Annotated in this window: 51 protein-coding genes and 1 tRNA gene (1 of these 52 cut by a window edge); 26 read left to right on the forward strand and 26 right to left on the reverse strand. The window is 65.0% G+C overall.

Translation table 11 applies throughout. From position 1 onward, the window contains the following. Nucleotides 1-605, reverse strand: a 605-nt coding sequence (locus XH79_RS26970; protein WP_271583558.1) for an Hpt domain-containing protein, incomplete at its 3' end; no start/stop codon positions are given. 196 nt (nucleotides 606-801) lie between these two features. After that, a complete protein-coding gene (chpT, locus tag XH79_RS26975; RefSeq protein WP_271583559.1) occupies nucleotides 802-1,455 on the reverse strand; it encodes a histidine phosphotransferase ChpT in 654 nt (217 codons plus the stop codon). Nucleotides 1,456-1,648: 193 nt separating this feature from the next. Here chpT and XH79_RS26980 point away from each other — a divergent pair, with 193 nt between their 5' ends. Then, the gene (locus tag XH79_RS26980; RefSeq protein WP_442869972.1) at nucleotides 1,649-2,470 is read left to right on the forward strand and encodes a 3'(2'),5'-bisphosphate nucleotidase CysQ family protein; all 822 of its coding nucleotides are present in this window, start codon (nucleotides 1,649-1,651) and stop codon (nucleotides 2,468-2,470) included. Here XH79_RS26980 and XH79_RS26985 read toward each other — a convergent pair. Then, nucleotides 2,464-2,949, reverse strand: coding sequence for a YHS domain-containing (seleno)protein (locus XH79_RS26985; RefSeq protein ID WP_271583560.1), 486 nt, complete (start codon nucleotides 2,947-2,949; stop codon nucleotides 2,464-2,466). The two genes, XH79_RS26980 and XH79_RS26985, sit on opposite strands and share 7 nt — an antisense overlap. Before the next feature lie 139 nt (nucleotides 2,950-3,088). Between XH79_RS26985 and XH79_RS26990 the strand changes: the two genes are divergently transcribed. The 3 genes from XH79_RS26990 to XH79_RS27000 all read left to right on the forward strand — a co-directional run bounded on the left by XH79_RS26990 (nucleotide 3,089) and on the right by XH79_RS27000 (nucleotide 5,342). Further along, nucleotides 3,089-3,694 carry a DUF1134 domain-containing protein gene (locus XH79_RS26990; RefSeq protein ID WP_271583561.1) on the forward strand — a complete coding sequence of 202 codons (606 nt, stop codon included), beginning with the start codon at nucleotides 3,089-3,091 and terminating at the stop codon, nucleotides 3,692-3,694. A gap of 116 nt (nucleotides 3,695-3,810) precedes the next feature. Continuing rightward, nucleotides 3,811-5,109, forward strand: coding sequence for a hypothetical protein (locus XH79_RS26995; protein WP_212348526.1), 1,299 nt, complete (start codon nucleotides 3,811-3,813; stop codon nucleotides 5,107-5,109). A gap of 158 nt (nucleotides 5,110-5,267) precedes the next feature. Next, nucleotides 5,268-5,342: transfer RNA gene (locus tag XH79_RS27000), tRNA-Val, on the forward strand. Between the two features lie 208 nt (nucleotides 5,343-5,550). Here XH79_RS27000 and XH79_RS27005 read toward each other — a convergent pair. From XH79_RS27005 to XH79_RS27040, 7 genes are all read right to left on the reverse strand, one after another. Next, nucleotides 5,551-6,390 (reverse strand): universal stress protein, encoded by an 840-nt coding sequence (locus tag XH79_RS27005; RefSeq protein WP_271583562.1) that lies wholly within the window; start codon nucleotides 6,388-6,390, stop codon nucleotides 5,551-5,553. A 106-nt stretch (nucleotides 6,391-6,496) separates the two neighbouring features. Next, on the reverse strand, nucleotides 6,497-6,886 hold the full coding sequence (locus XH79_RS27010) for a response regulator (protein WP_271583563.1): 390 nt from the start codon (nucleotides 6,884-6,886) through the stop codon (nucleotides 6,497-6,499). Then, a complete protein-coding gene (locus tag XH79_RS27015) occupies nucleotides 6,883-10,458 on the reverse strand; it encodes a GAF domain-containing protein (RefSeq protein WP_433996676.1) in 3,576 nt (1,191 codons plus the stop codon). The genes XH79_RS27010 and XH79_RS27015 overlap by 4 nt, the downstream gene beginning before the upstream one ends. A gap of 154 nt (nucleotides 10,459-10,612) precedes the next feature. After that, the gene (locus XH79_RS27025) at nucleotides 10,613-11,290 is read right to left on the reverse strand and encodes a hypothetical protein (RefSeq protein ID WP_271583564.1); all 678 of its coding nucleotides are present in this window, start codon (nucleotides 11,288-11,290) and stop codon (nucleotides 10,613-10,615) included. A 42-nt stretch (nucleotides 11,291-11,332) separates the two neighbouring features. Further along, nucleotides 11,333-11,815 (reverse strand): transcription elongation factor GreA, encoded by a 483-nt coding sequence (greA, locus tag XH79_RS27030; RefSeq protein WP_271583565.1) that lies wholly within the window; start codon nucleotides 11,813-11,815, stop codon nucleotides 11,333-11,335. A gap of 57 nt (nucleotides 11,816-11,872) precedes the next feature. After that, a complete protein-coding gene (locus tag XH79_RS27035) occupies nucleotides 11,873-12,355 on the reverse strand; it encodes a hypothetical protein (protein ID WP_271583566.1) in 483 nt (160 codons plus the stop codon). A gap of 119 nt (nucleotides 12,356-12,474) precedes the next feature. Further along, on the reverse strand, nucleotides 12,475-12,807 hold the full coding sequence (locus XH79_RS27040; protein ID WP_212348543.1) for a hypothetical protein: 333 nt from the start codon (nucleotides 12,805-12,807) through the stop codon (nucleotides 12,475-12,477). Nucleotides 12,808-13,121: 314 nt separating this feature from the next. Between XH79_RS27040 and XH79_RS27045 the strand changes: the two genes are divergently transcribed. Further along, the gene (locus tag XH79_RS27045) at nucleotides 13,122-13,355 is read left to right on the forward strand and encodes a DUF3551 domain-containing protein (RefSeq protein WP_212348546.1); all 234 of its coding nucleotides are present in this window, start codon (nucleotides 13,122-13,124) and stop codon (nucleotides 13,353-13,355) included. Between the two features lie 341 nt (nucleotides 13,356-13,696). On the opposite strand, the gene XH79_RS27050 is transcribed toward XH79_RS27045, so the two are convergent. The 3 genes from XH79_RS27050 to XH79_RS27060 form a co-directional block, all read right to left on the reverse strand. Beyond that, nucleotides 13,697-13,906, reverse strand: a complete 210-nt coding sequence (locus XH79_RS27050) for a hypothetical protein (RefSeq protein WP_271583567.1) — start codon at nucleotides 13,904-13,906, stop codon at nucleotides 13,697-13,699. A gap of 266 nt (nucleotides 13,907-14,172) precedes the next feature. Further along, nucleotides 14,173-14,691 carry a hypothetical protein gene (locus XH79_RS27055; protein ID WP_271583568.1) on the reverse strand — a complete coding sequence of 173 codons (519 nt, stop codon included), beginning with the start codon at nucleotides 14,689-14,691 and terminating at the stop codon, nucleotides 14,173-14,175. 37 nt (nucleotides 14,692-14,728) lie between these two features. Beyond that, a complete protein-coding gene (locus XH79_RS27060; protein ID WP_271583569.1) occupies nucleotides 14,729-16,276 on the reverse strand; it encodes an acetolactate synthase large subunit in 1,548 nt (515 codons plus the stop codon). Between the two features lie 267 nt (nucleotides 16,277-16,543). Here XH79_RS27060 and XH79_RS27065 point away from each other — a divergent pair, with 267 nt between their 5' ends. Then, nucleotides 16,544-17,122, forward strand: a complete 579-nt coding sequence (locus tag XH79_RS27065) for a L,D-transpeptidase (protein ID WP_271583570.1) — start codon at nucleotides 16,544-16,546, stop codon at nucleotides 17,120-17,122. Between the two features lie 84 nt (nucleotides 17,123-17,206). Beyond that, nucleotides 17,207-18,022, forward strand: a complete 816-nt coding sequence (locus tag XH79_RS27070; RefSeq protein WP_271583571.1) for a DUF2927 domain-containing protein — start codon at nucleotides 17,207-17,209, stop codon at nucleotides 18,020-18,022. Nucleotides 18,023-18,135: 113 nt separating this feature from the next. On the opposite strand, the gene XH79_RS27075 is transcribed toward XH79_RS27070, so the two are convergent. The 4 genes from XH79_RS27075 to XH79_RS27090 all read right to left on the reverse strand — a co-directional run bounded on the left by XH79_RS27075 (nucleotide 18,136) and on the right by XH79_RS27090 (nucleotide 21,989). Further along, nucleotides 18,136-18,942: a class I SAM-dependent methyltransferase gene (locus XH79_RS27075; RefSeq protein ID WP_271583572.1), complete on the reverse strand. Its 807-nt coding sequence runs from the start codon at nucleotides 18,940-18,942 to the stop codon at nucleotides 18,136-18,138. A gap of 121 nt (nucleotides 18,943-19,063) precedes the next feature. Then, entirely contained in the window at nucleotides 19,064-20,215 is a 1,152-nt protein-coding gene (locus XH79_RS27080) for an alanine racemase (RefSeq protein WP_271583925.1), read from the reverse strand. Next, entirely contained in the window at nucleotides 20,199-20,852 is a 654-nt protein-coding gene (locus XH79_RS27085) for a helix-turn-helix transcriptional regulator (RefSeq protein WP_212348566.1), read from the reverse strand. The genes XH79_RS27080 and XH79_RS27085 overlap by 17 nt, the downstream gene beginning before the upstream one ends. Nucleotides 20,853-20,861: 9 nt before the next feature. Continuing rightward, nucleotides 20,862-21,989: a threonine synthase gene (locus XH79_RS27090; RefSeq protein WP_271583573.1), complete on the reverse strand. Its 1,128-nt coding sequence runs from the start codon at nucleotides 21,987-21,989 to the stop codon at nucleotides 20,862-20,864. 376 nt (nucleotides 21,990-22,365) lie between these two features. Between XH79_RS27090 and XH79_RS27095 the strand changes: the two genes are divergently transcribed. After that, complete coding sequence (locus XH79_RS27095; protein ID WP_271583574.1) at nucleotides 22,366-23,622, forward strand: GTP cyclohydrolase II; 1,257 nt, start codon at nucleotides 22,366-22,368, stop codon at nucleotides 23,620-23,622. A gap of 5 nt (nucleotides 23,623-23,627) precedes the next feature. Beyond that, entirely contained in the window at nucleotides 23,628-24,866 is a 1,239-nt protein-coding gene (locus XH79_RS27100) for a URC4/urg3 family protein (protein ID WP_271583575.1), read from the forward strand. 57 nt (nucleotides 24,867-24,923) lie between these two features. Here XH79_RS27100 and XH79_RS27105 read toward each other — a convergent pair whose 3' ends face one another. Further along, the gene (locus tag XH79_RS27105) at nucleotides 24,924-25,487 is read right to left on the reverse strand and encodes a thermonuclease family protein (protein WP_271583576.1); all 564 of its coding nucleotides are present in this window, start codon (nucleotides 25,485-25,487) and stop codon (nucleotides 24,924-24,926) included. Between the two features lie 855 nt (nucleotides 25,488-26,342). Between XH79_RS27105 and upp the strand changes: the two genes are divergently transcribed. After that, on the forward strand, nucleotides 26,343-26,972 hold the full coding sequence (gene upp / locus XH79_RS27110; protein ID WP_271583577.1) for a uracil phosphoribosyltransferase: 630 nt from the start codon (nucleotides 26,343-26,345) through the stop codon (nucleotides 26,970-26,972). On the opposite strand, the gene XH79_RS27115 is transcribed toward upp, so the two are convergent. Together XH79_RS27115 and XH79_RS27120 are read right to left on the reverse strand one after the other, a co-directional pair. Beyond that, nucleotides 26,973-28,085 carry a M48 family metallopeptidase gene (locus XH79_RS27115; protein ID WP_271583578.1) on the reverse strand — a complete coding sequence of 371 codons (1,113 nt, stop codon included), beginning with the start codon at nucleotides 28,083-28,085 and terminating at the stop codon, nucleotides 26,973-26,975. A 3-nt stretch (nucleotides 28,086-28,088) separates the two neighbouring features. Further along, nucleotides 28,089-29,243 carry a YjgN family protein gene (locus XH79_RS27120; RefSeq protein WP_442869973.1) on the reverse strand — a complete coding sequence of 385 codons (1,155 nt, stop codon included), beginning with the start codon at nucleotides 29,241-29,243 and terminating at the stop codon, nucleotides 28,089-28,091. 384 nt (nucleotides 29,244-29,627) lie between these two features. On the opposite strand from XH79_RS27120, the gene XH79_RS27125 reads away from it, so the two are divergent. Continuing rightward, on the forward strand, nucleotides 29,628-30,893 hold the full coding sequence (locus XH79_RS27125) for a cytochrome P450 (protein ID WP_271583579.1): 1,266 nt from the start codon (nucleotides 29,628-29,630) through the stop codon (nucleotides 30,891-30,893). Nucleotides 30,894-30,989: 96 nt separating this feature from the next. Then, nucleotides 30,990-32,264, forward strand: a complete 1,275-nt coding sequence (locus XH79_RS27130; RefSeq protein WP_271583580.1) for a cytochrome P450 — start codon at nucleotides 30,990-30,992, stop codon at nucleotides 32,262-32,264. Between the two features lie 226 nt (nucleotides 32,265-32,490). On the opposite strand, the gene XH79_RS27135 is transcribed toward XH79_RS27130, so the two are convergent. Next, on the reverse strand, nucleotides 32,491-33,411 hold the full coding sequence (locus tag XH79_RS27135; RefSeq protein WP_271583581.1) for a LysR substrate-binding domain-containing protein: 921 nt from the start codon (nucleotides 33,409-33,411) through the stop codon (nucleotides 32,491-32,493). Between the two features lie 125 nt (nucleotides 33,412-33,536). Between XH79_RS27135 and XH79_RS27140 the strand changes: the two genes are divergently transcribed. From XH79_RS27140 to mdlC, 4 genes are all read left to right on the forward strand, one after another. Further along, on the forward strand, nucleotides 33,537-34,706 hold the full coding sequence (locus XH79_RS27140; RefSeq protein WP_212348589.1) for an acyl-CoA dehydrogenase family protein: 1,170 nt from the start codon (nucleotides 33,537-33,539) through the stop codon (nucleotides 34,704-34,706). Between the two features lie 9 nt (nucleotides 34,707-34,715). After that, nucleotides 34,716-35,813, forward strand: a complete 1,098-nt coding sequence (locus XH79_RS27145) for a CaiB/BaiF CoA transferase family protein (RefSeq protein ID WP_271583582.1) — start codon at nucleotides 34,716-34,718, stop codon at nucleotides 35,811-35,813. Between the two features lie 14 nt (nucleotides 35,814-35,827). Continuing rightward, nucleotides 35,828-36,679 carry an FAS1-like dehydratase domain-containing protein gene (locus tag XH79_RS27150; protein WP_271583583.1) on the forward strand — a complete coding sequence of 284 codons (852 nt, stop codon included), beginning with the start codon at nucleotides 35,828-35,830 and terminating at the stop codon, nucleotides 36,677-36,679. A 117-nt stretch (nucleotides 36,680-36,796) separates the two neighbouring features. Next, entirely contained in the window at nucleotides 36,797-38,419 is a 1,623-nt protein-coding gene (gene mdlC / locus XH79_RS27155) for a benzoylformate decarboxylase (protein WP_271583584.1), read from the forward strand. Between the two features lie 166 nt (nucleotides 38,420-38,585). On the opposite strand, the gene XH79_RS27160 is transcribed toward mdlC, so the two are convergent. Beyond that, nucleotides 38,586-39,362: an SDR family NAD(P)-dependent oxidoreductase gene (locus tag XH79_RS27160; RefSeq protein WP_271583585.1), complete on the reverse strand. Its 777-nt coding sequence runs from the start codon at nucleotides 39,360-39,362 to the stop codon at nucleotides 38,586-38,588. Nucleotides 39,363-39,437: 75 nt separating this feature from the next. On the opposite strand from XH79_RS27160, the gene XH79_RS27165 reads away from it, so the two are divergent. Next, the gene (locus tag XH79_RS27165) at nucleotides 39,438-39,893 is read left to right on the forward strand and encodes a MarR family winged helix-turn-helix transcriptional regulator (protein ID WP_271583586.1); all 456 of its coding nucleotides are present in this window, start codon (nucleotides 39,438-39,440) and stop codon (nucleotides 39,891-39,893) included. 89 nt (nucleotides 39,894-39,982) lie between these two features. On the opposite strand, the gene XH79_RS27170 is transcribed toward XH79_RS27165, so the two are convergent. Beyond that, nucleotides 39,983-40,777 carry an SDR family oxidoreductase gene (locus tag XH79_RS27170; RefSeq protein WP_212341578.1) on the reverse strand — a complete coding sequence of 265 codons (795 nt, stop codon included), beginning with the start codon at nucleotides 40,775-40,777 and terminating at the stop codon, nucleotides 39,983-39,985. An 80-nt stretch (nucleotides 40,778-40,857) separates the two neighbouring features. Beyond that, nucleotides 40,858-41,553, reverse strand: coding sequence for a PAQR family membrane homeostasis protein TrhA (trhA, locus tag XH79_RS27175; RefSeq protein ID WP_212341579.1), 696 nt, complete (start codon nucleotides 41,551-41,553; stop codon nucleotides 40,858-40,860). Between the two features lie 185 nt (nucleotides 41,554-41,738). Here trhA and XH79_RS27180 point away from each other — a divergent pair, with 185 nt between their 5' ends. Together XH79_RS27180 and XH79_RS27185 are read left to right on the forward strand one after the other, a co-directional pair. Beyond that, nucleotides 41,739-43,208, forward strand: a complete 1,470-nt coding sequence (locus tag XH79_RS27180; RefSeq protein ID WP_271583587.1) for a YcjX family protein — start codon at nucleotides 41,739-41,741, stop codon at nucleotides 43,206-43,208. Then, complete coding sequence (locus XH79_RS27185) at nucleotides 43,205-44,233, forward strand: YcjF family protein (RefSeq protein ID WP_271583588.1); 1,029 nt, start codon at nucleotides 43,205-43,207, stop codon at nucleotides 44,231-44,233. The genes XH79_RS27180 and XH79_RS27185 overlap by 4 nt, the downstream gene beginning before the upstream one ends. A 186-nt stretch (nucleotides 44,234-44,419) precedes the next feature. On the opposite strand, the gene XH79_RS27190 is transcribed toward XH79_RS27185, so the two are convergent. Continuing rightward, nucleotides 44,420-45,925, reverse strand: coding sequence for a glycosyltransferase family 39 protein (locus tag XH79_RS27190; RefSeq protein WP_271583927.1), 1,506 nt, complete (start codon nucleotides 45,923-45,925; stop codon nucleotides 44,420-44,422). A gap of 430 nt (nucleotides 45,926-46,355) precedes the next feature. On the opposite strand from XH79_RS27190, the gene XH79_RS27195 reads away from it, so the two are divergent. From XH79_RS27195 to XH79_RS27210, 4 genes are all read left to right on the forward strand, one after another. Next, the gene (locus tag XH79_RS27195; RefSeq protein ID WP_271583589.1) at nucleotides 46,356-48,089 is read left to right on the forward strand and encodes an adenylate/guanylate cyclase domain-containing protein; all 1,734 of its coding nucleotides are present in this window, start codon (nucleotides 46,356-46,358) and stop codon (nucleotides 48,087-48,089) included. Nucleotides 48,090-48,309: 220 nt separating this feature from the next. Further along, the gene (gene sorA / locus XH79_RS27200; protein ID WP_271583590.1) at nucleotides 48,310-49,509 is read left to right on the forward strand and encodes a SorA family sulfite dehydrogenase catalytic subunit; all 1,200 of its coding nucleotides are present in this window, start codon (nucleotides 48,310-48,312) and stop codon (nucleotides 49,507-49,509) included. Between the two features lie 14 nt (nucleotides 49,510-49,523). Beyond that, nucleotides 49,524-49,832: a SorB family sulfite dehydrogenase c-type cytochrome subunit gene (sorB, locus tag XH79_RS27205; protein ID WP_271583591.1), complete on the forward strand. Its 309-nt coding sequence runs from the start codon at nucleotides 49,524-49,526 to the stop codon at nucleotides 49,830-49,832. 208 nt (nucleotides 49,833-50,040) lie between these two features. Further along, the gene (locus tag XH79_RS27210; protein WP_008563500.1) at nucleotides 50,041-50,241 is read left to right on the forward strand and encodes a cold-shock protein; all 201 of its coding nucleotides are present in this window, start codon (nucleotides 50,041-50,043) and stop codon (nucleotides 50,239-50,241) included. Between the two features lie 171 nt (nucleotides 50,242-50,412). On the opposite strand, the gene XH79_RS27215 is transcribed toward XH79_RS27210, so the two are convergent. After that, nucleotides 50,413-50,874, reverse strand: coding sequence for an Lrp/AsnC ligand binding domain-containing protein (locus tag XH79_RS27215; RefSeq protein ID WP_018643717.1), 462 nt, complete (start codon nucleotides 50,872-50,874; stop codon nucleotides 50,413-50,415). A 114-nt stretch (nucleotides 50,875-50,988) separates the two neighbouring features. On the opposite strand from XH79_RS27215, the gene putA reads away from it, so the two are divergent. The 3 genes from putA to XH79_RS27230 all read left to right on the forward strand — a co-directional run. Further along, nucleotides 50,989-53,988, forward strand: a complete 3,000-nt coding sequence (gene putA, locus XH79_RS27220; protein ID WP_271583592.1) for a bifunctional proline dehydrogenase/L-glutamate gamma-semialdehyde dehydrogenase PutA — start codon at nucleotides 50,989-50,991, stop codon at nucleotides 53,986-53,988. 306 nt (nucleotides 53,989-54,294) lie between these two features. Continuing rightward, nucleotides 54,295-55,500 carry a CaiB/BaiF CoA transferase family protein gene (locus XH79_RS27225; RefSeq protein ID WP_271583593.1) on the forward strand — a complete coding sequence of 402 codons (1,206 nt, stop codon included), beginning with the start codon at nucleotides 54,295-54,297 and terminating at the stop codon, nucleotides 55,498-55,500. Nucleotides 55,501-55,684: 184 nt separating this feature from the next. Continuing rightward, nucleotides 55,685-56,191 carry the 5' portion of a glutathione S-transferase family protein gene (locus tag XH79_RS27230; RefSeq protein ID WP_271583594.1) on the forward strand. The gene runs 141 nt beyond the window's last position, so the window shows 507 of its 648 coding nt (coding positions 1-507); it begins with the start codon at nucleotides 55,685-55,687; its stop codon lies beyond the right edge, outside the window.

A 56,191-nucleotide genomic window follows, 5' to 3' on the forward strand; every position in this document is an offset into this window, starting at 1 on the left:
GCAACGGGCGCGGGGACCGGCGCTTCGATCGCGGTCTCGCGGAAGGCGCGTTCGAGCTCGTCGAGCGAGACTTCGCCCGGACGTAAGGGGCGCTCCAGGGTCTGGTCGATCAGCGTGCCGGTGGTCATCTCCTTGGCGGGCCCGGCCTTGGTTTCGGCAACAGGCGCTTCCGGCGCCAGCGGCGGGGCTTCGGCGACAGGAGCAGCAGCGCCCGCGGCCATGGCCGCCATGCCCTGCTCGACCATCGCCTCCAGCTTGTCGATGAGATCGCGGTCGTTGCCCTCGGGCTCGGCCTCGGTCGCCTCGAGCCCGGCGAGGATCTCCTTGATGCGGTCGATCGAGGACAGGATCACCGTCACCGCTTCGGCGGTCACCGGCATGCCGTCACGGAATTTGCCCATCAGGGTCTCGCCGGCATGCGCCAGCGCTTCGAGCCGCGGCAGGCCGAGGAAGCCGCACGTACCCTTGATGGTGTGGACCAGGCGGAAGATGTTATCCAGGATCTTGGCGTTGTTCGGCTCCTGCTCGAACTTCACCAGCTGATTGTCGACGGTGTCCAGGCTCTCGCTGGTCTCCGTCAAAAACTCCCGCAACAGATCATCCATGAAAACAGGCCTTCATACAGGAGCGCGCGCACGAGGCGTGATGCGCCATTTCGGAATGAGGCCAGCTTCACCGCAAAGCGTTTAATAATGGTTGAGTATGTGGAAAAGAACGGAACCAACAAAGAGATAAGGCGCTCCGGACAAGCCGAAGCGCCTCGTAAAGATTGGCTTAACCTCTGAGCACGCGATTGCGCGTTTACGAAGCGGTAACGATGATCGCTTCGCCCTCGGGCTTGAGCGTCACGGTGAGCCCGCAGGCCTGCGCGAGCAGCCGCGTATAATAAGGCTGAATCGCGTGCGCATCCGCGGCAGGTCCGCGCTCGCCGCTCAGGAGTTCGGAGATGTTCTGCGGCAGCCGCGCATTGTGCCCGGTCGCGGTGATGCGGAAGCTCATCGTCTCGCCCTCGCCGATCGGATCGACCGTCAGCATGCCGCCGCGCGGGATCGTATGCTGGGAAACGACCAGCATGTTGAGCAGCAGCTTGACGCGATTCTTCGGCAGCAGGAGCCGCGGCAGATTCCACGTGATCGAGCACTTGCCGTCCTCGATGTGGCCGCGTGCCATGGTCTGGGCGTCGCCGAGGTCGATCTGGGCGCCGGAGGAGCCGGCGGCACCGAAGGCGAGACGGCAGAACTGGAGGCGGGCGGAAGCGGTCTTGGCGCTCTTGCGAATCAGGTCGAGCGCGAACTCGCGGTCCTCCGGCTTGGGATCGTCGTCGAGCACTTCGAGCCCGTTGACGATGGCGCCGACGGGGCTGATGAGATCGTGGCAGACCCGCGAGCACAGCAGCGCAGCGAGTTCGAGCATATCGGGAGCGGTAGCGGTCGCGGGCGACGAGGCGTCAGACATATAATGGGGTCCTGGAGGGTTCCTGGAATTGCACGGCGCCGGACGCCGCGAATCACGCATGCTTGACGGATGCTCCGGGTTCTAACATTCGCCAGCCGGTGGCAGCTAGCTTGCGATAGGCTCGAAGCGGCCATAAGAGCTGCGTGCGAATCAACCGAGAGGGGCGAAACTTGCCGATGAATGAGGCATCGAGGTGAGGATCATCGAGGCCGAGGCCGCATCCGGATTGCTGGAGCCGCTCACCGCGCTGGTGGTGAAGGCGGGCGAAGCAATCCTCGGCGTCAACCGCGCGGCGATGCGGGTCGACGGCAAGCAGGACGGCTCGCCGGTGACCGAGGCGGACCTTGCCGCCGACCGTATCATCGCCGATGGCCTGGCCCAGCTTGCGGACGACGTCCCGACGCTGTCGGAAGAGCGGACCCAGCTCGCCGCGCCGCCGTTCCAGGGCAGCTTCTTCCTGATCGATCCGCTCGACGGCACCAAGGAGTTCGTCGCCGGCCGCGACGAGTTCACCGTCAATCTCGCGCTCGTGACCCGGGGCGTTCCCCTGCTCGGCATCGTCAGCGCCCCTGCGCTCGGGCTGCTCTGGCGCGGCATCGTCGCCCGCGGCGCCGAGCGCGTGAGGTTTGACGGCGCGGCCATCGGTACCGCCGAGCCGATCCAGACCCGCAAGCTGCCGGCACCGGGCGAGCCCTGGGTCGCAGCGGTGAGCCGCTCGCATGGCGATCCCAAGAGCGAAGCGTTCATCGACAACAGGCCCAACGCGGTGAGAAAGACCTGCGGCTCGGCCGTGAAATTCGGCCGGATCGCGGAGGGCAGCGCCGACATCTATCCCCGGTTCGGGCCGACCTCGGAATGGGACGTCGGGGCCGGCTGCGCGGTCGTGACCGCCGCCGGCGGCCGGGTGACCGACGGCAAGGGCGGCGAGCTCAGCTTCGGCCAGCGGCGCGACACCGGCTTCATCATCCCGGAATTCATCGCCTGGGGCGACCCGCAGGCGGTAGGTTGCTACTGACTGAGCTGCTCCTGCAGCGCCGGCCAGCGCTTGCCGATTTCATAGAGGAAGCGCTCCGGATCGGCGGCGAAGGCGTCGCGATTGGCTTCCCGGCTGAACAGGTACAGCCGCTGCGCCACGATGGCGAAGAAGCGGGGGTTGCCGGCGACAGTGACGCCGCGGGCGATGTCCGCGGGATCGTAGCCGCCGTACTGCGGGCCATAGACCTCGGGATGGGCCAGGAAGGAGGCCCGGTTGCCCTCGTTCCGGAAGCGCCAGACCGCACCCCAGAGGTTGGCCTCGAACTCGGCCGTGCCCTGCTCGGCGGCGCCGTCGACGAAATAGCCGACGGGGTCGAAACCCTCGATGGCGACGCCCGAGAAGCGGTTGACGACGATCCGCTCGGTGGTGGCGGCCTCGACCGGCAGCTCCAGGCAGCCGAGCCAGACGCCCGCCAGCAGGCAGACGACCCGCCCGATCAAGGCAATTCCGGGGCGCAAAGGGCTATCTTCCTGCCGTTGTGCCGTCATAGTTGCTGCGGATAACATCCGAGTCGAGGGGACATCCGGCGCAACCTAGGGCCGTGCCTGTTGGCGTCAGGTTAAGGAAGCGAACGGATTCGATACCAGGGGTTCTTTTATGACTTTCGCATCACGCCTTGCTGCGTTCGCGCTTGCCGCGATGGTCGGCTGGATCGTGCCGGCCTCGGCCCAGCAGCCGCCGCCGCCCAATCTGCCGCCGCCGCAGCGCACCCCGACGCCCAACACCTATGGGCCGGACGAGCTGGTGACCGCCGGCCACCGCTTCTTCGGCAACGTCTCGCGCGGGCTCGCCTCGATCATCGAGAAGGCGGTCAGCCAATGGGGCCTGCCGAACGGCTACATCCTGGGTGAGGAAGGCTCGGGCGCCTTCGTCGCCGGCCTGCGCTACGGCGAAGGCACGCTCTACACCAAGAACGCCGGCGACTTGCGCGTCTACTGGCAGGGCCCCTCGCTCGGCTTCGACTGGGGCGGCGACGGCGCGCGCACCATGACGCTGGTCTACAACCTGCCCGCCACCAACGCGATCTACCAGCGCTTCGCCGGCCTCGACGGCTCGGCCTATATCATCGGTGGCTTCGGCATGACGGCGCTCACCGCCAACAACATCGTGCTGGTGCCGATCCGCTCCGGACTCGGCCTGCGGCTGGGTGCCAATATCGGCTATCTCAAATACACGCCGCGCGCGACCTGGAACCCGTTCTAGGGCTCCTTCTGATTCTGTGACGGATCAAGGTTAACGACAGGCCGGGGCTGGCTTTTTGCCGGCCCCGCATGCATTGTCGTTGGTAAATTTTTCCTTAGCTCTGGGAGTTCTGGCCCATGGTCGAACCGATCATGTACCTGGCGATCGGTTTCCTGCTGGCGATGCTCTGCGGGCTCGCCATCGTGCCGCTGGTGCATAACCGCGCGGTGCGCCTGACCACGCGCCGGCTCGAGGCCGCCACCCCGCTGTCGATGGCGGAGATCCAGGCCGACAAGGACCAGCTCCGCGCCGAATTCGCCATGTCGGCGCGACGGCTCGAGATGAGCGTCGAGCAGCTCAAGAACAAGACCACGAGCCAGCTCGCCGAGCTCGGCAAGAAGAGCGACGCCATCAACCGCATGAAGATCGAGCTGGGCGAGAAGAACGCCACGATCTTCGCACTCGAGGCGCGCGAGAAGGCGGTGAAGGAGCAGCTCCGCGCCACCGAGGAGGAATTCGCCGCCAAGACGGAAGGCCTGCGCGCCGCCGAGATCGCGCTGGCCGACAAGCAGCACGAGCTCGCCAAGATCAACTCCGAATTGTCCGACCGCTCGATGATGGCGGAGAGCCGCCAGGTCGAGCTGGTCGCGGTGCGCACGCAGATCGAGGAGCTGAAGAACCGCGTCGGCGATGCCGAGAAGGAATTCGCCGCCACCCAGGCCCGTCTCGCGCACGAGCGCACCGAATCCGAGACCGCCTCGCGCGAGCTCGGCGATGCCCGCGGCCGGGTCGAGAATCTGAGCCAGCGCGTCACCGACCTCGATCGCCAGCTGATCGTGCAGGTCAAGGAGGCCGAGATGCTGTCGGGCCGCGTCGCCGACCTCGAGGGCCGCCTTGCGACGCAGGGCAAGCTGCTCGCCGAGCGCGACTACGAGAACAACCAGCTCCGCCAGGCCAATGAGACCTCCGAGCGTACCGTCAAGGAGCTGCGCGTCGAGATCGCCGCGTTGAGCGGCGGCAAGTCGTCGGCCGCGTTCGAATCGCTCCGCGCGGAAAAGACCACGCTGGAGGAGCAGCTCCGCTCCGCACGCGACGAGCGCGCAAAACTCCAGCGCGACATCAACGCGATCCAGCAGCAGGCGGAAAGCTCCTGGGCGACCGAGCGGATGGAGAACGCGCTGCTGCGCGAGCGCATCAACGACATCGCCGCGGAAGTGGCAAAACTCGCGATCCAGCTCGAGGGCCCGAACTCGCCGATCGAGGCGCTGCTGGCGGCTGAGGCCGGCCAGCCGCCGAAGCCGGCGCCCCGCCCCGCCAACGACGCCGCAACCAACGGCGCGGCCGCAGCCACCCTGCCCGAGGGCGGTGGAACGCTGGCCGAGCGCATCCGCGCGCTCCAGGCCCACGCCTCTCGCGCCCGCCAGCAGGGCGCGTAAGCGGCCCGAAAAGGCGGTTTCCTCGGCAAATTGCGTGGTCGAGCAAGGTTTTCCGGACCCAGGGCGCCTGAAAACTTGACACCTTAAGCCCGCACTTCTAAATCGCGGGCTCCAATGCGTCGGCCGGCCGAAAGTCCGGCCGCCTGCATGATGGTCCCGGGCGCATAGCTCAGCGGGAGAGCGTTCCCTTCACACGGGAGAGGTCCAAGGTTCGATCCCTTGTGCGCCCACCATCCATCCTCCTGAACCCCTGCCGGTTGCGGACGATCACCCAGGCCTGACGGCTGTCGGGACCGTCCAAATCAAAAATGTTGAAAACAACCCCATGCACAGTAGCCGACGTCAGTCGGATCAATAGATTGCGCCTTTTCCGAATCGAGCTTTGCTCCGTCGGGCAAAACAGGGGCATGATGGCATGATCGGGAGAGCCTGCTTACGGCTCTAGTGAGCCATCAGGACAGGCAAGTCCGCGTGTTCCATGATGTAGCTGGTCGCCCCACCGAAAATCATTTGCCGCAGCCGCGTGCGGGTGAAAGCGCCCTTGACCAGGAGATCGCTGCCGTCAGCCCTGGCGGCTTCGAGGACCGCCTCGCCGGTGTCGCGATTGCCCAGCTCAACCCTTATCGCCTCGGCCGCAATGTCGTTGTACCGCAGTTGCTGGACAATCCGATCGGCAGATGGTCCTGGTACCTCCTGGCCGCCAATGACGGTGAGAACCGATACCCTTTTCGCCAAGCGAAGCAACGGCATGGCAAATGCGTTTGCCCGCGCTTGCTCGGTACTACCGTTCCAGTGGATCATGATGTTTGTCGCGACGCTTCTCTGTGCAGTCAACGGCGCCAGCAGGACGGGCCTGCCGCTCTCAAACAGCGCGGATTCAATCGCACGATGGTGAGGTCCCGCAGCATCGACATCGGACCGTGCCATCACGACCAGATCGAAAGCGCGCCCATAATTTCCGACAAACTCTTCGCCCTCGGGAGCGTTCTCCAGCCAGCCGAAGCACGGCCGACTCGAAGGTGCAGTGGCCCGAGGAATGTCGTGCTTCAGCATGAATGCTTCGAAGAAGTTACGCATGTTGTTCAATTCGGCCTCGCTCTTCGCCTCATAGGAATCCAGAAGGATGCCGGTGGCCAATTCGGTGGCCACATAGGACGGGATTCCGAACCGAAGTGGAAAGCCTTCGATATAGGCGCCAGTACAACGCGCGAGGCCTGCGACGACGTCGAGCGTGGATGTCATCATCGGAATATTCTGCAGCGGGACCAAGAGCGTCTTCATTTTCAACCTCCCGGCGTTTTCGGTGAACATTGAGGTCAGATGCCCTGCGATAATTTCACCTTGCGAGCCGTTCCGGCTTGTCATCGACCACGAGAATGGCCCACGGTCACGCGGCCTGCTCAAGCCTCGTATCTATCTCCTGGCGCAGCGCCGCGAAGTCGATTGGTTTGGTCATCAGGTCGGTCGCGCCGTTCGCCAGCGCCTTGCGCCTGGTCTCGGCATCGCCATAGGCCGTGATCATGATGACCGGCACATCGGGACGGACCGAGCGCACGATGGGCAGCATCTCCAGCCCGCTCATTCCGGGCATGTTGATGTCGGACAGGATCAGAATCAGGGTGGCATCCTCCATCGCGGCTGCGCGCTCCAAGGCCGCGGGCGCGGACGAGGCGAACTCCATGAGGAAGCGGCCGGCGCGCAAATCGCGCCGAAACTGCTGGCGGAACAGCGCCTCGACGTCCGGCTCGTCGTCGACGACCAAGATGTAGACGCTCAACTTCTGCCTCCGGTCCGCAATGGTGCCGCCAGCGTACGCGGCAGCGTAATGATGAACTCGGTATAATCGCCAGGCTCGGTATCGACCTCGATGCTGCCGCCGTGCTGCTTCACGATGATGTCGTGACAGATCGAAAGACCGAGGCCGGTGCCTTCGCCCGCCGGCTTGGTCGTGAAGAATGGGTTGAATATCTTTTCTCTCACATCGGCCGGGATGCCGGCGCCATTGTCGCGAATCCGGATTTCGACTGCGCCGCCGAGACTTGTGGTTGTCGCGCGCAGTCTTGGCTCGAAGCCGTCGCCGACGGCATCCCTTTGTTTGCTCGCCGCGTAGAATCCATTTGAAATTAGATTGAGGAACACCCGCGTGATCTCCTGCGGATGCACTTCGAGCGCCCCTGCAGACGGATCAAGATTCCTTTCAAGCGTGACATTGAAGCCTGCTTTTTCAGCGCGCGCCCCGTGATAGGCAAGGTTGAGACTTTCCTCGACGATGGCATTGATATCGGCCGAACGGCGCTCGCCCGAACCTTCGCGCGAGTGCAGAAGCATATTCTTGACAATGGAATCGGCGCGCGTTCCGTGCTGCACGATCTTTTCCAGATTTCCTTGCAGCATGTGGATCAGCGCGTCGATGTCCTGCCTTGCCGCCTCGCCGAGCGCAGCCGAGCCCAGCCCGTCGCGAAGCTCGTCGATCAGCTCGGAGGACAGCGCGGCGAAATTATTGACGAAGTTGAGCGGGTTCTTGATTTCATGTGCAATGCCGGCAGTCAGTTGCCCGAGCGAGGCAAGCTTCTCGGTCTGGACCAGACGATCCTGCGCATTTCGAAGCTCCTCGAGCGACTGCGACAATTCCATGGTGCGCTCGCGCAGTTCATTGAGCAGGCGTGCATTCTCGATTGCGATCACGCCCTGGTGCGCGAAATTGGATACGAGTTCGATCTGCTTGTCTGTGAAGGGCTTAACTTCCTGCCGAAAGATCGTGATGGTGCCGATCAGCTCATCGTCCCTGAGCATTGGCACGATGACGAGGCTCCTTGCGCCGGCAAGGTCGGCAAGCGCGCGAACGTTCGGGTTGCCTTCGACGTAGGGCGGCTGAGTCCTGATATCGTCGATATGAACCGTCTGATGAGTTTTCTCGACGGTGCCGAGCCCGCTCGACGGGTGCGGGCGGATTTTCTGCGATAGCCGGGTATCGATATAGGCCTGTGGCGCGTTATGCAGTGCGACCGTGCGGAAACCGCCGTCCTCGTAGAGATTCATGGTGCCGAAGCCGGCACCGCAAATGCGGGTCGCATTCTCAAGCATCTTGTTGAAGACCGGGGTCAAGGCGCCCGATGCGCTGATGATCTCCAGCACCTCCGACGTTGCCGTCTGCCGCTCCAGCGATTCGTTCAGTTGCTCGAACAGACGCACGTTGCCGATGGCGATGACGGCCTGATCTGCAAAGGTCTGAAGCAGGTTGATCTGCTTCTCGCCGAATGGGCGCACCTCCGTACGGCGGAGCACGATCGCACCCATGCTCTCGCCTTCTCGTAAAAGCGGCACGCTCAGAACGGTCCGAACATTGGAGCGAAGCGCATACTCCCGTCCCGTCGGGAATTCCTCCCCTTCGGGCCCGAGCAGGTCGTGCACATGAACTGTGCGACGATCGATAATGGCCCGGCCGGTGGGCGATTCCACACTGACCGATCGTCGGCTCCACACCACGGGGACTTGTCCATGGTGCGCCTGGATGACGAGATCGTCGCCATCTCTCAGGACCACCAGCGCATCGTAGGCCTCGCAAAGTCCGCATGCGCTTTCCACGATGGCCTTGAGCACGGGACCGACCTCGGTCGGCGAGGACGCGATGACGCGCAGGATATCGGCGCTGCCGGTCTGGTACATCAGCGCCTCGGACAGATCTCGCGTCCTGGTCTGCAATTGCTCCAGGAGCCGTACATTCTCGATGGCGATCACGGCCTGGTCGGCAAATGTGGTGACGAGCTCGATCTGCTTTTCCGTGAAGGGCTGCACACGCCTGCGAGCGATCACGATCGCGCCGATCGGCTCGTTCTCGCGCAGGAGCGGAACACCGAGCGCCGTGCGCTGACCGGCCATGGTCGTGGACTCGCGCAGGCCGTATTCGGGATCGGCAGCAACGTCGAGGATCTGCACCGGTCGGCGCTCCTGCACGGCACGGCCGGTGACCGTGCTCCGTCCGGGGGTGATCGGGTGAACCCGCAGAAACTCGATGTATTCCTCGGAAAACCCGACCGCTGCTCCGGCCTGATATTCATCACCCTCGCGGCGCATGATGAACGCCATCTCCGCTTCGCACAGCCGCGCCGCCGAATCGACCAGCGTGTCGAGCACGGTTTGCAGGTCGAAGGTCGAGCGGCTGATCACCTTCAGCACATCGGCCGTCGCTGTTTGCTGCTGAAGCGATTCGGCTAGATCGCGCGTCTTCGCCTGGACCTCATCGAACAGCCGAACATTCTCGATCGCGATCACGGCCTGATCGGCGAAGGTTGAGAGCAGGTCGATCTGCTTGTCCGTGAACGAGTTCACGGTCTTGCGGCCCAGGAACAGCACGCCGATCGTTTCCCCGGACCGAAGCAAGGGCACGCCCAGGAGGGTGCGATAGCCGCCGGCCCTCTGCTGCTCGGGATAGGCGTATTCGGGATCGAGCAGGACATCCTGAATCTGGACGGCCTTGCCGCATAGCAGGACGCGCCCGACGACGCTGCCGCGCCCGGCATTGAGCCGAATGCCCGCCGAGACCTTGGCCCACTCGGGCGAGAAATTGTATCGCGTTGCATGACAATAGGCGCCGTCGGCGTCCTGCCGGACGATGGCCGCCATGTCGGCACCACACAAGCCCGCCGCCGATTCCGTCAGCGTGTCGAGAACCGGTTGCAGATCGAACGCGGAGCGGCTGATGACCTTCAATACATCGGCGGTCGCGGTCTGCTGCTGCAGCGATTCCCGCAAGTCGTCAGTACGCGCCTGCACCTCGTTGAACAGCCGCGTATTCTCAATGGCGATGACGGCCTGGTCGGCGAAGGTCTGCAGAAGTTGCACATGATGCGGAGCGAAGGTACCGGGCTCGGCTCGCGTTACGCTGATCATGCCGATCACCACGCCGCCAGTCGCGAGCGGAACGAACAACATGCTGCGAAAGCCGCGCGCGCGAGCGACAAATTTGATTTCATTCGTCAGCGCTTCCGTGTCGGGAGTCGGTACCACCTTACCCGCCTGCACTTCTGCAAAGCTCTCAAACTGGGCAATCGGCCTTGGAAACATGTTCTTCAAGGTCTCGTCGGCGGCAGAATTCGTCGGCGTGAATGCCGCCAAATGGGCCGTGCCGTCGATGAAACGGAATACTGTCGTCGAAAAGCCGCCGAGCAAGGCATTGGCCTGCCTCGCAATGGCATCGAAGACCGGCGTCACCTCCGATGGCGAACTGGCGATGATCTTGAGAATGTCCGCAGTCGCGCTCTCGCGGTCTTGTGCGGCGCGCAATTCGGCCAGGAGCCGCGCGTTCTCCCGCTGCAAATCCGCCACCACGTCCTGAGGAAGCGCGGCCATCATGAAATATCCGGGTCGCCAGCCGGTTCGGGGCCGACGTCAAAATATGATCAACAATGCGCCTCGAATTATTCCACTCCCGGGTCCGTCCGACCAGACCTATCGTGAGTTGATTTTCCGCCGACTGCGCGTTTCAACGCGGGTCGAGAGCGCCTCAAACCGCCCGCTGCGGCCGCCAGGCCGTGTAGAGACCGACGAGGGTCCCGATGGCGACCAGGGCCGCCGCCAGCAGCACCTGCAATTGCCCGTCATCGGTGGGGCCGACGGACGACACTAACCTGGTCACGATGACGAACAGAATACCCACGGAGGCCGCTGCGCCCACGCACAGATGGGCGAGCTCTCGCGTCAGGTTGCCGCCGAGAAGTCCGAGTGCCGTAAAGTACATCGCGCAAGCGTTGGGGTGAACGAACAACGCAATGCGCGCGTAAGGACCGTAGGTGTCGAGGAGGGACTCGCATCGGCTCAGTGCCGCCTTCGAGGCGACCCGTTGCAGGAGCGGTCTGAAGAAACGAGCCTGTCCGTAACTCAAGACGGCGCCCACGATGATGGCCAGCCACGCCATGATGAAAACGGAGACATCCACGGACTTCGGACTGAGCGCCACCGACATCAGGATGAGGGCGGTTCCGGGAAAATAGCCGAAGTAAGGGAAGATCGACTCCAGCAGCACGCAGACGAACATGAAGACCGGAAACCACGCTGAACCAGTCGCGCTTTGGACGACGGCATTCAAGTCGAAGAGATCAGTCCTGTACAGGACGAGATACATGCACATGGCAAGTCCTGCCAGCGCGTAGAACGGCAACGCTCCCGACAGAAACCGTCTCATCCGACCATCGGGCTTCGTTTCGCGGACACAGCGGGAGCCATCTTACGCAATCGATACAATCTCGATCTCCTGCGCGCCCGAGCCCGCAACGTCCCCCACCGCCTTCCCCATCAGCGACCTCGCCACCGGCGAGACAAAGGAGATCGAGCCGGCCTTCGGATCGGCCTCGTCCTCGCCGACGATGCGGTAGGTCTGCACGCGGCCGTCGGGGCGGCTGAAGGTCACCGTGCTGCCGAAGGCGACGATTTCGGTCGACGTCGGCTCGGGCATCACCTGCGCCGTGCGCAGCCGTTCGGTCAGATAGCGGGTGTCGCGCAAGGGCACGGCCGACTGGCGGCGTTTCTCGTTGACGTCGTCGATGGCTTGCGCGGCCTCATAGGCCTCGCGCGCCTGTTGAAGCTGCGTCTGCAAGGCTTGCAGGCCGGCTTCCGTCACGAGGTTCGGATGGGGCGAGATCGGGCGATCCGGCAACAGCGTCTCCGACGCGGTCTCGGCGCTTTCTTCCTTGGTAAAGGCGACACTCAATTCTGAAGATCCTGTCGAACTGTCTGGTCGCGGCGCCGTGCGCCGCCATTAGCTGGATTATATCTCAAGTGCGACGAAACGACGGAGCTTGAGGACGAGGTCCGGCATGGCCTGGCGGAACCGCGTCGCGTTCTGGAACGAGGTCGAGAACGGCGCAAAGGTGATCATCGCGTTCCAGTGCCGGTAACCATAGACCGTGACGGAAGCGCCGGTCGCGGGGAAATCCTCCATCTTGCGGAGCTCGCCGAGCACGAGATCGGCGATCGTTTCCGCCGGCAGCAATTTCCTGCCGTCCGGCGTCGTGGCGATCTTCACGGGCGGTTCGGCCGGCTTGGCCGCAGCAGGTGCAGCATCGGAAGCGGGATCGGGTTTGGCCGGTGCGGCGTCGGGGACGGCCGCGACCGGCTCGAATCCATGCGTCGGGGCCGTCGGTGGAACCTCGGCGAGCGGCGGCGGAGCAACGATGTCTGCGCGCTTGTTGCCTCCGAGGATGCTGCTGATCATGGCCACGAGGCCAGCATCCTTCACGTCGTCGCTCATTACGTCCCCCGGCAACCGCTTTGGCCTTGCCTTACTTTAGCACCGCTCCGGCAGACCGCCACAATGGATGTATGGCCGGCGTGGGCGGCGCAACGCCTCGTCCCGCCGCCGCGGGCCCGTCACTGCTTCTCGAACGGAATATATTGCTGGTACTGCTTCGGGACGGAGCTGCGGTAGCGTGCGGGCACGGTGCCGCTGTCGATCGAATGATCGATCTCCTGCTGCCGGGTCATCTTCTTCTTCGCCGGCTTCTTCGATGCGCTCTTCTTGGAGTCGGATGGCTGGCTGCTATCGGTCGCGGCGCCCGGCGCCGTCGTCGCAGCCGGCGCAGTGGTTGTCGCCGCGGGCGCCGCGGTCCCGCCGGCGGCCGGTGCGCTCTGCGCCAGAGCGAGCGATGATTGCGCAAGAAGCGCCAGCGCTGCTGTCGCAGCCAGCAAATATGACCTTTGCATCAGAACCTCCAAAAATTGACCTGACCCGAATGAGGAAAAGCGTAGGCTCTCGGGCGTGTCGCGAGCAAGTCGGCCGACGGCAAGTCCGTCAAGGCAAGTTCGTTCATGACACGTCCGCTCACGATAGGTCGGAACCAGGTGGCGAACTGTGGCCGAGATCACATTGCTCGCCGCAGCTTGCCTCATCATAGACGGAATGTTGAACGCGTCGCCCACTGCGGACACCAAGACGAGCACGACAAAGTGTCGGACAAGTCCCGGAACACGCAAGTTGAGCTGGTGTTCCTCATCCCCCGTTCTCGAAGGAGATTGAAATGCGCCGGACCATCCTCACCCTCGCATCGTTCGCAGCGCTGATCGCCGTAGCATCGCCGGCGGCCCAGGCGTATCCTACAGCCGATCGATATTGCCTGCAGGGCCGCATCTGGGGCTATCCCGGCAACTGCCAGTTCGCGACCTATCAGCAGTGCATGGCCTCCGCCTCCGGCACGGCGGCCTATTGCGGCATCAATCCGCGCTACGCATTCTCGCAGCAGCGCTATTACTGACGTGATTGCGGCGTGCGCGCCATTCGCGCGCGCCGCCAAAATTTTTCACGTGAAGACGATCGCCCGCGCCGACGGCCCGGCGGGTCGACGCGGGCAGCCTTTCGGCGAGGCCCACTCGTGCGCCAGCCTCAGCAGGCGTCGGGCTCCGGCGACTTACGTTGAGATAGATCAACGGAGCGCGAGCGCCTTGACCTGTCACGCTTCCATGGACGTAAGCTTAACCGAGAACAGCGACACCGAGGACCAGGAGCGCTGCGATGGCAAGCTTGATCTTCATCTGTGGCTCTTACAGGTCTTTGCCAACCTGGCTTTTGAGGGATGGGCAGTCAGGTGCAATACTCTCAATCACGCATTCGCTCGCGCTGGCGTAGAAAAACAAAGGACATGACGCCGTTCACAACAAGAAGACCGCAGACAACCACGGCGGCATATTCAGCGGGAAGCCCAAGAAACATCATGACGAAGATGAGGGCGATCGCCCATGCAACGTTGATCATGCATCGTTTGAACAGCGCTCCATGGGTTGGGACACCCGCGAACCAGTCGCTCAAGAAATACCACAGACTCATACGGCCTCATTTTGGCGAGCTGCAACGGATGGACCGACTACCGTATCTCGAATGGGGCTAAGCGTGCATTAACCGGCGCGCACAACCCGCCTACTCAGATGTGCCACTTTGTCGCTGGCGGTGCGATGTCCATTCGACTCTGATTTGGCTCTGACCAACGGCTGGTTTGGGTCCATAAGCAGTCGATGCTGCGCAAGCGGGGCGAGTTCCGCTTCGTCCTCGACATCTGGCGTTTATGAGCACCCGCCCTAATGCGCGCCGCCGAGACCGCTCTCCGCGAGCCGCGTCGCGAACCAGCGCGACAACGGGTCGTCGACGACGCCGCTGACATAGACCTCCGACAGCGTCACATGCTGCTTGTCCAGCACCAGCAGCACGCCGATCCAGTAGGGAAACCAGACATGCACGTCGGTGAGCGCCCGCAGCTTGTGCTGGTCGTGCTCCAGCGGCGTGTGATTGCTCGCCTTGCGGATCTCGACCGTGAGCAGGTTGTTCGGAATCTCGCGCTGATGCACGGCGACGTCGGGGTAGATCGACTTGCCCAGATGATCATCCGTCGAGATGATGGTGCCGTGCGGCAGATGCAGCGTGCGCTCGCCGAGCCGGTCATAGTTGCAGTCGACGGCCCAACCTGAAAACTGGCGCTCCAGATAGACGGCGAAGCGGTGGGTCACCGCCCGCTCGCCGATGTCCTTCTCGAACAAAAATCCTTCGTGGGCGTAGAAGTCCCGGAGCGCCGCGATCACCTTGTTCAGCTCGGTCTGCATCGTGCCTCCGGGCCCTCGGCGCTCTGGATGCTTCGCCTTACATCTGGACTTCGATCAGCCGCGGCCCGGGCTCAGCGACGGCTTCGGCCAGCGCCTTGTTGAACTCGTCGGCATTGGTGACGGCGCGGCCCGGCACGCCCATGCCCTTGGCCAGCGCAACGAAATCGAGCGTCGGCCGGTCGAGGCGGAGCATGTCGTTGGCGCGCTGGCCGGGCTCGCCGGCGCCGACATTGTCGAACTCGCCGCGCAGGATCTGGTAGATGCGGTTGGCGAACACGATGGTGACGATGTTGAGGTTTTCGCGCGCCTGGGTCCACAGCGACTGGATGGTGTACATCGCGCTGCCGTCACCGACCATGGTGATGACCTTGCGGTCCGGGCAGGCGATCGCCGCGCCAATCGACAGCGGCGTCGAGAAGCCGATCGAGCCGCCCATGTTCTGCAGCCAGTCGTGCGGAGCCGCCGCCGCGGTCGGCGGGAAGAAGCCGCGGCCGGTGGTCAAGGACTCGTCGACCATGATCGCGTTCTCGGGGATCGCACAGGCAATCGCCTGCGCGATCGAGGCGAAATTCAGCGCGCCGGTCGGCTTGACCAGTTCCTGAAGCGCCTGCGGCTTGACGTCCCTGGCGCTCGCCTTCACGGCACCGGCCAGCGCTTCCAGGGCTGCGACCGAATTCTCGCCCCAGGAGGTCATGCGATGCACCTCGCAGCCCTCGGGCTTGAGCATGCTCGGCTTGTTCGGATAGGCGAAGAACGCCACGGGGTCGTCGGACTCGACCAGCACGATGTGACGGAACTTGGCCAGCATCGGCAGCGCGTTCTCGATGACGTAGTGGATGCGGTCGATCGAGAAGCGGCCGCGGCCGCGCGCCATCTTCGGGCGGAAAGTCGGCCCCATCACGGTGCAGCCGGTCTTGTTGGCGATGCGCTCGGCGAACGCCAGGCCCTGCTCGCTGAGGGCGCTGCCGGTCATCAACAGCAGCGTGCCTTCGCCGTCGCCATGCAGGATCTTGGCGGCCCGCTCGACCGCCTGCGGCGAATAGCTGGCGCGCTGCTGCTCGGCCGGCACCTCGGCAATGCCGTCGGCCTCGTTCCAGGCGGTGTCGGCGGGCAGGATCAGGGTCGCGATCTGCCCCGGCGCGCTCTTGGCGGCGGCAATGGCCGCGGCACCATCGGCGGCGACCGATTTGGAATTCGGCGAGGTGCGGACCCAGGACGACATCGGCCGGGCCAGGCCCTCGATATCGGAGGTCAGCGGCGCGTTGTAGTCGATGTGGTAGACCGCGTGCTGGCCGACGATGTTGACGATGCCGGAATTGGCCTTCTTGGCGTTGTGCAGATTGGCAAGACCGTTGGCGAGGCCGGGACCGAGATGCAGCAGGGTCGAGGCCGGTGTGCCCTTCATGCGGTAATAGCCGTCGGCCGCGCCGGTCACAACGCCTTCGAACAGGCCGAGCACGCAGCGCATGCCGGGAACGCGATCGAGCGCCGCGACAAAATGCATCTCGGAGGTACCGGGGTTGGTGAAGCAGACGTCGACCCCACCCTTGACCATCGTCCGCACCAGGCTTTCCGCACCATTCATTCTTTTTGCTCCCGCAACCGGCGATTTCGAGTGATCCATCGACCAATCATTGTTCGCAGGCCGCGTCAAAGCAATAGCGGCCATTGCGGCCCTGCCCCGCGCGGCGACGCGCCGGCTTGGCTAACGCTTTCCGACGAATTGGTGCAGTTGCCGATTTGGTAACGCCATTCATTAAGCATGGGGTTCCTCACGGGGCCGTGGCTTGCGAAACCCTCGCAAATATGGCCTCTGACGTGTGTTGAATCGATTTTTTTTCCGGGGGAGACAATGATCCGGTTTCTTGCCGCGCCGATTGCCGCCATCGCACTTTTGACCGCCACGGCCGGCGGCGCGCTCGCCGAGGAGTTCGACTCGCGCGACATCATGGGCGGCGGCCCGAATTTCTTCCGCGGCGGCTCCAGCCCGATCCCCCGCACCACCGTCATGTATAACGGCAATTACGCCCCCGGCACGATCGTGGTGAACACGTCCGAGCGGCGGCTCTACCTAGTCCTGCAGAACGGCCAGGCGCTGCGCTACGGTATCGGCGTCGGCCGCGACGGCTTCCGCTGGGGCGGGGTGCACAGGATCACCGCTAAGAAGGAATGGCCGGCCTGGACGCCGCCGTCGCAGATGCTGGCCCGCCGGCCCGACCTGCCGCGCCACATGAAGGGCGGCATCGAGAATCCGCTCGGGGCCCGCGCCATGTATCTGGGATCGACGCTCTACCGTATCCACGGCTCCAACGAGCCGGAGACGATCGGCCAGGCGGTCTCCTCGGGCTGCTTCCGCATGACCAATGACGACGTCACCGACCTCTACAGCCGCGTCTCGGTCGGCACCACCGTGGTGGTGCTGAACAACTGACCGAACAGCCACAGCAGGAACCCGCAGGGCGCGTGAATTTGCGGTCTTGTGCGCGCGGCGCGAATACGGCAGCGTCGCACAACGATGAGCGCATTGGACCTGCCCTCGGCTGCCCTTCGCATCGCCCTGCTGGCGCTCGCAACGCTCACATGCGTGCCTGACACCGCTACCATGGCCGCCGCGGGCGAACTGCCCGCGATCGCCTCGCGCCAGCGCGCCGAGAGGAAGAGCTTTTCCGACGGCGAGATCGTCGAGGGTTTTCTCAAGACCGCGTTCGGCGCCGAATATCACCTCGCCGGCCGTGTCGACCGCATCCGCAAGTTCGACGGGCCGGTGCGCGTGTTCGCCGAGAGCGATCGCGCCGACCGCAAGGCGCAGCTGGCAAAGGTCGTCGCCGACATCGGCAAGCGCGTGCAGCATCTCGACATCGCCATGATCGACAGCAGCGAAGCGGCGAATGTGCGGGTCAAGCTGGTGCGCGACCGCGATCTGTTTCGCACCCTCACCAGCTTCTACGGCGCGGAGAAGGCGCGCGAGATCCGCACCTCGCTCGATCCGCAATGCCTGTCCGGCTTCCGCAAGAACGATAATTTCGAGATCGAGCATTCCGACGTCATCCTCACCGTCGACAATGGCGACTTCACCTTCCTCGACTGCGCCTATGAGGAGCTGCTGCAATCGCTCGGGCCGATCAACGACACCACCAGCGTGCCGTGGACCATGTTCAACGACAACGTCTCGATGGGCTATTTCGACGTCTACGACCAGTACATCCTCAATTTGCTCTACGACCCCCGCATCAAGCCCGGCATGACGGTGCCCGAGGTCAAGGCCGTGCTGCCGCAAGTGCTTGCGGATGTGCGCAGCTGGGTGAGGCGGGTGAATGATCTGAGGGAGTGAGGCGCCACTGACGCGCTCAGGCTGCGCAAAATGCCACATGCGATGACCTTCCCCTGGAGGGGAGGATCAGCAAGGCGCCCTGTCTCGCAGCACATTCGCCTTCGAGCGCGCCCTCACGCCTTCCTTGCTTTCGTCATCAGAAACTGCTGGCGCATCACGTTGTTGCCGGCGTCGAAATACTCCGAGATCAACGCCTCGAACTCGGCACGGAAGCTGCTGAGCTTGTCCGGCTCGTCCTTGTACTGGGCGACGAGCTTGATCAAAGGCCCGATCGTCGCTTCCATGGTGCGGCGGAAATGCTGCGGGCTGAGTGTGGACGGCGTCATCATGTCCATCTCGAACGAGATTTCCTTCGCCTTCCCCGCGAGACGCTCGGCGACGATTTTCGGATCGCCCCATAACGCGGGTGATGCGACGCCCTCGGGCGGCGGCAGATGGCGGCCGACCAGCGCGAACATGCGGCCGACGTAGAGATGCGGCGGCCAGGTGGAGAAGGCGATGGTGCCGCCGGGCTTCAACACGCGCAGCATCTCGCCGATGGCGACGTCCGGACGCGGCGCGAACATGTGGCCGAACTGGCTCAGCACCACGTCGAACTCGCTGTCGCCATAGGGCAGGCTTTCGGCGTCGCCGTCGACGAAGTCGACATCGAGATTCGCCAGCCCTGCGTGCTCGCGGGCGCGCTCGATCAGAACCGGCGAGAGGTCGAGACCCCTGACCTTCGCACCACGGCGCGCGGCGGTGATCGCGACAACGCCGGTGCCGCATCCGACGTCGAGCAGCTTTTGGCCGGCGGCAACGCCGGCAAAACCGACCAGCTTGGCCGCGGTCGGAGTCGTGAAGACCTCCATCGGCGTGAACAGCGACCAGGCTTCCTTCTGGATGGCCTTGAAACCTGCAAACGGGTCCTGAGCGGTCATGGAACTCTCCCTTTGCTCGAGGTCGATCTTCATGAGGCTGGCGAGGAAGGCCCAAGGTTCAACGGCTCACGGGCGGCGGCGAGGACACAATTTCGCAATCTCGCGGCGCGTTTCGGCCTTCCTACCAGCCATTGATCCGGGGCCAGACCGCGCTCACTCGACCTTCCTCGTCCAGCACCTGATAGCGATCATATTGCGCGCCGGTCGCGCAGGCGTGGTTGGTGAGGATGCGGACGCGGGAGCCGATGGGCAGGTTGGGCAGCGGGGCATTGGAGCCTTTGCGCAGGCCGATGATGCCGTGCTCCTGGTTGGCATCGGTCACGATGAGGTCCGGATAGGGCTTTCCAGCGAGATCGCAGACGACGCCATAGCCTTGGTCGAGGGCCTGTTTCGCCGTACTGCGGTCGCGCGACAGTGCCATCCAGCCGGCATCCGTGACGATCCAGCCCCTTGCCTTCTGGTGGCCGATGACGGTGGCAAGCACAGAGAGCGCGAGATCGTCCATCGTCACCGAGCTGACGCCGGCCTGATAGAGGTCACCGAACATGAAGACACCCGCGCGCACTTCGGTGACGCCGGTCAGGTCGCGCACATAGCGCGCGGTCGGTGTCGCGCCGACGCTGACGACGGGACAGGGCAGACCCGCGCGGCGCAACGCGTTCGCCGCAGTCACGGCGGCGATGCGTTCCGCTTCCGCCGCATCCGCGATGGCTGCGGGATCGTTCAGTGCGTAGCTGTCGCCGGCGTGCAGCAGCACGCCACGCAAGGTCGCGCCGCCCGAGACCAGGCACTTGCCGATGGCGACCAGCGCTGCCGCGTCGGTCGGTGCGACGCCGGAACGGTGCCCGTCCGCGTCGACCTCGATCAGCGCGGGGATGGCATCCCCGGTGCGCGCGGCATGCGCGGCGACAGCGCCGGCCTGCTCCAAACTGTCGAGGATCACGGCAAGATCGGCGCCGGTGGCGCGAATGGCGGAGACGCGCGCGAGCTTCGCAGGCGCGATACCGACAGCGTAGATCATATCGCGCACGCCGCCGGCCGCGAAATATTCGGCCTCGCGCAATGTCGAGACCGTGCCCGGCCCGGCTGGCGAGCTCATGGCGATGCGCGCGACGTCGAGCGATTTCGCGGTCTTCAGATGCGGGCGGAAGGCGACGCCGAGAGGCGCGAGATGCGCCTTCATCCGCGCGACATTGGCGCGGAGCCGCTGCTCGTCGAGCAGCAGACAGGGCGTTTCCAGATCCAGCAAACCTGCGTTAACGGGCATCGGCATATACCGTGGCACGCGACACTCCGAGATGAGCCGCGATGATGTCCGAGGAGCGACGTACCTGCATGCAGCCGGCGTCGCGCAATTCGCGCAGCAGCGCGCGGCGGTCCTCGGTGTTGAGCGCGCGGGGCGTGGTGGCGCGGCGTGCGGCGAACTGGTCGATATGGGCGCGGATGGCGTCCGCGCCGACGGGGCTCAGCGACTCACGCGGGCCGTTCTGCGCATCGACGCTGACGAACTGGCCGATGGCGCTCTGCAAGCCCTGGAACAGCGTCAGGTCGACGTTGAGGCAGAGCGCAGCGATGTAGGAACCGTCCGCCCCCTTGATACCGATCGAGGTGCTCTTGGCCTGCCTTCCGTCGGCAAAGCTGTTGGCGTAGTTCGAGATCACCTGCGCATAGTCGGGGTCGGCAATGCGCGCGAGGCCAAGCTCGGTTGCGGGCTGGCCGACCTTGCGGCCTGACAGATTGTTGTGAATGGCGACGATCGCCTGTTTGGGGTCGGTGAGATCGTGCAGCACGACTTCGCAGAACGGCGCGAAGGTCTCTCCCAACCCCTGCGCAATCTGCTGCAACTGATCGAACAGCAGCTTGCGCTCTGCGGCGACCTTGTTCGGGACGGCTGATTTGCTGCGGCTCATCACCTGGCCCTACCGCACGAGATCGGCGACGGTGGTCGCGGCTTTGAGGCCCGTGCCGGTGAGCACCGCAACCGTGGTCTCACCCGCCTTGATCGATCCGGCAGCGGAGAGTTTTTCCAATGCGGCGGCTGCGCTGGCGCTGGTCGGCTCGGCGAACAGGCCCCGCCGCGCCAGACGCCGCAGGGCGGCGACGATCTCATCCTCGGTGAGCGCGACGGTGCCCCCGCCGCTCTCGCGCAACGCAGCGATGATCTCGCGCAGGCGCAGGGGATTCTTGATCGCGGTGCCTTCGGCGATGGTCTTGCTGACCTCGCGCGCGACGGGCGTATCGACGCCGGCCTTGAAGCTCGCATCGATCGGCGAGCAGTTTTGCGGCTGTGCCGCGAACAGACGCGGCAGCTTCGAAATCTGTCCGGCCTTCAGAAGCTCGCGGAAGCCAAAGGCGCAACCAAGAAGACTGCTGCCGGCACCGACGGGGACGATGACGTTGTCGGGCGCGCGAAAGCCGAGGTCTTCCCAGATTTCATAGGCGAGCGATTTGGTGCCTTCCAGAAAGAATGGCTGCCAATTGTGGCTGGCATAGAATGTCTCGCTCGACTGGCGGATGGCCTCCGCTTCCGATTCCTCGCGCGGACCTTCGACCAGCTGCACCGTCGCGCCGTAAGCGCGCACCTGCGCGATCTTGGCCGGTGACGTCGAGGCCGGCGCCAGGATCTTCACGCGCATGCCGCCGGCGGCACCCAGCCCGGCCATCGACGAGCCGCCATTGCCAGAGGAGTCCTCCAGGATCGCGTCGACGCCGATCTGCCGCAGGAAGGACAGCATCACCGCCGAGCCGCGGTCCTTGAAGCTGCCGGTCGGGTTGAACCATTCGAGCTTGAACAACGGGCGCAGCTCGCCCCAGTCCTGCTGGACCAGCGGCGTGCAGCCTTCGCCGAGCGTGATCGGGTTCGCGATCTCGACCGGCAGCGCCGCCCTGTAGCGCCAGAGCGAGCGCGTCCGGCTGTCGATATCCTCGCGCGATATCCCCGCGCCCGGCGTCACCAGTAGCGGCGTGCGCTCGTCCGAGCACCAGCGCGGCTGATCAAGAGAATAGAGCTTTCCGTTGCGGGGATCGATGTAGCTGGCGGCGGGCATGGCGGGCTCCGGGGCAGAGGCGATCTATACGATTTGTCTGATTATATACGTTTTGTCTAGCCTCGGCAACCGACGCGGCAATCCCTTGAAAGGAGAAAAAATAGAACTATTTCAAATTCTTAGACCTGTCCGAAAGTCGAACGGCAGAATTCGGCCGGGGAGCGACGAGGTGGCCTTCGGGCGAGCCGGGCCTGCCCGTCGATGACGAGAATTTGGCCGCGAGCGGCCCTGCCCGCGCAGCACGATTAACTTGTCTGTCGCGACTGACCGCTACAATATGTTGGATTGAGCTTGCGCCGCCGGTGCTCCGCACCCGCAACGCAAGCGAGCCAGGCCCGTCCGAGCGGCGGGCCGTTGGCTTTTTGGGAGCCTGGACATGAGCCGCGCGAACCGTACCGACCACATCCGCCTGACCTCCCATCCGGAGCCGGGCAGGAAGGCCGCCTTTCCGATCCATTGGGGCGCCACTGACGCGCGCACTCGCGGGCCGATCATCGGCACAGTGTCGCGCGCCGGGGATCGCAACGTGATCGGCAGCCATGGCGGCTCCTACGCGATGTACCGGGCGCTCGCCGTGTCCGCCGGCGCGCTCGATCCGATCCGGCGGCCCGACCTCACCAACACATTTCCTGCCGCGACCATCGGCCCGTTCGAGCAGTGGCGCGATCCCGCAAAGATCGTCGCGCTCGATCCCTGGGGGCATCTCGTCGCCGAAAACTTCCGCCAGGAGATCGCCGAAGGCGCCGACATCCGCCCGAGCATCGCGGTGACGCGGGCGCGGCTGGACCTGCCGGAGATCCGCGAGGCGCTGGCGGCAAAACGCCTGCGCGCCGACGGAGAGGTCGTGCACGCCAATGGCAGCGTCTCGGTGGTGAAGATCGCGATCGATCCGGTCTGGTACCTGCCCGGCCTTGCCGAACGTTTCGGCACCGGCGAGACCGAGCTGCGGCGCACGCTGTTCGAGCAGACCGCCGGCATGTTCCCCGAGCTCGTGACCCGGCCTGACATGAAGGTGTTCCTGCCGCCGATCGGCGGCACCACGGTCTATCTGTTCGGCGATGTGACAAAACTGCCGGACCATCGCACAAAAATCACCTGCCGCGTGCACGACGAGTGCAACGGCTCCGACGTGTTCGGCTCCGACATCTGCACCTGCCGGCCGTATCTCATCCACGGCATCGAGGAATCCGCGCGCGGCGCTCAGGAGGGCGGGCTCGGGCTCGTGGTCTACAACCGGAAAGAGGGCCGCGCGCTCGGCGAGGTCACCAAATTCCTGGTCTACAATGCGCGCAAGCGCCAGGAGGACGGCGACGCGGCCGCGGCCTATTTCGAGCGCACGGAATGCGTCGCCGGCGTGCAGGACGCGCGCTTCCAGCAGCTGATGCCCGATACCATCCACTGGCTCGGCTTGAAGCGCATCGACCGATTCCTGTCGATGAGCGACATGAAATACGACGCGCTGACCTCGCAAGGCATCGACATCGTCGAGCGCGTGCCGATCCCGCCGGAGCTGATCCCCGCCGACGCCTATGTCGAGATCGCGGCGAAGAAGGCCGCCGGCTATTACTCGGCCGACATCGCGCCGGAGAAGGACGCCAACGGCGTGGTCGGGCGTTCCCTGGAAAAATACTGATCGCGATGACGGAGAGTTTGGAACTGCAGGCGCGCGCGCTGCTCACCGCAAAAGCGGTGCGGACGCGCGCCGGGCAGATGCTCGAGCTTGGCCTTGCCGGCGGGCTCACCCATTTCACTGTTGATCTCGGCCGTATGGATGGGGTTGCGGATGCCGTTCTCGCGGTCACGCGAAAAGCCTATCCGACGCTGGACGTCCCCTTCCATGCGCGCTGGCGGCACTTTGTGCTCGGCGGCGTCGACCGCTGGGCGCAGCTTGCCGACGCCGCATCATGGCCGGATCGCGCCGCGCGGGCGCGGGCCGAGTTCGACCTCGCGATCGTTTCCGTGCTGCTCGATGCCGGCGCCGGCGCTGCGTGGCGATACCGCGATGCCGTGACGGGCGAAGCCATCGGCCGGTCCGAGGGGCTTGCGATTGCGAGCCTCGACATGTTCGCGAGCGGGCTCTTCTCCGGCGATGCACACGCGCCGTTCAGGGCCGATGCGGACGTGCTGGCAAAGCTGGCCCTCGCCTCTCTCGCCTCCGCCTTTCAGGTCAGCGATGCCAATCCGCTGCTCGGCCTCGAAGGACGCACCGACCTGCTCCGGCGCCTTGGCAAGCAGGTCTCGGAGCGTGCGGACGTGTTCGGCCTGCACGACACGCCGCGGCCGGGCGGGCTGTTCGATCACATCGCGGCGCAAGCCGTCGGCGGTGCCGTCACCGCGCCCGCCATCCTGTCGGCGGTGCTGAACCAGCTCGGGCCGATCTGGCCGTCGCGGCTCGAGCTCGCGGGCGTCCCGCTCGGCGATTGCTGGCGGCATCCGGCGATCAAGGCGGACGACGGCACGGCAGGTCTCGTGCCCTTGCACAAGCTGTCGCAATGGCTGAGCTACTCGCTGATCGAGCCGCTGCAGCGCGCCGGATTTGCCGTCACCGACATCGACGGTCTGACCGGCCTTGCCGAGTACCGCAATGGCGGCCTGTTCGTCGATCACGAGGTGCTGCGCCTGCGCGATGCCGCCGACGCCGATCGCGCGCATGCGGTGGATTCCCTCCTCGTCGTGGAGTGGCGCGCGCTGACGGTGGCGCTGCTGGATCGTCTTGCCGAACGGGTTCGCGCCAAGCTCGGCCGCACGCCCGAGACATTACCGCTCGCCAGCATTCTGGAAGGCGGCACCTGGGCCGCCGGCCGCGCCATTGCGTTTGCGCGCCGTCCCGATGGTTCGCCGCCGCTCAAGGTGATCAGCGACGGCACGGTGTTCTAACCCTCTCCCCATTGTTGGCAAGTAAGGCCGGTGGCAGCGGGTCGGGATTGCTATCGCCTAGCGCTTCACGCAATAGGACGACCGTGTTTGCGCCGCCAACGCGGCCTCCTGCTCGAAAAACACGTAACGGGTGTCGTAGCGCGGACACGCCAGAGCGGCACCTTGGGCGATGATCGCTCGATTGATGTCGGTGCCGTCGGCTGTGGTGCAATAGCCGACCTCGCGGCTATAGGTTTTTTCGCCGGTCAAGCGACAGGTCAGCGTCCCGGTGACGAGCGTGACCATCACCCGCCGGGCGTTCTCGCCGCGCGCTGTCCCCAGCTCGGCAGCATCGACGCCGTTTAGGCGTACCGTCGTGCCCGCGACGACGACGGTGTCACCGTCGATTACGCGGGCGGGGCCGCTGATGGTTGTCATGTGGGATACGGCATTGGCGTTCACCCAATGTCGTCCTGGGACTTCGCTGGCGACGTAAAGCACTACGGCTAAAAGGACTGCGATCACGGAGAGGCGATTGAGGAAGGCGCTGTCTTCATTCTCGGTGCGCTGCCCGAGGACACCGTACAGGCGCAGGCATACAAAGACCGCCAGCGCTGCGAAGATGATAATGGAAGTATCCACGTCGCCTTCCAATGGAGAGAAAAGACAAGGTGGTACTAGATTTGAAGCAGGCGTTCTTGTTTTCCGCCGCCATTTATTTGTTAATCGATGCCACGGCTAGAGGGTACACCCCATCACCGCGATCGTTACGATAAGCAGCACCGTTTGCTCGTCTGTTATCAAGCCACATCGCCCAACGCCTTTGTGTGCGAGCTGGTGCAAAAATTAAACGCGATTCGCGAGTGGCAAATATCCTCACACCGGGCGGTCGCGCGGTCCCCGCGCACGGTCGGTGGGTCGCCATCCTTCGACGGTTCCCCGCCAGCAGCTACGACTAACATCGTCCTTGTTAGACGCAGCGCATCATCGTCGCCGCGCGTCATCGCCAACAAGCGCGAGTGTAGATTGGCGGCATCGCGCCGTCACGTCATCACCATCAAGCGCAGCGTCACGACAGCAGCAACAGGCGCGCGCAGCGTCGCGACGACGGCGGCAGCGGCGCCAAGACGGCGGCCGGCGCGCGCGTCAATGACAAGCGACACGTCGCGCAAGCCGGTTAGGACGGCCGCAGAGAGGCCGGGGCGCGAAGGGCCGCGGGAACACCGGGCAGGGCCGCACCAGCGCACGGGCGAGGCCGTAGGAAGGCCGTAGAGCGCGGCCGGGCGACAGGCTACAAGGGCGCCGGGCGAGGCCGCCAGCGTATCCACAGGAGCCGCCGGGCATTCCAAAAGCGCTTCGGGACACAACGGAAGACAATAAAAACCTAACGACGTCATTCCGTTAGGTTTTTTCTCGCGATCAGGCTCCCGCAATGGGAGAATGGAAGAAGCATCGGCTCGCATAGTTCAACAAAGTGCATTTCGTCAGGAGCATTACATGGAAGGCGTCACGATCGTCGATCATCCGCTGGTGCAGCACAAGCTGACGCTGGTGCGGGACAAATCCATCTCGACCAAGTCGTTTCGCGAGCTGATCAAGGAGATCGGCATGCTGCTGTGCTACGAGGTGACGCGCGACCTGCCGCTCGCGGACACCGTCATCGAGACGCCGCTGGCGACGATGCACTCGGCCAAGATCGCCGGCAAGAAGCTGGTGTTCGTGCCGATGCTGCGCGCCGGCACCACCTTCGTCGACGGCATGATGGACCTGGTGCCGACCGCGCGCGTCGCGCATATCGGCCTCTACCGCGAGCCGGAGAGCTTTGCCGCGGTCGAGTATTTCTTCAAATCGCCGTCAGACCTCCACGAGCGCCTCGCGATCGTGGTGACGCCTGTCGTCGCTACCGCCAACACGGCCGTCGCCGCCATCGACCGGCTGAAGGAGCGCGGCGCCAGGGACATTCGCCTGGCCTGCCTGATCGCAGCGCCTGAGGGCCTCGAGCGGCTGCGCGGGCTGCATCCTGATGTGCCGATCTGGACCGCCGCGGTCGACGAAGGTCTCGACGAGAACGGCTTCATCCTGCCCGGCCTCGGCGACGCCGGCGATCGCGCCTACGGAACGCGATAGTTAGATTTTCCCGCTGCCGCAGATCAGCTTCAGCGCCTGCCATTCCTTGTCGGTCAGCAGCGGCGGGCCGCTGACAGGACGATCTTCCTTCGTCATGCGGGCGAGGCGGTCCTCGGTCAGCGGATGGCTGGCGAGGATATTCGTCAGACCGGAGCCGCCTTCCTTGCCGGTGATGCGGAACATCAGCTCGGCCGCAGGCTTTGGCGAGCGGCCGAGCTTGTGCATGATCTCGATCGCGAACGTATCCGCAGCGGTCTCGGCCTCGCGCGAATAGGAAGCCTCGACCACGCTACGCGAGGCGAAGATCACGGCGGAGGAGCCGGTGACGTCGCCGAACAAGAGGCCGATCAGGAACGACGTGCCGCCGTTGTAGATCAGCCCGCGCATGTTGTCGTAGTGCTTGAGATGGCCAAGCTCATGGGCGAGGATGCCGGCAATCTCGTCGGGGTTCTCCGCCTTGTCGAGCAGGCCCTTCAGCAGGTACACCTTGCCGCCCGGCAGTGCGAAGGCGTTCGGCACCGAGGTCGGCAGCACACCGGCGGTCATGGAATCGTCGTCGAGGCCGGCGGCATCGCGCAGGCGGTTGACGAGTTTTGTGAACGCGGCCTTGCCCGCGGGGTCTTCGCAGACGTTGCGGCCGAAGATGGTTTTCACCTGGACTTCCGACGCATCGCCAATGCGCCGCTCGATCGGTTTCGGCACCAGCGGCGCGAGACGGTCGGCGGCGAGCGGCACGCCGAACAGCACGACGCAGACGATGGAGACGGCAGCCGCCACCGACCAGCCGACGATCTTGGCGATACCGCGGCGCGAGGTCTGGTGCTCGTCGAGACGGGGGCAGCGGGCAATCACATCCGCCGCCAGGGCGGCGTCGCGGATCTCGAGCCGCGCCAATGGCGGCGCGGAGGTCGAGGCGAGACGCAGGACGCCAGCGGGACTGTCGGCGCGGCGGATGTCGGCATAGGCCCAGCGCACCGGCGTTCCGCCCTCCTCGACGATCTCGAGCGCATCGCCGAGCGTCAGGGAGACCTGCCGCCTGCGGCTCGACACGCCGTCGAAGAAGATGGTCGGCTTGGCCGGCTGCGCCGGGGCCTCGGTAGACAACTCACTCACAGCTCAGAATCCCGCGACATCGAGCCCGTCGGCAAAGCCTTCGCCGAGCGCGCTGGCAAGCTCGCCGCTGCCGCGCACGTCCGCAGCGGCCGCGATGTTGTGCACCTCGACGGTCTCCAGCACCTTGGCCCAGAGATCACGCTGAAGATAGACGCGCATCACGATGTTGATGGCAAGGGCGACCGCGAAGTAACCGATGACCATGATCACCAGCATCGGGATGCTCTTGGCGGGATCGCCGGGCCCGAACAGCTGCTCGGCCGAAAGGCCGCTCAGCTGGACGACCAGCGCGGTGGCGCCTCCGAGATAGGCGCCGAAGATCATCGAGAGCAGCACCCACCAGCCGATCACCTTCCAGTACAGGCCGTAGAACGCGTTGTGCGGCAATTCCGAGGACAGGCTGACGCCGCCGATGCGGATGCCGTCGAGCCACCAGCGCCACTCGCGCGCCTTGAACTCGGCATAGAAGAACGGCGCGAGCGGAAAGATGATCAGCGCGATCGGGCTGAGCAACCACAGCCACCAGCCGCGCTTGAAGAAGGTCCAGCCGTTGCCCTCGAAATCGCCGCGCAAATCGCCGTAATGGGTGTGCCGCATCTTGTAACGTTCGAGTGAAGCCTCGCGCCAGGGCAACGCCAGGCCGAGGGTCAGGAACACCAGGAGGCCCCACGCCATGGCGCGGAACGCATAGGCCCAGCCCGAGCCGTCCATCCAGAACCGCACGCCGCGCCAGACCGTGCGCGTCAGGCGATAGCGCCGCGCGCGAAAGATCGCGAACTGGCCGAAGGCGTAGAAGCTGATGAACAGCGGCGTCGAGGCAAACCCCTGCCAGCGCTCGAACTCGATGCCGATGAGGAAGTAGGCCAGATAAATCGGCACCAGGATCGCGAGTGCGAACAGGAAGCCGATCAAGAGCTCCTTGCCCCGGCCGGTATATTCGGCGGCGTCGCCGTCGATCGCGGTATGCGTCCACAGATGACGCCGGATGTCGGTGACCAGCCAGAACCGGTAGAAGCCGAAGGTGACGAGCTCCAGCATGGCACCCTTGGTGACCATTTTGCGGAACTCGGAGCGGTCGCCGCTGAACTCCACGCGCGTCGGCGGCAGCGGCGGCGGGACCGGTTCGGAGCCAATGGGGGCCCATTGCATGTCGTTCACGGCGGCAACCTCGGGGTGCGGACCTGTCGGGATCAAACTTATAGATCAGAGATTGGTCGATCCCCAAGATGGGCGGGTTCGATTTACCCCGATTCCAGGTCGATTTCTTGCATGATTTCATGACGAACGGCGTGCGGCAGGTCACGCCGGCGGATGTCCCGTAGCCCGGATGGAGCGCAAGCGTAATCCGGGTTTCGAGCCACCATTGGCACTGTCCCGGATTTCGCTTCGCTCCATCCGGGCTACGCTCCCGCCCTCTCGCAAGGGTTGGATGTGGCAAAACTCTCCCTTGCTCCGGCGCAGACAACCGGCTGTAATTGCAAATCAAATACCGCAGCGCAGAATTCAAAAAAGACGCGCGGAGGAATGCCAGGGAGAACGGTCATGCATGGGACCATGGAGAGCGCGTCCAAGCTCGACGCACTTCGCGAGCGCGCGTCGACATTGCCGCTGGAGCAGTTCGATCCGGGCGATCCGGAGCTGTTCAGGACCGATACGTTCTGGCCGTATTTCGATCGCCTGCGCCGGGAAGATCCCGTGCACTACTGCAAGGACTCGATGTTCGGGCCGTACTGGTCGGTGACGCGCTACAACGACATCATGGAGATCGAGACCAACCATTCGGTGTTCTCCTCCGCTTCCGCGCTCGGCGGCATCACCATCCGCGACATCGATCCGGATCTGCGCCGCGAGAGTTTCATCTCGATGGATCCGCCGCGCCACGCCGCCCAGCGCAAGACCGTGGCGCCGATGTTCACGCCGACGCATCTGGACAATCTCGCGCTCAACATCCGCAAGCGCTCGGCCGAGTGCCTGGACAATCTTCCCCGCGGCGAGATGTTCGACTGGGTCGACCGCGTCTCGATCGAGCTCACCACGCAGATGCTCGCGGTGCTGTTCGACTTCCCCTGGGAGGACCGCCGCAAGCTGACGCGCTGGTCGGATATCGCCACCACCATTCCCGGTCCCGACGGCCTCGTCGCCACCGAGGACGAGCGGCAGGCCGAGCTGACGGAATGCGCGGGCTATTTTGCCCGCCTCTGGAAGGAGCGCATCGAACAGCCGCCGAAGAGCGACCTCCTGTCGATGATGGCGCATGGCGCCGCGACGCGTGACATGGACGCCAAGAACTTCCTCGGCAATCTCGTCCTCTTGATCGTCGGCGGCAACGACACCACGCGCAACACCATGTCGGGCTCGCTTCTCGCGCTGAGCCAGCATCCGGAGCAGTATCGCAAGCTGCGCGAAAACCCTGCCTTGCTCGACAGCTTCGTCCCCGAAGTGATCCGCTGGCAGACGCCGCTGGCGCATATGCGGCGCACCGCGCTCTCCGACTTCGCGTTCCGCGGCAAGCAGATCAAGAAAGGTGACAAGGTCGTGATGTGGTACGTCTCCGGCAACCGGGACGAAGAGGCGATCGAGAAACCTTACGATTTCATCATCGACCGCGCGCGGCCGCGCACGCATCTCTCCTTCGGCTTCGGCATCCACCGCTGCGTGGGCCTCAGGCTTGCTGAACTCCAGCTCAAGATTATTTGGGAGGAGATCCTCAAGCGTTTCGACCATATTGACGTGGTCGGCGAACCCAAGCGGGTCTATTCGAGTTTCGTGAAGGGGCTTGAGGCGTTGCCGGTGAAGATTGCGGCGTAAACGAAGAACTCCCCCTCTCCCCGCATCCGCCTTCGCTGAAGCTACGGCGTGACAGGGCGGGGAGAGGCGAAGGAAGCACCAACTGGAGCCACGACCATGAACATCCAAGCGCCGGTTAAAGTGGACAGGGCCGAACGCATGCGCAGGGCGCGCGAGGAAGCCTATGCGACGCCGCTGGCGCAATTTCATCCCGGCGCCCCACGGCTGTTCCAGGACGACACGCTGTGGCCGTGGTTCGAGCGGCTGCGCAAGGAAGAGCCGGTACATTACTGCACCAACGCGCCAATCGAGCCGTACTGGTCGGTGGTGAAATACAACGACATCATGCATGTCGACACCAACCACGGCATCTTCTCGTCGGACTCCACACTCGGCGGCATCTCGATCCGCGACGTGCCGGAAGGCTACGACTATCCGAGCTTCATCGCGATGGACCAGCCCCGGCATTCGGCGCAGCGCAAGACGGTGTCGCCGATGTTCACGCCGACACACCTGGACGAGCTGGCAAAGCTGATCCGCCAGCGTTCGCAGACCGTGCTGGACAATCTGCCGCGCAACGAGACCTTCAATTTCGTCGAGCGCGTCTCGATCGAATTGACCACGCAGATGCTGGCGACCCTGTTCGACTTCCCCTGGGAGGAGCGGCGCAAGCTGACGCGCTGGTCCGACGTCTCCACCGCGCTGCCCAAGAGCGGCATCGTCGCCTCGGCCGAGGAGCGCCGCCGCGAGATGGACGAGTGCTACGCCTACATGTCCAGGCTCTGGAACGAGCGCGTCAACTCCGCGCCGCGCAACGACCTCTTGTCGCTGATGGCCCATAACGACGCCACACGGCACATGGACCCCGACAACCTCATGGGCAACATCATCCTGCTCATCGTCGGCGGCAACGACACCACGCGCAACACCATGACCGGCTCGGTGCTGGCGCTGAACGAGAACCCGGAGCAGTACGACAAGCTCCGCGCCAACCCTGAAATGATCGATTCCATGGTGCCCGAGGTGATCCGCTGGCAGACGCCGCTCGCGCATATGCGGCGCACCGCGCTTGCCGATACCGAAATCGGCGGCAAGCACATCAAGAAGGGCGACCGCGTCGTGATGTGGTACGTCTCGGGCAACCGCGACGACGAGATGTTCGAGAACCCCAACGAGTTCATCATCGACCGCCCGCGCCCGCGCACGCACCTTTCGTTCGGCTTCGGCATCCACCGCTGCGTCGGCATGCGGCTTGCGGAGCTGCAGTTGCGGATCGTCTGGGAGGAGATGCTGAAGCGGTTCGACCGCATCGAGGTGGTCGGCGAGCCCAAGCGGATCTATTCGAGCTTTATCAAGGGGTATGAGTCACTGCCGGTGAGGATTCCGGCCTGAGACGAGGACGCGCGGCGCGCCCAACTTTGTCCCCTCACCCTGAGGAGCCTGCGAAGCAGGCGTCTCGAAGGGCGAGGCCACCGGCCGGGCCTTCATCCTGCGAGACGCGCGCAAGAGCGCGCCCCTCAGGATGAGGAACTGGCACCTCCAGCTATAAAATTCCGGCATGACAGATCGCGCCAGATGCGAAGGCAAGATGGCGCGCGACTGTTCTACGACACAGCATCTAATTCAACTTGATGTCCCACACGCCTTCCTTGCGGCAGGCGGCGACTTCCTCGCGCAGAAGCGCGGTGATGGCGAGCGAGGCCGTCGAGGCCGGGCGGTCGATTGGAGAAGCGAAAATGAGCTCGCGCGTCATCGGCTTGGACACGGCGGTGGTTTCCAGCCGCCCCTCCGCGACCTCGCCGTGGACCGACGAGGGCGGCAGCAGCGCGAAACCGAGCCCTTCCTCGACGAGGCTCGTCAGCACGCGGAACGAATCCGCCTCCAGCTGGACGTCGAGCTTGATCTTGCGCTGGGCGGCGGCGTGCTCGATCAGCGCGCGGAGGCCGTGAGAATGACTGGGCAGCACCAGGCGTTGCCGGAGCAGCCAGCCGATGTCGACGTTCTTCTTGCGCGCGAGGCCGCAGCCGCGCGGGCCGACGGCGACGATGTTGTCGCGGCCGAGGCTCTGCACATTGAGGTGCAGATCGGCCGAGCGGCCGTAGAGGATGGCGAGATCCATCTCGCCGCGATGCAGCCATTCGACCAGATGGCCGCTGTAGCTCTCGACAATGCGCAGCGAGATGCCGGGAAACTTTTCGACGCAGCGCCGCGCAAAGCGCGCCGACAGCACGCAGCTCACGGTCGGAACCAGGCCGAGCACGACCTGGCCGGACGGCGGCCCCTTGGCCGACTGGATGTCGTCGCGGATCTGATCGATCTGCCGCACGATGCCGGAAGTGCGCGCGAGCAAAAGACGCCCGGCCTCGGTCAGCACCATGCCGCGGCCGTTGCGGGTGAACAGCTCGGTGCGCAGCTCGTGTTCCAGCAGCTTGATCTGCCTGGACAGCGCCGGCTGCGCCACGCGCAGCGTGTCGGAAGCCTTGGAGAGGCTGCCGAGCTCCGCCACGCAACTGAAGGTCCTGAGCTGCCGGAAATCCATGCTTGCCAATCCTGGAAGGCTACTCCATACGCTATAGCAAATGAGCATAGGGGGCGGGCGTTGTTTTCACAACGCCTGAGGATCGGCCGGCGTTATCTTAACTGCCGCTACATACGGGAAACGCCATGAGTGAAGAACACCACACCGAAGATCACGCCGACATCCGCGAAGCCGTCGCCAAGCTCTGTGCGCAGTTTCCCGGCGAATACTGGCGCAAGCTCGATCGCGAGATGGCCTATCCCAAGGCCTTCGTCGATGCGCTCACCGAGGCCGGCTATCTCTCGGTGCTGATCCCCGAGGAATATGGCGGCGCGGGGCTGAAACTGTCCGCCGCGGCGGCGATCCTGGAAGAGATCCAGCGCGCGGGCTGCAACGGCGGCGGCTGCCACGCCCAGATGTACACGATGGGCACCGTGCTGCGGCACGGCAATGCCGAGCAGAAGGCAAAATACCTGCCGAAGATCGCGAGCGGCGAATTGCGCCTGCAGGCGTTCGGCGTCACCGAGCCGACCAGCGGCACCGATACCTCCTCGCTGAAGACCTTTGCGCGCAAGGAAGGCAACGACAGCTATATCGTCAACGGCCAGAAGATCTGGACCAGCCGCGCCGAGCATTCCGATCTGATGGTGCTGCTGGCGCGCACTACGCCGAAGGAGCAGGCCAAGAAGCGCACGGATGGTCTCTCCGTCTTCATCGTCGACATGCGCGAGGCCAAGAACAATGGCCTGGAGATCCGCCCCATCCGCACCATGATGAACCACGCCACCACCGAAGTGTTCTTCACCGACATGAAGGTGCCGGCGGAGAATCTGATCGGCGAGGAAGGCAAGGGCTTTCGCTACATCCTCTCCGGCATGAATGCCGAGCGTATCCTGATCGCGGCCGAATGCATCGGCGACGCCAAATGGTTCATTGCCAAGGCGACGAACTACGCCAAGGAGCGCAGCGTTTTCGGCCGTCCCATCGGCCAGAACCAGGGCATCCAGTTCCCGATCGCCAAGGCCTATGCCTCGATGCGAGCGGCCGAATTGATGGTGAAGGAGGCCACGCGCAAATACGAGGCCGGGCTCGACTGCGGCGCAGAGGCCAACATGGCCAAGATGCTGGCGGCGGACGCGTCCTGGGAAGCGGCGAATGCCTGCATCCAGACCCATGGCGGCTTTGGCTTTGCCGAGGAATACGACGTCGAGCGCAAATTCCGCGAGACGCGGCTGTACCAGGTGGCGCCGATCTCGACCAACCTCGTGCTGTCCTTCGTCGCCGAGCATGTGCTCGGCATGCCGCGCTCGTACTGAGGTTGCACCATGGGAGCACTTGACGGGATCAGGGTGATTGCGGTCGAGCAGGCGGTGGCGGCGCCGTTCTGCTCCTCGCGCCTTGCGGATGCCGGCGCGGAGGTGATCAAGATCGAGCGGCCCGAAGGCGATTTCGCCCGCGGCTATGACGCGGCAGCCAAGGGCCAGAGCAGCTATTTTGTGTGGCTCAACCGCGGCAAGCAGTCGGCGGTGGTCGATCTCGCGACAAAGGAAGGCTGCGCCGAGCTGGAGAAGCTGATCGCAAGCGCCGACGTGCTGATCCAGAACTTGAAGCCCGGCTCGATGGACAAGCTCGGCTTCTCCCGCGAGCGGCTCTTGAAGGACTATCCGAAGCTGATCTCGTGCACGATCACGGGCTATGGCGACGAAGGCCCTTACGCCCATCGCAAGGCCTATGACTTGCTCATCCAGGCCGAGAGCGGCCTTGCCTCGATCACCGGCAATCCCGACGGCGCCTCGCGCGTCGGCATGTCTATCGTGGATGTTGCGACAGGCGCGACCGCGCACGCGGCAATCCTGGAAGCGCTGATCGGGCGCGGGCGCACCGGCAAAGGCGCCGACATCCGCATCTCCATGTTCGACGTGATGGCGGACTGGTGCACCGTGCCGCTGCTCAATGCAGAGGCCGGCAATCCGCCGAAGCGCATGGGTCTGCGCCATCCCTCGATCGCGCCCTACGGCGTGTTCACCTCGCAGGACGGCAAGGACATATTGATCTCGATCCAGAGCGAGCGGGAGTGGAAGACGCTGTGCGCGAAGGTGCTGGATCAGCCGGACCTCCCCGCCGATCCCCGCGTCGCCAACATGGTCGAGCGCGTACGCAACCGCGACTTCACCGACAAGACGGTCGCCGACATCTTCGGCAGGATGACGCGCGACGAGCTGCTCAAGCGGCTATCCGATGCCGACATCGCCTTTGCCGAGGTCAACACCATGGCCGACCTCACCAGCCATCCGCATCTGCGCCGCATCGAGGTCGACACGCCGAACGGCCGCGTCAGCTATCCCGCGCCGGCGCCGATCATCGTCGGCGAGGCGCGCAGCTATGGCGCCGTGCCCGCGATCGGCGAAAATCCCAAGAAGTAACAGAGCGAGGCGTCATGACCGAGAAGCTCGACATCGATCATTTGCGGCAATGGATCGGCCGCAGCGCGGAGGCCACCGACATCGTCACCGCGCAGCTCGTCATGGGTCTGCGCGCGACGCTGTTCCAGGAGGTCGGCGAGCCCAAGGCGGGCGACGCCGCGCCCTTCACGGTGCACTGGTGTCTGGCACAGCCGGTGTTCCCGATGTCGATGCTGGGACCCGACGGCCACCCGACCCGCGGCGGCTTCCTGCCGCCGGTGCCGCTGCCGCGCCGGATGTGGGCCGGCGGCGAGATCGAGTTCTTGCAACCGCTGCAGGTCGGCGATGAATCGACGCGGACCTCGCGCATTGCCGACGTGCAGGTGAAGACGGGATCGACCGGCACGCTGTGCTTCGTCTCGGTCGAGCACAGCATCTCCAGTCCACGCGGCGTCGCCATCCGCGAGCGGCAGGACATCGTCTATCGCGAGATGACGAGCAGCGCGCCCACTGGCGCCAAGGCGCCGCCTCCACCGCCGAAGGCCCAGCACCGCGAGACCCATGTCTCCGATCCCGTGCTGCTGTTTCGCTATTCCGCGCTGACCTTCAACGGCCACCGCATCCATTACGACCGCGACTACGTGACCAAGGTCGAGGGTTATCCGGGCCTGATCTTCCACGGGCCGTTGCAGGCCGCGCTCATCATCGAGATGGCGGCGAAGCTGCACGGCGGCAAGGCGCCGAAGAAGTTCACCTATCGCGGGCTTCAGCCGCTGTTCGAGGGCACGGAGTTTTCGGTCAACGCCAATGACAGCGGCGAGAGCATGGAGCTGTGGACCGCGAACGCGGAAGGGCAGCCGACGATGAAGGGCACGGCGGTGTGGTGATACATACACCGTCATTCCGGGACGGTCCGTAGGACCGGACCCGGAATCTCGAGATTCCGGGTTCGCTTCGCGCCCCGGAATGACGAACCAAGCAATAAGCACACGGGGACGGAAACCATGGCCAAGAACGGCAAGACCGGCAGCAAGTCCGTCACCGTGAAGCAGGCAACGCTCGACCTGCTGCGTTCCTTCGGCATCGACAGGGTGTTCGGCAACCCCGGCTCGACCGAGTTGCCGTTCCTGAGCGACTGGCCCGACGACATCGACTATGTGCTGGCGCTGCAGGAAGCCTCCGCCGTCGGCATGGCCGACGGCTACGCGCAGGCGACGCGCAATGCCGGGTTCGTCAATTTGCATTCGGCGGCCGGCGTCGGCAACGCGCTCGGCAACATCTACACCGCACACCGCAACCAGACGCCGCTGGTGATCACCGCCGGCCAGCAGGCGCGCTCGATCCTGCCCTTGCAGGCGTTCCTCTATGCCGAGCGTGCGTCGGAATTCCCCCGGCCTTATGTGAAGTACAGCGTCGAGCCGGCGCGGCCCGAGGACGTGCCGGCCGCGATCGCGCGGGCCTATTACACCGCGATGCAGCCGCCGTGCGGGCCGACCTTCGTGTCGATCCCGATCGACGACTGGGCGCATGCAACCGTGCCGGTCGAGGCCCGCAAGGTCAGCCGCGAGATCGGACCTGAGCTTGACCCGATGAAGGCGCTGGTTGCCGCGCTCGGTTCCGCCAAGCACCCTGCCCTCGTCGTCGGCCCCGGCGTCGACCGCGCCGGCGCGGTCGACCTGATGGTGCGCGTGGCCGAGAAGGCCAAGGCCAGCATCTGGGTCAGCCCGTTCTCGGCGCGCTGCTCGTTCCCCGAGCGGCATCCGCAATTCGCGGGCTTTTTGCATGCCTCGCCCGCGCAGCTGTCCGACGCACTGCGCGAGCATGACCTCGTCGTCGTCATCGGCGCGCCGGTGTTCACCTTCCACGTCGAGGGCCATGCCGCGATCTTTGACGGCGGCGCGACGATCTTCCAGATCACCGACGATCCCGACGCTGCCGCCGTGACGCCCGTCGGCACCAGCATCATCGCGACGATGAAGCCGGCACTGAGCCTGCTGCTTGACCTCCTCCCTGAGAGCAAACGCGCCACGCCCAAAGGTCGCATGCTGCCGCCGGCGCCGCAGGCCGCCGATCCGCTGCCGGTCGAATTCCTGCTGCATTCGCTGTCGCAGTCGATGCCTGACGGCGCATCGCTGGTCGAGGAAGTGCCCTCGCATCGACCGGCGATGCAGAAATTCCTGCCCATGCGCGGCCAGGACAGCTTCTACACCATGGCGAGCGGCGGCCTCGGCTACTCCCTGCCCGCCGCCGTCGGCATGGCGCTGGGCAAGCCAAAGAGCCGCACGGTCTGCCTGATCGGCGACGGCTCGGCGATGTATTCGATCCAGGCGCTATGGACGGCGGCGCAGCGCAAGCTGCCGCTGACCGTGGTCGTCATCAACAATTCCGGCTACGGCGCCATGCGCTCGTTCAGCCGGGTGATGCAGGTGCGGAACGTGCCGGGGCTGGAGCTGCCGGGGATTGACTTCGTGCGGCTTGCCGAAGGCATGGGATGCGATGCGGTGCGCGTGACGAAGGCCGCGGAGCTCGGCGAAGCGCTCAAGCGCGGGATGGCGTTCGAGGGCACGAGCCTGGTGGAGGTCGTCGTGGATTCCGCGGTGCCGGTGCTGTACGGACAGAAGCATTGAGGTGTCGTCCCGGCGAAGGCCGGGACCCATACCGCGTGATCTATCGGTCCTAGCGCAGGTGCTAGTACCGATAGGTCAATAGCGACCGGTCTTCGCCAAACTTCTCCCTGGGGTTATGGGTCCCGGCCTTCGCCGGGACCACACTGAATTTGTGGCACCCCCGAAACTACGACGCCAAAAATCCCCCGTCCGCCGCCAGCACGTGGCCGACGACATACGACGACGCATCCGACGACAGCCACACCACGGCCTCCGCCACCTCCTCCGGGCTCCCCATCCGCCGCAGCGGCAGGCCTGCACTGACAGTTGCGACATCGCCGACGCCGGCGCGCAGCATCATGTCGGTGACGACGCGGCCGGGCGCGACGGCGTTGATGCGGATGCCGCGCGGGGCGTTCTCCATCGCCGCCGAGCGTGTCAGCGAGATCGCGGCGGCCTTCGAGGCCGAATAGAGCGAGAAGCCGGGATTGGGATTGCGCATGCCGCTGACGGAGGCATTGACGACGATGCTGCCGCGGCCCTGTGCCAACATCGCCGGCAATTGATGCCGCAGGCACAGGAACAGCGCACGGACATTGGTGTCGAACACGCTGTCGTAGATGTCGGTGCCCTGCTCTTCCAGAGGCGCGCGGCGCTCCTGGAAGCCGGCATTGTTGAAGGCGACGTCGAGACGGCCGCAACGTTCAATGGCGGTGCGCACCAGCCGTTCGACCTCGTCCTCGCGCGTGATGTCGGTCTTGAGCGCGATCGCCTCCGTGCCGAGCTCGCGGCACGCCGCGGCGGTTGCCTCGATCTCGGCTTCGCGCCGGCCGGCAATGATGACCGCTTCCGCCCCTTCGGACGCCATCCGCAACGCCGTAGCGCGGCCGATGCCGCTGCCACCGCCCGTGACCAGGCAGACCTTGCCGCTCATCCGCATCCCGGTTGGCAGAGTTCCGCTCATGGTCGACTCCAAAACGCTTGCATGCGCCGCTTTGCGCATATAGTTGTATGATACAACTATATGCGGAGAGTCAAGATGGCCGAGCTTTCGCTGATCGACGACATCCGCGCCGCCTCGCGGCTGATGGTGCGCGAGCTCGGCTTCATGGACGCGACGGTGGCGGCCTCGGACTATCCGCCTTCGGCCGTGCACACGATCCTGGAGATCGGCATCCGCGGTCCCATGACGTCGGGCGAGCTCGGCGATTTCCTGCGGCTGGAGAAATCCAGCGTCAGCCGCCTGGTGCGCAAGCTGATCGATTGCGGCGAGCTGCGTGAAACGCCGGACGCGCTTGATGCACGCAGCAAGCTGTTGTCGCTGACGGCGAAGGGACGGCGCACGCTGGAGGGCCTGCATGCGTTCGGCCGTCAGCAGGTGCGTGGCGCGCTGGCGGCATTGACGGCGGCGGAGCAGCGCACGGTGCGCGAGGGGATGATGCTTTATGCGCGGGCTCTGAGAGAGAGCCGGGTGGAGGAAGTGGTGGTGGCGTAAGTCTCATCGTCGTCCCGGCCTAGTGCGCAATTGCGCACTAGGCCGGGACGACCGCGGAATGTTTGGCGCAAGCGTGCGTGACCTAACGGTCACTTCCCGAACTCTTCCCGCATCTTCGCCTGGATCTTGGCCATGCCGCCGATCCAGCGGTCGTAGTTCTCGGTCTTCTTGCGCATATAACCGAGCACCTGCGGGTGCGGCAGGATCAGGAAGGTCTCCTGCTCGAGGCCGGCAAGCACGTCCTTTGCGACCTGCTCGGGCGTCAGGTCGCCGTCGCCGGATTGCGGGCCCTTGGGGATCGAGCGGAGCATGTTGGTGTCGACGCCCTGCGGGCAGAGGATCGAGACCTTGATGTTGTGGGCCTTGTGCGAGATCGCGAGGTTCTCGGCAAAACCCACCGCGGCGTGCTTCGTCGTCGAATAAGCGGGGCTGCCGACCTGCGACAACAGGCCCGCGGCCGAGATCGTGTTGAGGAAATAGCCGCCGCCACGCGCCTTCATGCGGGGGATGAGATGCCGCGCCGCATAGACATGCGCCATGACGTGGATCGCCCAGCTGCGCTGCCAGGGCTCGTCGGAGGCGCCGCCGGCATTGACCGACATCGGATCGAAGCCGCCGCCGATGCCGGCATTGGAACAGAACAATTCGATCGGACCGAACTGCCGCTCGGTTTCCTCGATGACGTGGGCGATATCCTTTTCCTGCGCGACATCGCATTTGAATGCCGCGCCATCGACCATGGCAGCGACCGCCCGCGCATTGGCGGCATCCATGTCCGCAACGACGACCTTGGCGGCGCCCGCTTTGTGAAAGGCCTCGCATAGCGCCCTTCCGATGCCGTTGGCGCCGCCCGTGACGACCACGACCTTGCCGGTCACCTGCATGCGACGTCTCCCCTTGTCTTGTATTGTATTGTCTTGTACCGCTTTATACCGCGCCGCTTATTCCGCGTCGCGGGTTCTGCTCAGCTCAACACGAGATCGAGCACCGCGGTATAATGGCATGCCGCGCCGGCCAAGACAAAGCCGTGCCAGATCGCATTCTGGAAGCGCAGCCGCCGCCAGGCGTGGAAGATCACGCCAAAGCTGTAGAGCAGGCCGCCCGCAAGGATGAAACCGAGCACCAGCGCAGGCAGCGCCTCGACCACGGGGCCATAGAGCATCACCCCGCTCCACCCCATCGCCAGATAGATGCCGACCGAGACGCGGTCGAACCGGCCGGGATAAAAAAGCTTCAGCACGATGCCGAGGAAGGCGACGCACCAGACGCCCGCGAGCAGCACCAGCGCGAACACGCTGTTCTTCAGCTCCAGGATGAACGGCGTATAGGTCGCCGCGATCAGGAGATAGATGGCCGAATGGTCGAAGCGCCGCAGCAGCCATTTCGCCGGCGACACCGGCCAGAGATTATAGGTCGCCGACAGCACCAGCATCGAGAGCAGGCCGGCGACATAGATCGAGACGCCGACGATGTCGGTCGCCGTCGCATAGACCGCCGTCAACACCACCAGCACCGTCGCGGCGATGAGGCCGGCGAGGACGCCGATCGCGTGGATGACACCGTCGGCGATCAGCTCGGCGCGATCGTAATCCCAGCCGATCACGTCGGCGGCGGCGTGGACGGAGGAGGATGCGAACTGTTTCAACTGGAAGACGGTCATGGCAATCCGACAAAGCTTGAGGCAATGCCTTCTTCTATGGGTCTTTCGGGACCGGCGCGTCGTTCAAACGGCTGATTTGCCGACAAAGGCGGTGGAAGTATGAAAGCTTGATTTTCTTCAGGCAGTTGCCACCTTTGTGATTAATCCGTTTTGCGTATCCCTCGCCCGAGCCCCCTCACGTTCATATGGCATTCAGTTTCCAGGATATGGTCGAGGAGGCGCGGCTGTCAGCCCGGGCGCTGATCGACTATGGCGAGCATTTCTTCAATCCGACCGTGCGGCTTGGTGTCACCGGTCTGTCGCGCGCCGGTAAGACCGTATTCATCACCGCGCTGATCCATGGGCTGACACGCGGCGGTCGTTTCCCGGTGTTCGAGGCCTATGCCTCGGGCCGGATCGCGCGAGCGCATCTGGCGCCGCAGCCTGATGATGCCGTGCCACGCTTTGCCTATGAGAACCATCTGCGCGCGCTGGTCGAGGAACGGCGCTGGCCGAACTCCACCGTCGACATCAGCGAGCTCAGGCTCGTCATCGACTACCAGCGCCCGAACGGCGCCGACCGCACATTGACGCTCGACATCGTCGACTATCCCGGCGAATGGCTGCTCGACCTGCCGCTGCTGCAGAAGAGCTACGAGCAATGGTCCGCGGAAAGCCTGGCGCTGTCGCGCGAGGCGCCGCGTGCGCATCTTGCCAGCGAATGGCACGCCCATCTCGCAACACTCAAGCCCGAGGCACGCGAGGACGAGCAGGCGACGCTCACGGCCGCAAAGCTCTTCACCAACTATTTGCGCGCCTGCCGCGACGAGCGTTTTGCCATGAGCCTGCTGCCGCCCGGCCGCTTCCTGATGCCGGGCAGTCTCGCGGACACGCCGGCACTGACCTTTGCGCCGCTCGACGTGCCCGCGGGCGGACAGGCGCCCGAGAGATCGCTGTGGGCAATGATGGTGCGCCGCTTCGAGGCCTACAAGGACGTCGTAGTGCGGCCGTTCTTCCGCGATCATTTTGCGCGGCTCGATCGCCAGATCGTGCTCGCCGATGCGCTCGCCGCATTCAACTCAGGCCCTGAGGCGCTGCACGATCTCGAAGCCGCACTCGCCGGCATTCTCGATTGCTTCAACATCGGCCGCAGCACGATTCTCTCCAGCCTGTTCCGGCCGCGCATCGACCGCATCCTGTTCGCGGCAACCAAAGCGGATCACCTGCATCATTCCAGCCACGACCGGCTCGAGGCCGTGCTGCGCCGCGCGGTCTCGCGTGCTGTCGCGCGTGCCGAAGATACCGGCGCGGCGATCGACGTCGTCGCGCTCGCTGCGGTGCGCGCCACGCGCGAGGCTCAGGTGGCGCATGGCCGCGACAAATTGCCGTCGATCCTGGGAACACCGGCCGCGGGCGAGAGCGCCAACGGCGAGCTCTTCGACGGCAACACGGAGGTTGCGACCTTTCCGGGCGATTTGCCGCTGGATCCCGAGCCGCTGTTCAACGGCGGGGACGCCTTTCGTGGCCTCTCCACAGAGGCAGCGGAGAAGAGCGATTTCCGCTTCCTGCGCTTCCGCCCGCCCAAGCTCGAACGCGAGGGAACGGACGAGCCCGCGCTGCCACATATCCGCCTCGACCGTGCCTTGCAGTTCCTGATCGGAGACAAGCTCGCATGAACGACCGATCGAAGCCACGGCGGCCGGCCACGTTCCGGCTCGACGATCCCGGCGTCGTCGTCACCGAAACCGACGAGACCAGCCGCCTCGCCCGCGCCACCATCCAGATCACGCCGGAGCACGATCCTCAGGCGCTGCCGGTGCCGGTTCAAGCCGCGCTGCCGGCGCGGCGCGGCTTTCCCTGGGGCACGGTGTTCTGGTCGGGGCTTGCGGGATTGACGCTGCTCGGCACCGGGCTCGGTGTCGTGCATCTGATCGAGGACCTGTTTGCGCGCAGCGAAACGCTCGGCTTCGTCGGGCTCGGGTTGGCGCTCGTCACCGCGCTTGCGCTGGCGGTGGTGATCGGGCGCGAGGCGTTTGGCCTCGCACGCCTCGCGACGATCGAGAAGCTGCATGCGCGCGCAGCCGCGGTGCTGGCCAACGACGACCGCAAGGAAAGCCGCGTCATCGTTCAGGACCTCCTGAAGATCGCACACCAGAATCCGCAGCTTGCGCGCGCACGCGCCACGCTCGAGAGCCACACCGGTGAGATCATCGACGGCGCGGACATGATCCGCCTCGCCGAGCGCGAGTTGATGTCCCCGCTGGATGTCGAGGCGCGGCGGCTGGTGTCGTCAGCGGCGCAAAAGGTCTCGATCGTCACCGCGGTCTCACCACGCGCCGCGATCGACGTGCTGTTCGTGTTCGTCGCCGCGCTGCGCCTGATCCGCCAGCTCGCTTTTCTCTATGGCGGCCGGCCCGGCGCGCTCGGCATGATCCGCCTGCTCCGCCACGTCATAGCCCATCTCGCCATCACCGGCGGCATGGCCGCGAGCGACAGCCTGGTGCAGCAGATGCTCGGCCACGGCATCGCGGCAAAACTGTCGCAGCGGCTGGGTGAAGGCGTGCTGAACGGGCTGCTGACGGCGCGGCTGGGATTGGCCGCGATCGACGTGACGAGGCCGCTGCCGTTCGCCGCGCTGCCGCCGCCGAAACTGTCGGACTTGGCGACGGATCTTTTGCGGAAGAAGGAGGACGAGGAGTAGCGCGCCGCTCTTCCTTACCCTCCCCTGGTGGGGGGGGCGGCTCATATTGAGCGTAGCGAAATATGAGACGGGGTGGGGTGACAGTCTCTCCGCCCCGTACACTGCCCGCGTGGAGAGATCACCCCACCCCGCTCGCGCTGCGCGCGATCGACCCTCCCCCTCCAGGGGAGGGTAAGAGAGGGCGCTCTATCCAAGCGAAACTTTTTCGAATTCCCCCGCCAGCACCCTCCACCAAAACAGCGGCGAGTCCTTTGGCGGTGACAGCTCCGGGGTCCAGCCGGTGAGCTTTTCGATCACATAGGTATCCGTCAGAACGCCGCGCCAGCGGCGTTCGACTTCGCCGAGCTGCTCGCGTTTCGCGGGGATATTCTCCCACAGCGATGCGCGGTTGTCCGGCTCGCGCCCGACATAGATCCCCGCATGCCCCCTGATCTTGTCGATGCCGGGATCGCGGAAATCCTGGAAGCGGCCGCGCTCGTTGATCTCGATGACGGGCACGCGGCCCCGGAACAGCCAGCGCATCATGGCGTAGGTGCGGTAGTCCGTGGTCGCGATCCAGGTCGCGCCGGTTTCATCGAGGGCAGCCTGCGCGCGCGCCGCGACCTGCTCGTAGCCGGCTTCGGCGCCGATCGGATCGATCTTGCCGAGCAGATTCCAGGGCGCAGCGACGTAATAGAGGAACACGATGACGACGAAGGCGATGCCCGAGACGATCGCCGTCTTCACCCAGAACAGGCTCGACCGGATCATCCGCGCCGACCATTTTTCACGCGACAGCATGACGAGGTTCACGGCCGCAGCCGCAAAGCCCACTGGCCACATGAACATCGGCCAGGTGTCGCCGACCCGCAGCGTCAGCGATTTCACCAGGAAATAGACAAACGGCACCAGCACCGCGGTCGACAGCAGGATCGCGACCGGCTCGCGCGTGCGATAGCCGCGCCACGCGGTTATCACGAGGCCCGTCAGCACCACCGGCAGCATGACGAAGCCGACGAGGCCGAATTGCAGGCCGATGTAGTCACCGACCGTGCGCAGCGAGATGCCGTAATTGGTGGTGGCGCGCACGCCCTGGAAGCGGATCGAGGCCCAGTCGTGCTGAACGTTCCAGATCAGCACCGGCGAGAACACCGCGAGCGCGACCAGCACTGCGAGATAGGGATAAGGGCTGCGCAACCAGCGCCAGCGCCAGTCCGGCACCAGCAGAAAGGCGGCAATCGCCGGCGCGAACATGATCACGGTGAATTTCGACAGCATCGCGAGCCCGGCGAACAGGCCGGCCGCGAGCCACCAGCGGCCGTCGCCGCTTTGCGCCAGCCGCACCAGGGACCACACCATCGCCACGGCGAACGGGATCATGGCGACGTCGGGCGCGACCTTGGCCATCAGGAGGCCATAGTAGAGCGCGGCTTCCATCATGAGCACGACGACCACCATCGCACGTGCGTCACGCGTGAGGCGGCGGACGATGTCGGCGAGCAGCAGCTGCGTCACCAGCATCGCGACGATACCGCCGAAGCGCACCCCGAGCGGAGTGTCGCCGAAGATCGCGGTTCCGAAGCGGATCAGCCAGGCGATGCCGGGGGGATGATCGAGGAAGCTGAGCGCCGCCTCCTTCGACCAGGTCCAGTAATAGGCCTCATCCGTGCGCAGCTCGATCGCGGAGGCATAGACGATGCGAAGCACGGTCATTACCGCGATGATCAGCGCGGCAACAAGGATGAGCCGACGTTCGGCGCCGTCTGGCTTCTTGGAGATGTCGGGAGCGATCGTCACGGCCGCGCTTTTCCCCGACTTGGGAGGGGGAGTCAATGTAGGGCCCCGTCGTCCCGGGCAAGCGAAGCGCGACCCGGGACCCATAACCACAGGGAGGAGTTTGGCGAGAACTCGGAGTTGCCAGCCCGTCGCACAACCGCTGCCTGTGTTATGGGTCCCGAATCGGCGCGCGCCTGAGGGCGCGCTTGTACGGAACGACAACGGAGGTGGTGGGCAGCGCAAGTGCGCGCCTTTGCCCACCCTACGGTTCTGTCACCTTGCCGCGCATGTGATCGGGCCAGCTGTCCGCGGGCGGAATTAAACGCTAGGCTGGCTGTTCTCCTCCATGAACTGATAGAACCGAATCATGGCCACCGCTCCCGTCCACATGCCCGAACTCGTCCGCGCCACCAGCGTGCGGCAGGTGCGGCTCGTCTGCGGAATCATCCTGTTCTCTTATGTGGTCAGCCATTTCCTCAACCATGCGCTCGGCAACATCTCGGTCGACGCCATGGAGACCGGGGTCCACTACCACATGCTGTTCTGGCAGTTCCTGCCTGTCGCGATCGTGTTCTACACGGCGGCGCTGACCCATATGGGGCTCGGCGTCTACGCGCTGTACCAGCGTCGGCAGTTCCGCTGGAAGACGATCGAGCCGCTGCAGCTCGTGCTGGGGCTGAGCATCCCCGCCCTCGTCATGGCGCATGTGATCGGCGTGCGGCTGGGCCAGACGCTGTACGGACACCAGAAGCTCTACCCGCAAGAGCTCTATCTGTTCTTCATCGGCTCGCCCGGCCGGCTCTGGCAGATGACGATCCTGCTCCTGATCGCCTGGGTGCACGGCTGTATCGGCATCCATTTCTGGCTTCGGCTGAAGCCGTTCTTCACGCGCGCGGCGCCCTATCTGCTCGCGGCCGCCGTGCTGATCCCGACCCTGTCGCTGCTCGGAATCTACCAGGGCGGCCGCAGCGTCGAGATCGACGCCGACGACGGGGAATGGCGTGCGCACAATCTCACGCGCCGCCAGCTCGGCTCGGTCGCCGAAGCCAATACGCTCGACCGCATCACCGGCGGCCTCACCGCCGGATATTTCGGTCTGCTGGGGCTGGCGCTGGCGGCGCGCGGCGTACGGGCCTGGCGCGAGCGGCGCGGCGGCATGATTGCGCTGTCCTACGGCAACGGCAAGACCGTGCGCGTGCCAAAGGGCCTCTCCGTGCTGGAGGCGAGCCTGCGCCACAACGTGCCGCATGCCAGCGTCTGCGGCGGCCGCGCACGCTGCTCGACCTGCCGCATCCGCATCATCGGCGACCATGGCGCCCTGCCCCAGCCGTCGCAGCGCGAGGCCTTCGTGCTGGCCCGCGTCGGCACCGCCGATCCGTCGATCCGGCTTGCGTGCCAGTTGCGTCCGGACTCCGATCTCTCCTTCTTCCAGCTCTTCACACCCCACACGCATGCGGCGGACGGGCACGCCTCGACGCCGGCCAGGATCGGCCAGGAGCGCTATCTCGTCAGCCTGTTCGTGGACATGCGCGGCTCGACGCAGCTTGCCGAGAAGCGGCTGCCGTTCGACACCGTCTTCATCGTCAACCGCTTCCTCGGCGCGGTCTCGCAGGCCGTGATCGCGAACGGCGGCCAGCCCAACCAGTTCGTCGGCGACGGCATGCTGGCGCTGTTCGGGCTCACAGCCGATCCGCAAGAGGCCTGTCGGCAGGCCCTGAAGGCAGCCGCCAGCCTCGCTGCGAACATCGACGAGTTGAACCAGCTCCTCAGCCACGATCTGCGCCAGCCGATCCGCTTCGGCATCGGCATTCACGGCGGCGAGGTCATCATCGGCGACATCGGCTATCGCGATCACATCGTGTTCACGGCCCTCGGCGACGCCGTGAATGTCGCCGCCCGCCTCCAGGACATGACCAAGACGCTCGCCTGCGAGGCGATCGTCTCCGAGGAAGTGCGCCGCACCGCCGGCCTTGCCGACGATGCCCTGCCGCAGCAGGAGGTCGCGATCCGAGGCCGCGACGAGCCGATGGCGGTGCGCGTGGTCGCAGATGCGAGGGAGCTGGCGGGGCTTGTCGCCAGCGGCGATCGGGTCGCGGCATGATGCTCACCTCTCCCCGTAATGACGGGGCGAGGGAGCACAGCTTCGCTACGGCCGCAGCTCGCCCAATCTCATTACAAGCGTAACACCGGCTTGCTGCAACGCAGCGGCATGGGCTTGCTGCGAAAGCACGAATTGACTTCGTCTCGATCGTTGCGACAGATGAGCGCACGATCGCGGTGATGACCGCTGATCCAACGAAAAAGCTCCGGGAGGAGACCAGATGTTCGATCGACGCGACCTGCTCAGAGGAGCCGGGCTTGCCGCGATTGCGGCCACACTGAATTCCACCAAAGCGCTGGCCCTCGACACCGTCACCCTGCCCTTCGCCAATGGCGAACGGCCGCTGGTGAAATATCCGCAGAAGCGGCCGATGATCGGCCTCACCAGCCGACCGCCGCAACTCGAGACGCCGTTCGCGGTGTTCAATGACGGCCCGCTCACGCCGAACAACGCGTTCTTCGTGCGCTATCACCTCTCCGACCTGCCCTACAATCTCGACCCCGACAAGTTCACGCTGGAGGTCAAGGGCAAGGTCGACAAGCCGCTGAAACTGTCGCTGAAGGACATCAAGAAGATGAAGGCGACGGAGATCGTCGCCGTCAACCAGTGCTCCGGCAACAGCCGCGGCTTCTTCGAGCCGCGTGTCGCCGGCGGCCAGCTCGCCAACGGCGCGATGGGCTGCGCTCGCTGGCGCGGCGTACCGCTGAAGACCGTACTGGAGATGGCGGGCGTGCAGAGCGGCGCCAAGCAGGTCACCTTCAATGGCATGGATGGCCCAGTCAGCGACAAGACGCCCGATTTCATCAAGGCGCTCGATCTCGATCACGCCACCGATGGCGAGGTGATGCTGGCCTATGGCATGAACGGCGAGGACCTGCCGTTCCTCAACGGCTTTCCGCTGCGCCTAGTCGTGCCCGGTTATTACGGCACCTACTGGGTGAAGCACCTCAACGAGATCACCGTCATCGACGGCGTCTATGACGGCTTCTGGATGAAGTCGGCCTATCGCATTCCCGATACGCCGAACAATGCGGTCGAGCCGGGCACCGCGCCGAAGGCGACGATCCCGATCAACCGCTTCACCATCCGCTCCTTCATCACCAGCGTGCCTGATGGTGCGAAGCTGAAGGCGGGAGCGGTGACCCTGCGCGGCATCGCCTTCGACGGCGGCAAGGGCATCAAGAACGTCGAGGTCTCCACCGACGGCGGCAAGACCTGGGCGAGCGCGAAGCTCGGCAAGGATCTCGGCAAATACGCGTTCCGCGAATGGAAGCTGCCGGTGAAGCTCGCGGCCGGCACCGTTGAGCTCAAGGTCCGCGCCACCGGCAATGGCGGCGAGACCCAGCCGGACACGCCGCGCTGGAACCCGGCGGGCTATTTACGCAACGTCGTCGAAACCGTCCGCGTCAGCGTGGCCTGAGGGGGAGAATGATCATGCAGCGCACCGTTCTCCTTACCGTCTCGCTGGCCCTCGCCGCCGCGATGGGCTCGGCGCTCGCAGCGCCGGTCAACTACAAGACCCCCGACGAGGTCGCCGCCTTCAAGCCCGGCCCCAATCTCGAGGTGGTGCAGGGCAATTGCACCGCCTGCCACTCGTCCGACTACATCAACACCCAGCCACCGATGAAGGACAAGAAGGCCTTCTGGCAGGCCGAGGTGACCAAGATGATCAAGGTCTACGGCGCCCCGATCGACGACGCCGACGTCGGCAAGATCGTCGACTATCTAGCCGCGACTTACTGACGGAGGACTCGCGGCGTGCGGGCCATTTGACCGCGAAACGGGCAAAACCGGCAAAAACGCCGCGAAGTTGAGCGGAATTCGGCAAAAGGCTGATGTGGTTTGAGCTACCAAGCCTGCCACATTCCGCGTATCCTGTTAGGACCGAACCGGCCGGTTGGCGGGGACTGGCGGTTCGAGATCTCGGAGGAAGACCCGCGGAGAAGTCGTGATGGCTAAAGGTACGGTCAAGTGGTTCAACCCGACGAAGGGTTATGGATTTATCCAGCCTGCGTCGGGGGGCAAGGATGTGTTCGTGCATATCTCGGCAGTCCAGAAAGCCGGTCTGTCCACCCTCAACGAGGGACAGACGGTGGAATACGAAGAGATCGCAAACCGGGGCAAGACCTCCGCAGAAAACCTCAAAGTATAAGCCCGCCAGCGTTTGCTGCCTCCCGGATCAATCCGGGAGCCGGGCCAAAAAAATTTTAGAAGACGGCCAGTGCATTCGACGACAGGCGTTGCGATTGCACACGGAGAGCTATTTTTCCTTGGCAGACCGCTTGTTCAACGCCACAGCAATGACAATCGCGACGGCACTTCGCTAACCCACCGGCAACGGTGCGTCGCGCTTGATCTCCTCCATCACCGCATAGGTCCGCGTCTCGCGCACGCCCGGCATCGACAGCAGGGTCTCGCCGAGGAAGCGTCGATACGCCGTCATGTCCGCTAGCCGCGCCTTCACAAGGTAGTCGAAGCCGCCGGCAACCATGTGACACTCCAGCACTTCAGGCGCGAGCTTCACCGCGCGCGCAAAGCGCTCGAAATTGTCCGGCGTGGTCTTGTCGAGCAGCACCTCGACGAACACGAGCAAACCGAGGCCGAGCCGGTGCGGATTGAGCCTGGCGCCATAGCCTTCGACAAAGCCTTCGCGCTGCAGCCGCTTCAGGCGCTCGCCGATCGAGGTCGGCGACAGGCCGATGCGCTCGGCGAGCTCGACATTGGCGATTCGTCCGTCTTCCTGCAAAATCGAGAGGATTTTCCGGTCGATTCGATCGAGTTCCATATTTTATCTGGCCTATCAGTCATATGACTTCATTTTCTAAGGCAAACTTGCTAATTTGTCTATCGAACTACGGTCATGCGGGCTTTATCCTGAATTTCAGCCACAGGACACGCCATGCCGAACATTCCGCCGCCCTTCGCCGCCCCCTATGCCCCTGACGATGCCGAGATTGCCGCGCGCCTCCTGCCGGCCTCGCATCTCGGTCCGCTGCAGGAGGCGCGGATCGACCGCACCGCGACGCGGCTGATCGAGGCGATCCGCAAGCGCGACGACCGCCTCGGCGGCGTCGAGGACATGCTGCGGGAGTTCGCGCTCTCGACCAAGGAGGGGCTCGCGCTGATGGTGCTGGCGGAGGCGCTGCTGCGCGTGCCGGACGCGCGTACCGCCGACCAGTTCATCGAGGACAAGCTCGGCGAGGGCGACTTCATCCACCACGAGACCAAGTCGACCGCATTCCTGGTCAACGCGTCGGCCTGGGCGCTCGGCCTGTCGGCGCGGGTGATCCAGCCCGGCGAGACGCCCGACGGCACCATCGGCCGTCTGGTGAAGCGGCTCGGCGCGCCGGCGGTGCGCACCGCGACGCGCCAGGCGATGCGGCTGATGGGCAATCATTTCGTGCTGGGCGAGACCATCGAGCAGGCGCTGGAGCGGGGCAAGCCGCGCTCGGGTCAGAAGCCGCGCTATTCCTTCGACATGCTCGGCGAAGGCGCGCGCACAGCGGCCGACGCCAGGCGCTATTTCGACGCCTATGCCAGCGCGATCGAGACGATCGGCAAGGCGGCCGGCGAGCGGCCCCTGCCCGACCGACCCGGCATCTCCGTCAAACTCTCGGCGCTGCATCCGCGCTTCGAGGCGATCAGCCGCGACCGCGTGATGCGCGAATTGGTGCCGCAATTGCTGGACCTCGCGCAGCGCGCCAAGGCCCACGACCTCAACTTCACCGTCGATGCCGAAGAGGCCGACCGGCTGGAGCTGTCGCTCGACGTGATCGCGGCGACGCTCGCCGATCCCTCGCTGGCCGGCTGGGACGGTTTCGGCCTCGCGATCCAGGCCTATCAGAAGCGCGCAAGCGCTGTGATCGACTATGTCGATGCGCTGGCCCGCGCGCATGACCGCAAGCTGATGGTGCGGCTGGTCAAGGGCGCCTATTGGGACACCGAGATCAAGCGCGCGCAGGAGCGCGGGCTCGACGGCTATCCCGTGTTCACCCGCAAGGCGATGACGGATCTGAACTACGTCGCCTGCGCGACGAAGCTTTTGGCCTTGCGTCCGCGCATCTTCCCGCAGTTCGCCACCCACAACGCGCTGACGGTCGCAACGGTGCTGGAGCTCGCCGCTGATAGTGGCGGCTTCGAATTCCAGCGCCTGCACGGCATGGGCGAAGCACTCTACGAGCAGCTCGCCAAGGACCACCCCGATATCGCCTACCGCACCTATGCACCGGTCGGCAGCCATCGCGATTTGCTCGCCTATCTGGTGCGGCGGCTTTTGGAGAACGGCGCGAACTCGTCCTTCGTGGCGCAGGCCGCCGATTACCGCGTGCCGGTGCCGGCGCTGTTGCAGCGGCCGGCGGATGCCATCGTCCGGCCGCAAGCGGCCGCGCATCCCAGGATTCCGTTGCCGGGTGATCTGTTCGCGCCCGAGCGGCGCAATTCGCGCGGCGTCGAGTTCGGCGCGCGTGCCGCGCTCGATCAGTTGCTGACGAGCGTCAAGGCCGAGGCGGCCGATTTCAAGCCGATCGCTGACGCCACGCCGGAGCAAGCCAATGCGGCGGTCGCCGCCGCACGCGCCGGCTTTGTCGCGTGGAGCCGGACGCCGGCGGGCGTGCGCGCGGCGTCGCTGGAGCAGGCCGCGCATCTGCTCGAGGGCCGCAGCGCGCATTTCATCGCACTGCTGCAAGCCGAAGGTGGCAAGACGCTCGACGACGCGCTGTCCGAGCTGCGCGAGGCCGCCGACTTCTGCCGCTATTATGCCGCGCAGGGCCGAAGGCAGTTCGGCGTCGAGGCCGCCATGCCGGGCCCGACCGGCGAGAGCAACGCGCTTGGCCTGCGCGGCCGCGGCGTCTTCGTCGCGATCTCGCCCTGGAATTTTCCGCTCGCGATTTTCCTGGGACAGGTCTCGGCCGCGCTGATGGCCGGCAACAGCGTCGTGGCAAAGCCCGCCGAGCAGACGCCGCGCATCGCGCGCGAGGCGGTCGCCCTGCTGCACGAAGCCGGCATCCCCAGGAGCGCTCTGCATCTCGTCACCGGCGACGGCCGCATCGGCGCCGCGCTGACCGCACACCAGGACATCGCCGGTGTCGTCTTCACCGGCTCGACCGAGGTCGCCCGCAGCATCAACCGGACGCTCGCGGGCAAGGACGGGCCGATCGTGCCGCTGATCGCGGAGACCGGCGGCATCAATGCCATGATCGCGGATGCGACCGCCCTGCCCGAGCAGGTCGCCGACGATGTCGTGACCTCCGCGTTCCGCTCCGCCGGCCAGCGCTGCTCGGCGCTACGGCTCCTGTTCGTGCAGGAGGACGTTGCCGACCGCATGATCGAGATGATCGCGGGCGCGGCGCGCGAATTGAAGATCGGCGATCCCGCGGATGTCGCAACCCATGTCGGGCCGGTGATCGACGGCGAGGCCAAGCAGCGGCTCGATGCGCATATCGCGCGGATGAAGCGAGAGGCGCGACTGCACTTTGCAGGCCCCGCGCCCGATGGCTGCTTCGTCGCTCCGCACATCTTCGAGCTCAGCGATGCCGGCCAGCTCACCGAGGAGGTGTTTGGTCCGATCCTGCATGTCGTGCGCTATCGTGCCGAGAACCTCGAACGCGTGCTGCAGGCAATCGAGCGCACCGGCTACGGCCTCACGCTCGGCGTCCATTCCCGCATCGACGACACCATCGAAGCCATCATCGAGCGCGTCCGGGTCGGCAACATCTATGTCAACCGCAACATGATCGGCGCCGTGGTCGGCGTACAGCCGTTCGGCGGCAACGGCCTGTCCGGAACCGGCCCCAAGGCCGGCGGCCCGCACTATCTCGCGCGCTTTGCGACCGAGCAGACCGTGACGATCAACACCGCGGCAGCCGGTGGCAATGCTGCCCTGCTGGCGGGTGAGGAGTGAGGGGCGCTGCTGGGTTCTGGTTCTCGATGCGCAACCAGTTCCGTCATCCTGAGGTGCCGGAGCGCAGCGGAGGCCTCGAAGGATGAACGGCCCGGATGTAGCCGGGCCGTCGCCCTTCGAGGGCCGCTGAAGAAGCGGCCACCTCAGGGTGACGGGGAGAAATTCAAGCCCGCGGCAACTACACTGCAACGAGCCCTGCGCCGGGCGCCGTTGCATCCCGGCAAAACATCGGTCTAATGCTCCATGACTTGGCCCGCGCCAATTCCAGCGCGCGGGAAACAACAAGAGCGAGGGAGCAACGCCGCGATGGACAAGGGCATTTTTGCGGGGCTGAAGGTTCTGGACTGCGCGAGCTTCATCGCAGCGCCCGCGGCCGCGACCGTGCTATCGGATTTCGGCGCCGACGTCATCAAGATCGAGCCGCCCGGCGCCGGGGATCCCTACCGCAACCTGCCCAACCTGCCGGGTTATCCGGCCGGCGAGCATAATTTCGCCTGGCTGCTGGAAGCCCGCAACAAGAAGAGCATCGCGCTCGACCTCGCAAAGCCCGAGGCGCAGGCCGTGCTCTACAAGCTGGTGGAAGAGGCAGATGTCTTCATCACCAACATGCCGCCGCCGGTGCGCACCAAGCTCGGCATCACCTATGACCATCTCGCCCATCTCAACGACCGGCTGATCTACGCCTCCTTCACCGGCTATGGCGAGAAGGGCGAGGAAGCCAACAAGCCCGGCTTCGACAGCAACGCCTATTGGGCACGCTCCGGCCTGATGGACCTTGTCCGCGCCGACATCGACACCACGCCGGCCCGCTCGGTCGCCGGCATGGGCGACCACCCCTGCGCCATGGCGCTGTATAGCGCGATCGTCACGGCGCTGTATCAGCGCGAGAAGACCGGCAAGGGCTCGCACGTCGCCTCCAATCTGATGGCGAACGGGGTGTGGGCGGCGAGCGTGCTGGCGCAGGCAAAGCTCTGCGGCGCCAAGTTCGGCGAGCGGCGGCCGCGCGAGCGCGCGCTGAACGCGGTCGCCAACCACTACCAGTGCAAGGACGGCCGCTGGCTGATCCTGTCGCTGCTGAACGAGGAGAAGCAGTTTCCGACGCTGGCCAAGTGCCTCGGGCGCGAAGACCTGATCAATGATCCCCGCTTCGCCACCAAGGCCGATCGCCACGCCCGCTCGGTCGAGTTGATCAGGATTTTGGACGAGACCTTCGCCACAAAGGATCTCGCCGAATGGCGCAAGATCCTCGACGGCAACGGCCTCGTGTTCGGCGTCGTCGCCATTCTGGACGACATCCCGAACGACAAGCAGATGCTCGACAACGAAGTGCTGGTGCCGTTCGAGAACGACACCATGCTCACCATCAACAGCCCGATCTGGGTCGACGGCGCAAAAAAGGTCCAGCCACGCAAGCCGCCCGCCGTGGGCGAGCACAGTGACGAGATTTTGCGCGGGGCGGGATACGACGAGGCCGCGATCAAGCAGCTGCGGGGGTCGGGCGCGGTGGGGTAAGGGGGCGCGCGCGTCTCACGCAGTGTCGTCCCGGCCTAGTGCGCAATTGCGCACTAGGCCGGGACGACGGTGAGGAGATAGCTCGCACGCGCGAACGCATTGCTGGATTGCTTGGCTGCGCTCGCAATGACGATGCGGGACGATGTAGCTTCCCCAACAACATCCTGCATTGCCGCGAGGTCCCATGCCCCTCTATCGCCTGCACTACTTCCCCGAATCCGGCAACAGCTACAAGCTGGCGCTGATGCTCACGCTTTGCGGCGAGACGTTCGAGCCGGTGTGGACCGATTTTGGCGGCGGCGTCACGCGCACTCCGGAGTGGCGCACGGCCGTCAACGAGATGGGCGAGATTCCCGTGCTCGAAGTGGACGGCGTGAAGATGACGCAGACCGCGCCGCTTCTGCTCAAGCTTGCCGAGCAGTACGGCCGCTTCGGCGCCGAGACCGAGGACGAGAAGTTCGAGCTGCTGCGCTGGCTGTTCTGGGACAACCACAAGCTCACCGGCTACATGGCGACCTACCGCTTCATGCGCGCCTTCACCGAGAAGAACGATCCGCAGGTGCTGAAGCATTTCCGCAGGCGGCTCGACGATTTCCTCGGCATTCTCGACGGACATCTCCAGCACAACGCCTTCGCGATCGGCGCGAAGCCGACGGTCGCCGATATCTCGATGATGGCCTATTTGCACTAT

The organism is Bradyrhizobium sp. CCBAU 45389 (assembly GCF_028128625.1).
GTDB classification, from domain to species: domain Bacteria; phylum Pseudomonadota; class Alphaproteobacteria; order Rhizobiales; family Xanthobacteraceae; genus Bradyrhizobium; species Bradyrhizobium liaoningense_B.

Excerpts from the sequence above, each read along its gene's own strand:
- XH79_RS27210 (WP_008563500.1), top strand. The coding sequence starts at position 50,041 with ATGGCTAAAGGTACGGTCAAGTGGTTCAACCCGACGAAGGGTTATGGA.
- XH79_RS27130 (WP_271583580.1), top strand. The coding sequence starts at position 30,990 with ATGAACATCCAAGCGCCGGTTAAAGTGGACAGGGCCGAACGCATGCGC.
- sorA (WP_271583590.1), top strand. The coding sequence starts at position 48,310 with ATGTTCGATCGACGCGACCTGCTCAGAGGAGCCGGGCTTGCCGCGATT.
- XH79_RS27095 (WP_271583574.1), top strand. The coding sequence starts at position 22,366 with ATGAGCCGCGCGAACCGTACCGACCACATCCGCCTGACCTCCCATCCG.
- XH79_RS27025 (WP_271583564.1), bottom strand. The coding sequence starts at position 11,290 with ATGAGACGGTTTCTGTCGGGAGCGTTGCCGTTCTACGCGCTGGCAGGA.
- XH79_RS27080 (WP_271583925.1), bottom strand. The coding sequence starts at position 20,215 with ATGCCGATGCCCGTTAACGCAGGTTTGCTGGATCTGGAAACGCCCTGT.
- XH79_RS27135 (WP_271583581.1), bottom strand. The coding sequence starts at position 33,411 with ATGGATTTCCGGCAGCTCAGGACCTTCAGTTGCGTGGCGGAGCTCGGC.
- XH79_RS27185 (WP_271583588.1), top strand. The coding sequence starts at position 43,205 with ATGAACGACCGATCGAAGCCACGGCGGCCGGCCACGTTCCGGCTCGAC.
- XH79_RS27180 (WP_271583587.1), top strand. The coding sequence starts at position 41,739 with ATGGCATTCAGTTTCCAGGATATGGTCGAGGAGGCGCGGCTGTCAGCC.
- XH79_RS27160 (WP_271583585.1), bottom strand. The coding sequence starts at position 39,362 with ATGAGCGGAACTCTGCCAACCGGGATGCGGATGAGCGGCAAGGTCTGC.
- XH79_RS27225 (WP_271583593.1), top strand. The coding sequence starts at position 54,295 with ATGGACAAGGGCATTTTTGCGGGGCTGAAGGTTCTGGACTGCGCGAGC.
- sorB (WP_271583591.1), top strand. The coding sequence starts at position 49,524 with ATGCAGCGCACCGTTCTCCTTACCGTCTCGCTGGCCCTCGCCGCCGCG.
- XH79_RS27070 (WP_271583571.1), top strand. The coding sequence starts at position 17,207 with ATGAGCGCATTGGACCTGCCCTCGGCTGCCCTTCGCATCGCCCTGCTG.
- XH79_RS27190 (WP_271583927.1), bottom strand. The coding sequence starts at position 45,925 with ATGACCGTGCTTCGCATCGTCTATGCCTCCGCGATCGAGCTGCGCACG.
- XH79_RS27215 (WP_018643717.1), bottom strand. The coding sequence starts at position 50,874 with ATGGAACTCGATCGAATCGACCGGAAAATCCTCTCGATTTTGCAGGAA.
- XH79_RS27170 (WP_212341578.1), bottom strand. The coding sequence starts at position 40,777 with ATGCAGGTGACCGGCAAGGTCGTGGTCGTCACGGGCGGCGCCAACGGC.
- XH79_RS27015 (WP_433996676.1), bottom strand. The coding sequence starts at position 10,458 with ATGGCCGCGCTTCCTCAGGACGTGGTGGCGGATTTGCAGCGGGAGAAC.
- XH79_RS27195 (WP_271583589.1), top strand. The coding sequence starts at position 46,356 with ATGGCCACCGCTCCCGTCCACATGCCCGAACTCGTCCGCGCCACCAGC.
- XH79_RS26990 (WP_271583561.1), top strand. The coding sequence starts at position 3,089 with ATGACTTTCGCATCACGCCTTGCTGCGTTCGCGCTTGCCGCGATGGTC.
- XH79_RS27100 (WP_271583575.1), top strand. The coding sequence starts at position 23,628 with ATGACGGAGAGTTTGGAACTGCAGGCGCGCGCGCTGCTCACCGCAAAA.
- XH79_RS27140 (WP_212348589.1), top strand. The coding sequence starts at position 33,537 with ATGAGTGAAGAACACCACACCGAAGATCACGCCGACATCCGCGAAGCC.
- XH79_RS27165 (WP_271583586.1), top strand. The coding sequence starts at position 39,438 with ATGGCCGAGCTTTCGCTGATCGACGACATCCGCGCCGCCTCGCGGCTG.
- upp (WP_271583577.1), top strand. The coding sequence starts at position 26,343 with ATGGAAGGCGTCACGATCGTCGATCATCCGCTGGTGCAGCACAAGCTG.
- putA (WP_271583592.1), top strand. The coding sequence starts at position 50,989 with ATGCCGAACATTCCGCCGCCCTTCGCCGCCCCCTATGCCCCTGACGAT.
- XH79_RS27125 (WP_271583579.1), top strand. The coding sequence starts at position 29,628 with ATGCATGGGACCATGGAGAGCGCGTCCAAGCTCGACGCACTTCGCGAG.
- XH79_RS27040 (WP_212348543.1), bottom strand. The coding sequence starts at position 12,807 with ATGCAAAGGTCATATTTGCTGGCTGCGACAGCAGCGCTGGCGCTTCTT.
- mdlC (WP_271583584.1), top strand. The coding sequence starts at position 36,797 with ATGGCCAAGAACGGCAAGACCGGCAGCAAGTCCGTCACCGTGAAGCAG.
- XH79_RS27035 (WP_271583566.1), bottom strand. The coding sequence starts at position 12,355 with ATGAGCGACGACGTGAAGGATGCTGGCCTCGTGGCCATGATCAGCAGC.
- XH79_RS27150 (WP_271583583.1), top strand. The coding sequence starts at position 35,828 with ATGACCGAGAAGCTCGACATCGATCATTTGCGGCAATGGATCGGCCGC.
- XH79_RS27005 (WP_271583562.1), bottom strand. The coding sequence starts at position 6,390 with ATGAAGACGCTCTTGGTCCCGCTGCAGAATATTCCGATGATGACATCC.
- trhA (WP_212341579.1), bottom strand. The coding sequence starts at position 41,553 with ATGACCGTCTTCCAGTTGAAACAGTTCGCATCCTCCTCCGTCCACGCC.
- XH79_RS27060 (WP_271583569.1), bottom strand. The coding sequence starts at position 16,276 with ATGAATGGTGCGGAAAGCCTGGTGCGGACGATGGTCAAGGGTGGGGTC.
- XH79_RS27090 (WP_271583573.1), bottom strand. The coding sequence starts at position 21,989 with ATGCCCGCCGCCAGCTACATCGATCCCCGCAACGGAAAGCTCTATTCT.
- XH79_RS26995 (WP_212348526.1), top strand. The coding sequence starts at position 3,811 with ATGGTCGAACCGATCATGTACCTGGCGATCGGTTTCCTGCTGGCGATG.
- XH79_RS27085 (WP_212348566.1), bottom strand. The coding sequence starts at position 20,852 with ATGAGCCGCAGCAAATCAGCCGTCCCGAACAAGGTCGCCGCAGAGCGC.
- XH79_RS27145 (WP_271583582.1), top strand. The coding sequence starts at position 34,716 with ATGGGAGCACTTGACGGGATCAGGGTGATTGCGGTCGAGCAGGCGGTG.
- XH79_RS27045 (WP_212348546.1), top strand. The coding sequence starts at position 13,122 with ATGCGCCGGACCATCCTCACCCTCGCATCGTTCGCAGCGCTGATCGCC.
- chpT (WP_271583559.1), bottom strand. The coding sequence starts at position 1,455 with ATGTCTGACGCCTCGTCGCCCGCGACCGCTACCGCTCCCGATATGCTC.
- XH79_RS27075 (WP_271583572.1), bottom strand. The coding sequence starts at position 18,942 with ATGACCGCTCAGGACCCGTTTGCAGGTTTCAAGGCCATCCAGAAGGAA.
- XH79_RS27065 (WP_271583570.1), top strand. The coding sequence starts at position 16,544 with ATGATCCGGTTTCTTGCCGCGCCGATTGCCGCCATCGCACTTTTGACC.
- XH79_RS27055 (WP_271583568.1), bottom strand. The coding sequence starts at position 14,691 with ATGCAGACCGAGCTGAACAAGGTGATCGCGGCGCTCCGGGACTTCTAC.